The organism is Sphingopyxis sp. H115, assembly GCF_001468465.1.
GTDB lineage: Bacteria > Pseudomonadota > Alphaproteobacteria > Sphingomonadales > Sphingomonadaceae > Sphingopyxis.
The window spans coordinates 55,935-107,375 of record NZ_LNSA01000014.1 but is presented as its reverse complement, the minus strand read 5'-3'; the positions used below and the strand labels follow the sequence as shown (position 1 = coordinate 107,375).

49 protein-coding genes (1 of these 49 cut by a window edge) are annotated in these 51,441 nt (G+C 65.7%); 12 read left to right on the top strand and 37 right to left on the bottom strand.

The annotated features are described in order from the left end of the window. Both mutS and ATE71_RS11825 read left to right on the top strand, forming a co-directional pair. Positions 1-1,395 (top strand): DNA mismatch repair protein MutS (gene mutS, locus ATE71_RS11830; RefSeq protein ID WP_082665178.1); only part of this gene is annotated, 1,395 nt, incomplete at its 5' end. Then, positions 1,392-4,151, top strand: coding sequence for a [protein-PII] uridylyltransferase (locus ATE71_RS11825; RefSeq protein ID WP_058803502.1), 2,760 nt, complete (start codon positions 1,392-1,394; stop codon positions 4,149-4,151). The genes mutS and ATE71_RS11825, both read left to right, overlap by 4 nt. Positions 4,152-4,398: 247 nt before the next feature. Here ATE71_RS11825 and ATE71_RS11820 read toward each other — a convergent pair whose 3' ends face one another. The 10 genes from ATE71_RS11820 to ATE71_RS11775 all read right to left on the bottom strand — a co-directional run bounded on the left by ATE71_RS11820 (position 4,399) and on the right by ATE71_RS11775 (position 14,897). Continuing rightward, complete coding sequence (locus ATE71_RS11820; RefSeq protein ID WP_058803501.1) at positions 4,399-6,186, bottom strand: putative bifunctional diguanylate cyclase/phosphodiesterase; 1,788 nt, start codon at positions 6,184-6,186, stop codon at positions 4,399-4,401. Positions 6,187-6,338: 152 nt separating this feature from the next. Continuing rightward, a complete protein-coding gene (locus ATE71_RS11815) occupies positions 6,339-7,337 on the bottom strand; it encodes a GlxA family transcriptional regulator (protein WP_058803500.1) in 999 nt (332 codons plus the stop codon). 206 nt (positions 7,338-7,543) lie between these two features. Beyond that, a complete protein-coding gene (locus tag ATE71_RS11810; RefSeq protein WP_058803499.1) occupies positions 7,544-8,038 on the bottom strand; it encodes a YdeI/OmpD-associated family protein in 495 nt (164 codons plus the stop codon). Positions 8,039-8,063: 25 nt separating this feature from the next. After that, positions 8,064-10,451 (bottom strand): phenylalanine--tRNA ligase subunit beta, encoded by a 2,388-nt coding sequence (gene pheT / locus ATE71_RS11805; RefSeq protein WP_058803498.1) that lies wholly within the window; start codon positions 10,449-10,451, stop codon positions 8,064-8,066. Next, positions 10,448-11,545, bottom strand: a complete 1,098-nt coding sequence (gene pheS, locus ATE71_RS11800; protein WP_058803497.1) for a phenylalanine--tRNA ligase subunit alpha — start codon at positions 11,543-11,545, stop codon at positions 10,448-10,450. Before pheS ends, pheT begins: the two co-directional genes overlap by 4 nt. Positions 11,546-11,688: 143 nt before the next feature. Continuing rightward, positions 11,689-12,591: a helix-turn-helix domain-containing protein gene (locus ATE71_RS11795; protein ID WP_082665177.1), complete on the bottom strand. Its 903-nt coding sequence runs from the start codon at positions 12,589-12,591 to the stop codon at positions 11,689-11,691. 459 nt (positions 12,592-13,050) lie between these two features. Next, complete coding sequence (rplT, locus tag ATE71_RS11790; protein ID WP_058803496.1) at positions 13,051-13,416, bottom strand: 50S ribosomal protein L20; 366 nt, start codon at positions 13,414-13,416, stop codon at positions 13,051-13,053. A 13-nt stretch (positions 13,417-13,429) separates the two neighbouring features. Further along, positions 13,430-13,633 carry a 50S ribosomal protein L35 gene (gene rpmI, locus ATE71_RS11785; RefSeq protein WP_058803495.1) on the bottom strand — a complete coding sequence of 68 codons (204 nt, stop codon included), beginning with the start codon at positions 13,631-13,633 and terminating at the stop codon, positions 13,430-13,432. Positions 13,634-13,748: 115 nt separating this feature from the next. Next, positions 13,749-14,099 carry a GFA family protein gene (locus ATE71_RS11780; RefSeq protein ID WP_058803494.1) on the bottom strand — a complete coding sequence of 117 codons (351 nt, stop codon included), beginning with the start codon at positions 14,097-14,099 and terminating at the stop codon, positions 13,749-13,751. Positions 14,100-14,114: 15 nt separating this feature from the next. Continuing rightward, the gene (locus tag ATE71_RS11775) at positions 14,115-14,897 is read right to left on the bottom strand and encodes an inositol monophosphatase family protein (protein ID WP_058803493.1); all 783 of its coding nucleotides are present in this window, start codon (positions 14,895-14,897) and stop codon (positions 14,115-14,117) included. 115 nt (positions 14,898-15,012) lie between these two features. Between ATE71_RS11775 and ATE71_RS11770 the strand changes: the two genes are divergently transcribed. Then, positions 15,013-15,555 carry a TetR/AcrR family transcriptional regulator gene (locus tag ATE71_RS11770; protein ID WP_058803492.1) on the top strand — a complete coding sequence of 181 codons (543 nt, stop codon included), beginning with the start codon at positions 15,013-15,015 and terminating at the stop codon, positions 15,553-15,555. A 4-nt stretch (positions 15,556-15,559) separates the two neighbouring features. Here the strand turns inward: ATE71_RS11770 and ATE71_RS11765 are convergent, their stop codons facing one another. Further along, positions 15,560-16,495 carry a ribose-phosphate pyrophosphokinase gene (locus ATE71_RS11765; protein ID WP_058803491.1) on the bottom strand — a complete coding sequence of 312 codons (936 nt, stop codon included), beginning with the start codon at positions 16,493-16,495 and terminating at the stop codon, positions 15,560-15,562. A gap of 82 nt (positions 16,496-16,577) precedes the next feature. Then, the gene (locus ATE71_RS23055) at positions 16,578-16,712 is read right to left on the bottom strand and encodes a hypothetical protein (protein WP_268801425.1); all 135 of its coding nucleotides are present in this window, start codon (positions 16,710-16,712) and stop codon (positions 16,578-16,580) included. Between the two features lie 120 nt (positions 16,713-16,832). Between ATE71_RS23055 and ATE71_RS22520 the strand changes: the two genes are divergently transcribed. The 6 genes from ATE71_RS22520 (at position 16,833) to rpmG (ending at position 21,947) form a co-directional block, all read left to right on the top strand. Then, positions 16,833-17,201 (top strand): hypothetical protein, encoded by a 369-nt coding sequence (locus tag ATE71_RS22520; protein ID WP_201022945.1) that lies wholly within the window; start codon positions 16,833-16,835, stop codon positions 17,199-17,201. Positions 17,202-17,233: 32 nt separating this feature from the next. After that, positions 17,234-18,907 (top strand): NAD+ synthase, encoded by a 1,674-nt coding sequence (locus tag ATE71_RS11750; protein ID WP_058803488.1) that lies wholly within the window; start codon positions 17,234-17,236, stop codon positions 18,905-18,907. A gap of 15 nt (positions 18,908-18,922) precedes the next feature. After that, on the top strand, positions 18,923-19,339 hold the full coding sequence (locus tag ATE71_RS11745; RefSeq protein WP_058803487.1) for a DoxX family protein: 417 nt from the start codon (positions 18,923-18,925) through the stop codon (positions 19,337-19,339). A 39-nt stretch (positions 19,340-19,378) separates the two neighbouring features. Next, positions 19,379-20,689: a glutamate--tRNA ligase gene (locus ATE71_RS11740; protein WP_058803486.1), complete on the top strand. Its 1,311-nt coding sequence runs from the start codon at positions 19,379-19,381 to the stop codon at positions 20,687-20,689. Between the two features lie 137 nt (positions 20,690-20,826). Further along, positions 20,827-21,564, top strand: a complete 738-nt coding sequence (locus ATE71_RS23050; protein ID WP_058803485.1) for an energy transducer TonB — start codon at positions 20,827-20,829, stop codon at positions 21,562-21,564. A gap of 215 nt (positions 21,565-21,779) precedes the next feature. Then, complete coding sequence (gene rpmG / locus ATE71_RS11730; RefSeq protein WP_003042331.1) at positions 21,780-21,947, top strand: 50S ribosomal protein L33; 168 nt, start codon at positions 21,780-21,782, stop codon at positions 21,945-21,947. Positions 21,948-22,069: 122 nt separating this feature from the next. Here the strand turns inward: rpmG and ATE71_RS11725 are convergent, their stop codons facing one another. Continuing rightward, entirely contained in the window at positions 22,070-22,555 is a 486-nt protein-coding gene (locus ATE71_RS11725; protein ID WP_235587992.1) for an Lrp/AsnC family transcriptional regulator, read from the bottom strand. Positions 22,556-22,676: 121 nt separating this feature from the next. On the opposite strand from ATE71_RS11725, the gene ATE71_RS22515 reads away from it, so the two are divergent. Then, the gene (locus ATE71_RS22515) at positions 22,677-22,820 is read left to right on the top strand and encodes a hypothetical protein (protein WP_160328035.1); all 144 of its coding nucleotides are present in this window, start codon (positions 22,677-22,679) and stop codon (positions 22,818-22,820) included. 28 nt (positions 22,821-22,848) lie between these two features. On the opposite strand, the gene ATE71_RS11720 is transcribed toward ATE71_RS22515, so the two are convergent. From ATE71_RS11720 to fliE, 18 genes are all read right to left on the bottom strand, one after another. Further along, positions 22,849-23,400, bottom strand: a complete 552-nt coding sequence (locus ATE71_RS11720) for a septal ring lytic transglycosylase RlpA family protein (protein WP_414892820.1) — start codon at positions 23,398-23,400, stop codon at positions 22,849-22,851. Between the two features lie 68 nt (positions 23,401-23,468). Then, the gene (fliS, locus tag ATE71_RS11715; RefSeq protein ID WP_058803505.1) at positions 23,469-23,858 is read right to left on the bottom strand and encodes a flagellar export chaperone FliS; all 390 of its coding nucleotides are present in this window, start codon (positions 23,856-23,858) and stop codon (positions 23,469-23,471) included. 23 nt (positions 23,859-23,881) lie between these two features. Then, positions 23,882-25,252 (bottom strand): flagellar filament capping protein FliD, encoded by a 1,371-nt coding sequence (gene fliD / locus ATE71_RS11710; protein ID WP_058803484.1) that lies wholly within the window; start codon positions 25,250-25,252, stop codon positions 23,882-23,884. Positions 25,253-25,296: 44 nt separating this feature from the next. Further along, complete coding sequence (gene flhB, locus ATE71_RS11705; RefSeq protein ID WP_058803483.1) at positions 25,297-26,436, bottom strand: flagellar type III secretion system protein FlhB; 1,140 nt, start codon at positions 26,434-26,436, stop codon at positions 25,297-25,299. 3 nt (positions 26,437-26,439) lie between these two features. Continuing rightward, positions 26,440-27,219 carry a flagellar biosynthetic protein FliR gene (fliR, locus tag ATE71_RS11700; protein ID WP_058803482.1) on the bottom strand — a complete coding sequence of 260 codons (780 nt, stop codon included), beginning with the start codon at positions 27,217-27,219 and terminating at the stop codon, positions 26,440-26,442. Between the two features lie 7 nt (positions 27,220-27,226). Next, positions 27,227-27,496: a flagellar biosynthetic protein FliQ gene (locus tag ATE71_RS11695; RefSeq protein ID WP_058803481.1), complete on the bottom strand. Its 270-nt coding sequence runs from the start codon at positions 27,494-27,496 to the stop codon at positions 27,227-27,229. Positions 27,497-27,500: 4 nt separating this feature from the next. Further along, the gene (fliP, locus tag ATE71_RS11690) at positions 27,501-28,271 is read right to left on the bottom strand and encodes a flagellar type III secretion system pore protein FliP (protein ID WP_058803480.1); all 771 of its coding nucleotides are present in this window, start codon (positions 28,269-28,271) and stop codon (positions 27,501-27,503) included. Continuing rightward, positions 28,261-28,539 carry a flagellar biosynthetic protein FliO gene (locus tag ATE71_RS11685; protein ID WP_058803479.1) on the bottom strand — a complete coding sequence of 93 codons (279 nt, stop codon included), beginning with the start codon at positions 28,537-28,539 and terminating at the stop codon, positions 28,261-28,263. Before ATE71_RS11685 ends, fliP begins: the two co-directional genes overlap by 11 nt. Beyond that, a complete protein-coding gene (gene fliN / locus ATE71_RS11680; protein WP_058803478.1) occupies positions 28,539-28,877 on the bottom strand; it encodes a flagellar motor switch protein FliN in 339 nt (112 codons plus the stop codon). The genes ATE71_RS11685 and fliN overlap by 1 nt, the downstream gene beginning before the upstream one ends. Next, positions 28,870-29,796: a flagellar motor switch protein FliM gene (locus ATE71_RS11675; RefSeq protein ID WP_058803477.1), complete on the bottom strand. Its 927-nt coding sequence runs from the start codon at positions 29,794-29,796 to the stop codon at positions 28,870-28,872. The genes fliN and ATE71_RS11675 overlap by 8 nt, the downstream gene beginning before the upstream one ends. Next, positions 29,793-30,398, bottom strand: coding sequence for a flagellar basal body-associated protein FliL (gene fliL, locus ATE71_RS11670; protein WP_058803476.1), 606 nt, complete (start codon positions 30,396-30,398; stop codon positions 29,793-29,795). The genes ATE71_RS11675 and fliL overlap by 4 nt, the downstream gene beginning before the upstream one ends. Positions 30,399-30,415: 17 nt before the next feature. Further along, positions 30,416-31,588, bottom strand: a complete 1,173-nt coding sequence (locus tag ATE71_RS11665; RefSeq protein WP_082665175.1) for a flagellar hook-length control protein FliK — start codon at positions 31,586-31,588, stop codon at positions 30,416-30,418. Next, positions 31,585-32,031: a hypothetical protein gene (locus ATE71_RS11660; RefSeq protein ID WP_058803474.1), complete on the bottom strand. Its 447-nt coding sequence runs from the start codon at positions 32,029-32,031 to the stop codon at positions 31,585-31,587. Before ATE71_RS11660 ends, ATE71_RS11665 begins: the two co-directional genes overlap by 4 nt. Further along, the gene (locus ATE71_RS11655; protein WP_058803473.1) at positions 32,028-33,359 is read right to left on the bottom strand and encodes a FliI/YscN family ATPase; all 1,332 of its coding nucleotides are present in this window, start codon (positions 33,357-33,359) and stop codon (positions 32,028-32,030) included. The genes ATE71_RS11660 and ATE71_RS11655 overlap by 4 nt, the downstream gene beginning before the upstream one ends. After that, entirely contained in the window at positions 33,356-33,955 is a 600-nt protein-coding gene (locus ATE71_RS11650; RefSeq protein WP_058803472.1) for a FliH/SctL family protein, read from the bottom strand. The genes ATE71_RS11655 and ATE71_RS11650 overlap by 4 nt, the downstream gene beginning before the upstream one ends. Continuing rightward, positions 33,948-34,979 carry a flagellar motor switch protein FliG gene (gene fliG / locus ATE71_RS11645; RefSeq protein ID WP_058803471.1) on the bottom strand — a complete coding sequence of 344 codons (1,032 nt, stop codon included), beginning with the start codon at positions 34,977-34,979 and terminating at the stop codon, positions 33,948-33,950. The genes ATE71_RS11650 and fliG overlap by 8 nt, the downstream gene beginning before the upstream one ends. Beyond that, positions 34,972-36,540, bottom strand: a complete 1,569-nt coding sequence (fliF, locus tag ATE71_RS11640) for a flagellar basal-body MS-ring/collar protein FliF (protein ID WP_235587991.1) — start codon at positions 36,538-36,540, stop codon at positions 34,972-34,974. Before fliF ends, fliG begins: the two co-directional genes overlap by 8 nt. Positions 36,541-36,642: 102 nt before the next feature. Then, complete coding sequence (gene fliE / locus ATE71_RS11635; RefSeq protein WP_058803469.1) at positions 36,643-36,996, bottom strand: flagellar hook-basal body complex protein FliE; 354 nt, start codon at positions 36,994-36,996, stop codon at positions 36,643-36,645. A 250-nt stretch (positions 36,997-37,246) separates the two neighbouring features. On the opposite strand from fliE, the gene ATE71_RS11630 reads away from it, so the two are divergent. Beyond that, positions 37,247-38,068, top strand: a complete 822-nt coding sequence (locus ATE71_RS11630; protein ID WP_058803468.1) for a flagellin — start codon at positions 37,247-37,249, stop codon at positions 38,066-38,068. Between the two features lie 225 nt (positions 38,069-38,293). Here ATE71_RS11630 and ATE71_RS11625 read toward each other — a convergent pair whose 3' ends face one another. From ATE71_RS11625 to ATE71_RS11600, 6 genes are all read right to left on the bottom strand, one after another. After that, on the bottom strand, positions 38,294-41,566 hold the full coding sequence (locus ATE71_RS11625; protein WP_058803467.1) for an error-prone DNA polymerase: 3,273 nt from the start codon (positions 41,564-41,566) through the stop codon (positions 38,294-38,296). After that, a complete protein-coding gene (locus tag ATE71_RS11620; RefSeq protein WP_235587990.1) occupies positions 41,563-43,113 on the bottom strand; it encodes a Y-family DNA polymerase in 1,551 nt (516 codons plus the stop codon). Before ATE71_RS11620 ends, ATE71_RS11625 begins: the two co-directional genes overlap by 4 nt. After that, a complete protein-coding gene (locus tag ATE71_RS22890) occupies positions 43,016-43,801 on the bottom strand; it encodes an ImuA family protein (RefSeq protein WP_058803504.1) in 786 nt (261 codons plus the stop codon). The genes ATE71_RS11620 and ATE71_RS22890 overlap by 98 nt, the downstream gene beginning before the upstream one ends. A gap of 151 nt (positions 43,802-43,952) precedes the next feature. Further along, positions 43,953-45,365, bottom strand: a complete 1,413-nt coding sequence (locus ATE71_RS11610; protein ID WP_058803465.1) for an efflux transporter outer membrane subunit — start codon at positions 45,363-45,365, stop codon at positions 43,953-43,955. Beyond that, a complete protein-coding gene (locus tag ATE71_RS11605) occupies positions 45,362-48,565 on the bottom strand; it encodes an efflux RND transporter permease subunit (RefSeq protein ID WP_058803464.1) in 3,204 nt (1,067 codons plus the stop codon). Before ATE71_RS11605 ends, ATE71_RS11610 begins: the two co-directional genes overlap by 4 nt. A gap of 6 nt (positions 48,566-48,571) precedes the next feature. Further along, positions 48,572-49,750 (bottom strand): efflux RND transporter periplasmic adaptor subunit, encoded by a 1,179-nt coding sequence (locus ATE71_RS11600; protein WP_058803463.1) that lies wholly within the window; start codon positions 49,748-49,750, stop codon positions 48,572-48,574. 410 nt (positions 49,751-50,160) lie between these two features. Between ATE71_RS11600 and ATE71_RS11595 the strand changes: the two genes are divergently transcribed. Beyond that, positions 50,161-51,441 carry the 5' portion of a TonB-dependent receptor plug domain-containing protein gene (locus tag ATE71_RS11595; RefSeq protein ID WP_058803462.1) on the top strand. 183 nt of this gene lie beyond the right edge of the window, so the window shows 1,281 of its 1,464 coding nt (coding positions 1-1,281); its start codon is at positions 50,161-50,163; its stop codon lies beyond the right edge, outside the window.

Genomic DNA, 51,441 nt, shown 5'->3' with positions numbered 1-51,441 from the left:
GAACTCACCCGCGCGCTGATCGAGACACCGCCGGTCGACGCCGCGCAGGGCGGCTATATCGCCGAGGGCTATGACCATGCACTCGACGCCTTGCGCGAAACCGCGCGCGACGGGCGCAAGGCGATTGCGTCGCTCGAAGCCGGGTATCGCGACCACACCGGCATCGCGTCGCTCAAGATCCGCCACAATGGCGTGCTCGGCTATCATGTCGAGGTGCCCGCGAAGCACGCCGATGCGCTGATGGCGCCCGAATCGGGCTTCACCCACCGCCAGACGCTGGCGGGCGTCGTGCGCTTCAACTCGTCCGACCTCCACGAGGCTGCGAGCCGCGTGACGCAGGCAGGTGTCCATGCCGTCGCCGCCGAGGCCGCGCACCTCGAAGCGCTCACCGACGCCGCGGTGGCGCGGCGCGAGGCGATCGCCGCCTCGTGCGACGTGCTCGCGCGGATCGACGTCGCCGCCGCGCTCGCCGATCATGCCATGAGCCACAATTGGTGCCGCCCCGACATAGCCGACACGCCGTGCCTCGACGTTACCGGCGGGCGGCATCCGGTGGTCGAAGCGGCGCTCGCCAAATCGGGCGAACGCTTCGTCCCCAACGATGTGTCGCTGTCCGAGGCGGATCGCCTTTGGCTCGTCACCGGCCCCAATATGGGCGGCAAATCGACCTTCCTCCGCCAGAATGCACTGATCGTCGTGCTCGCGCAGGCGGGGGGCTTCGTTCCCGCCGCGGCGACGAAGCTCGGCCTTGTCGACCGGCTGTTCAGCCGCGTCGGCGCCAGCGACAATCTCGCGCGCGGGCGCTCGACCTTCATGGTCGAAATGGTCGAAACCGCCGCGATCCTCGCGCAGGCGACGCCGCAAAGCTTTGTCATATTGGACGAGGTCGGGCGCGGGACCTCGACCTACGACGGGCTGGCGCTTGCCTGGTCGGTGGTCGAGGCGGTGCACGAGGTCAACCGATGCCGCTGCCTCTTCGCGACGCATTATCACGAACTCACGCGGCTTGCCGAAACGCTGGATGCGCTGTCGCTCCACCACGTTCGCGCGCGCGAATGGCGGGGCGACCTGGTCCTGCTGCACGAGCTCGCCGAAGGCCCGGCAGATCGCAGCTACGGCCTTGCCGTCGCGCGCCTCGCGGGCGTCCCGCCGGGTGTGGTCAAGCGGGCCGAAGCGGTCCTCGCGAAGCTCGAGGCGGGGCGCGAGAAGACCGGAGGGCTCGCCGCAGGGCTCGACGACCTGCCGCTCTTTGCAGCGACGCTTGCCGAGGCGCCCGCGGCGGCGCAGGATGCGCTCCGCGACGCGCTTGCGAAGATCGATCCCGACGCGCTGGCCCCACGCGAGGCGCTCGATGCGCTCTATGCGCTCAAGCGCCTGATGGCCGACGAGGGATGAGCGGCCTGTTCGACAATCTCGCCAATCGCCGCGCGATCATCGATCGTCGGCTGCTCGCCGACCGGCTCGACATGATTGCAGCCGAAAGCAGCGACGCGGGGACGCGCCGCCGCGCGATGGTCGCGCTGCTCAAGGACGCACTCGACCAAGGCCGCGCTGAAATCGAGCGGCGGCTGGTCGACCATCCATCCTCGGGCCGTGTCGCCGCGAACGCGATGGCGTTCCTGATCGACCAGATCGTCCGCCTCAGCCATGATTTCACCACCGGCCAGCTCTACCCCTCGGCCAACCGCTCGGCGGGTGAGCGGATCACGCTGATCGCGGTCGGCGGCTATGGCCGCGGCGAAATGGCGCCGCACAGCGATATCGACATCGGCTTTTTGACTCCGTTCAAGCAGACGAGCTGGACCGAACAGGTGATCGAGGCGCAGCTCTATACGCTCTGGGACCTCGGGCTGAAGGTCGGCCATTCGTCGCGCTCGCTCGACGAAATGGTGCGCGCGGCGAAGGAGGATTTGACGATCCGCACCGCTTTGCTCGAAGGGCGCTTCATCTGGGGCGACCGCGACCTTTACGACCAGGCCTCGGCGCGCTTCGATGCCGAAGTCGTCGCGGGCAACGCGCGCGCTTTCGTCGCGGAAAAGCTCGCCGAGCGCGACGAACGTCATAAGAGGATGGGCGATTCGCGCTACGTCGTCGAACCCAATGTGAAGGAAGGGAAGGGGGGGCTGCGCGACCTCCACACGCTCTTCTGGATCGGCAAGTTCATCCACCGCGTTCGCACCGTCCCCGAACTCGTCGACGCGGGGCTGATGTCGGCGCGCGAGCTGCGCCAGTTCGAGCGGGCCGAAAATTTCCTGCTCGCGGTGCGTTGCCATCTACACGTCCTCGCCGGGCGCGCCGAGGATCGGCTGACGTTCGATTTCCAGCGCGAGATCGCGGCGCGCATGAAATTCGCGGACCGGCCAGGCAAAAGCGCGGTCGAGCGCTTCATGCAGCTCTATTTCCTCCATGCGAAAAGCGTCGGCGACGTCACCGGAACCTTTCTCGCGCATCTCGACGACCAGATGGCGGCGCGCGGGCGGCGTTTCCTCCCGACGCTGCGCCGCCGTCCCGGAAAGCTCCACGGCTTCGTGCTCGACCGCGGCCGGCTCGCGCTGCCGTCGGACGATTTTTTCGAAGCCGATCCGGTGCGGCTGGTCGAAATTTTCGCGCTCGCCGACAAGCATGGCCTCGAAATCCATCCGCAGGCGATGCGGCAGGCGCGCCACGACGCCAAGCTGATCGAGACGCAGGGCGTGCGCCGCGACGCGCGCGCGAACGCACTGTTCCTCGACATACTCACCAGCCCGCGCGATCCCGAAACGGTGCTGCGCTGGATGAACGAGGCGGGGGTGTTCGGCCGTTTCGTGCCGGATTTCGGCCGCGTCGTCGCGCAGATGCAGTTCGACATGTATCACCACTACACCGTCGACGAACATACGATTCGCGCGATCGGGCTGCTTGCCAATATCGAACAGGGGCGGCTCACGGAGGATCATCCGCTCTCGACCGCGATCATGGACCAGATCCATTCGCGCCGCGTCATCTATGTCGCGGTGCTGCTGCATGACATCGCGAAGGGGCGCGGCGGCGACCATAGCGTGCTCGGCGCCGAACTCGCTTTGCGCGTCTGCCCGCGGCTGGGGCTGAGCGAGGCCGAGACCGAAACCGTCTCGTGGCTCGTGCGCTATCACCTGCTCATGTCGGCGACCGCGTTCAAACGCGACCTCGCCGATTTCAAGACGATCCTCGATTTCGCGCAGATCGTGCAGAGCCCCGAGCGGCTTCGCCTGCTCCTCGTCCTTACCGTCGTCGACATTCGCGCGGTCGGCCCGGGTGTTTGGAACAGCTGGAAACGGCAATTGCTGACCGAACTCTACGATGCGGCCGAGGAAGTGCTGCGCCTTGGTCACAAGCAGCGCGGCCGCGAACAACGTATCGCGAGCAAGAAGGAAGCGGTCGCCGCGCAATTCGGCTTCGACCAGAAGACGTTCGACAAGGTCGCCAAGCGCCTGCCCGAAAGCTATTGGATCGCCGAGCCGGTCGAGGTCATCGCCGCCAACCTCGTCCATATCCGGCAGGCGGGCGACGCGCCGCTGCACATCGCCGCGGTCCCCGACGACGATCGCGGCGCGACGCTGGTGATGGTGCTCGCTGCCGACCATCCGGGCCTTTTCTATCGCATCGCGGGGGGTATCCACCTCGCGGGCGGCAACATCATCGACGCGCGCATCCACACGACGCGCGACGGCCTGGCGCTCGACAATTTCCTCGTCCAGGACCCCATCGGCCGCCCCTTCGCCGAAACGGGTCAGATCGCCCGGCTGACGCGCGCGATCGAGGACGCGCTCGCCAACCGCCAGAAACTGCTCCCCAAACTCGAAGCCCGCGCCCTCCCGCGCACCCGCGCCGAAGCCTTCCGCGTCGCCCCCAACGTCTTCGTCGACAATAAGGCGTCGAACCGTTTCACCGTGATCGAGGTCAATGCGCAGGACCGCCCCGCGCTGCTCAACCAGCTCGCCTACGCGCTCTTCCAGTCGAAGGTCACGGTGCACAGCGCCCACGTCGCCACCTATGGCGAACGCGCGGTCGATACTTTCTATGTCACCGACCTGATCGGCGACAAGATCGACAGCGCGGCGCGGGTGAAGTCGCTCGAGAAACGCCTGCTGGAGGCGGCGACCAGCCAGAGCGAGGAAGCGGTGGCGGCTTAGCGGGCCGATATCCTCCTGTTGCTGACAGGCCGCACGCGGATTGAATGAAGCAGGCACGACGACAGGTCGGTTTGATTGTAGATGCCCCGGCGGTGGGGCGCCGGGGCATCCTTCCGGGTTGCTAGGGACCAACCATGCAACCCAGAAACCTCTCAAACCGAGCGAAGCAGGCTTATCGCTTCCCGCTTTTCGGCCTCGCGCAGGGAGGGGTGGGTCATGCAAAGACCGCCCGTCCCGCACCCCACTGCTAAGCGCCAGGCCCGTCGAGCATCGTCAGGAGGCGGCCTGCATTCCACCCCTTGCGTACGATCAACCCCTCATCCAACACGCGCTGAAACGCCCGTTCGTCCATGGGCGCCGCAAGAAGATAGCCCTGACCCACCGAGCAGCCGAGCGCCCGCACGATGGCGCGTTCGCCTTCGGTCTCGATCCCTTCGGCGACGACACGAATGTCCAGCGCCGCACCCAGCTTGACGATGCTTTCGACGATGACCCGCTTCGCTGCGCTGTGCGCAAGGTCATGGACAAGGCTGCGATCGACCTTGATTTCGCTGAGCGGAAAGCTCTCCAGATAGCGCAAATTGGAATAGCCGGTGCCGAAGTCGTCGATCGAGATTCCGACCCCCAGCCGCCGCAGCCTTTCGAACGCGCGGCGAATCTGCCCTGGTTCGGGGACCATCAGATTCTCGGTCAGCTCCAGCGTCAGCCATTCGGCGCGGCAACCGGTTTCGTCCAGCACCTCTTCGACAAGGGCCACCATGTCGCGGCGGGTAAATTCGACGACCGACACGTTGAACGAAAAGCGGATCGGCACGCGGCGACCGCGGTTGACGTTGGCCGCATGCACCGCGAGCGCGCGCAGGCCCCAGCCGCCGATGTCGAGGATAGCGCCGGTTTCCTCGGCAATGCCGATGAACCGGTCGGGCGGCTGGAGCCCGAACGCCCCGTGGTTCCAGCGCAGCAAAGCCTCGGCGCCGACCACGGCGCCCGTATCGAGATCGGCTTGGGGCTGATAGTGAAACAGCAGCTCTTCGTTCGCGACGGCAGACTGCAAATCGCTCACCAGCCGGATGCGGTTGTGCGCATCGCGTTCGTCGGCCGCGGCATAGGGGTGCGGAGGATGCGCGGGCATCGCCTTGGATCGTTGCAATGCCGCGCCCGCTTGTCGCGCCAGCTGGAGCGGATCCACACCGGTAAAGCCGACCGCAAAGCCGGCGGCAAACTGGACGGCGAGCGACGCACCGGGCAGCACGAAACGGGGTCGCAACAGCGCGAGAATATCGTCGACGACGCTGGCCGCCCCATCGGTATCTTCGATTTCAAGAGCGAGCGCGAAACTGTTCGTCCCCACGCGCGCCATCGCGGTCGCCGTCAAGCTCGCGAGACGCGCGGCGACCGAACGCAGCAGAGCGTCGCCGGCGTCATAACCGAACCCGTTGTTCACGTCGTGAAACCGCAGGATGTCGAGCTTGACCAGCAACACCGGGGAGCTTGCCGGGGTGTCGATCGCCGCCAGCCGGTCGAGCAGGCCATAACGGTCGAGCAGGCCGGTCAGGCGATCGATCCCGGGCGCGTGGGTGACATCGCGGATCAGGCCGATGAAATGCGTCACCTGTCCGCTGCTATCGCGAAAGGGCACCAGGCGCAGCGCGTTGCGGAACATCGTCCCGTCGCGCCGATAGTTGCGTAGCGTCACCGAACATTCGCGGCCTTCGGCCAGCGCAGCCCGCACTTCGGCAATTTCGGGTTGCAGCCGGTCATTGCCCTGAAGATAGCGGCAATTCTTGCCGATCGCTTCGGCCGCAGTATAGCCGGTAACCGCCTCGAATGCCGGATTCACATGGACAATGGGGTGTCCGCGCAGGCGCATATCGGCGACCAGCAGGCCTTCGCCGATATGGTCGAGTGCCAGCAAAGATGCGGCAGAAATCGCTGCCGGTTCGTTCGGCCGCCGCGTCAGCCGGCGCCACCGCGCCGGGGTGAAGTCGGAAACGCCCGGCGCTCGCCCGATGGCTGTTTCGGTTTGAAGCGTCATGATGCGGCTGGATCCGGGGCGTTGGTGAAACCGCCGCGCCTCTCCGGTGTGTAATCTGTTCGATCCGCGGCGGGATTAACTCGCATGTCGTTGCCTCCGGGCCCAAGAATGCGACCTCGGTACCCCCGCTTCAATCTGGGCGACGCGGCATTTCAGGACAAAATGGCGGCACTTTCGTCCTCGCGCGGGTGCGGCGATCCGGTGGTCTGAAAGCGTTGGCGATAATCTGCCGGGGTGACGCCGATTATGCGTAGAAAGGCCCGTCTGAGCGTCGTGGTCGATCCGAAACCGGCGGCATGGGCCACCGCTTTGATCGGCGCGCTGCTGTTTTCCAGCAGGTGCCGGGCAAAATCGACCCGGGTCAGTTCGACATAAGCGGCCGGGTTCATGCCCAATTCTGCTCGAAACAGCCGCGAGAGATGGCGGGGGCTGACGCTGGCGACGTCGGCCAAAGCCTCAAGGCCCAAATTCGCGCGCGGGCTTTCAAGGATGTGCAGCCTTACCCGGTCGATCGGGCCTGCGCCCGTGGCCTGCGAAGTCAGGGCCTCACTGAACTGCGACTGCCCGCCGGGCCGTTTCAGAAAGACGACCAGTCGGCGCGCCACCCAAAGCGCCAGGGCGCGGCCATGATCCTCCTCGATCAGCGAAAAGGCCAAATCGATGGCCGCGGTCACCCCGGCGGAACTGAACACAGGGCCATCGCGAACGAAGATGCGGTCGGGCTCGACCCGGATGTCCGGAAAGTCGGTCGCAAGGCGTTCGGCATATTGCCAGTGCGTTGTAGCGCGCCGTCCCGACAACAGTCCGGCATGGGCCAGCAGGAAGGCGCCCGTGCAGGTCGAGCCGTAGCGCCGCGAACTCAGAGCCTGCTTCCGCAACCACCGTTTGACCTCGTCGCTCGGCCGGACGGGAAGGCCATAAGGTCCGACAACGATCAAGGTGTCACAGGCTTGGATCGCATCCGCGATCCCCGCATCGGGGACATAGGTGACGCCCGAGGCGCTTTCCTCGGCGATGCCTTGCTCGGTCACCAGCAGGACGCGATAGGAGCGACCAGGCCCCATTTTGCAGTTCGCCTCGAACAGCGCGTCGCGCACGCCGGCGATTTCAAGCAGATGCACGTGGCCGGGCGCAAAGATTGTGATGAGCATAGCCGGAACTCCGCTCGGCGGCGGCGCCAGGCCGCCGACCGGAACTCAATATACCTCTATCGCCCGATCACCTAGCGCGATCACTGGATTGCGATGGGTGAGCGTGCGATGCGGCGCGCGCCTGGCTCGGCGAAGGCGGGGCTGGTGGGCTGCTCAGGAAGGGGACGTTGCGTAAAATTGATCGCAGTCCGCGTCCGGACAGTCGATCAGTTCCAGGTGCGCGCCATGAAACGTTCCTTCGCGCCGTTCAGTACGTTCAGGGCTTGGTCGATATTGCGGGCGCGGGCGGCGTCGGACCTCAGCCTCGCAAAATAGCGCAATATTTCTTTCTGCAAGCTCGGGGCCAGCTGATCCCATCGCGCTTTCGCCACCGGATCAGCATCAAGGCGCGCCGCAAATTCGGCCGGCATCGCGTGCGCGGGGCCACCGCGATAATCGTCGTCGAACGCTGCCGTGACTTCGACGGTGTCGCCGACCGTGGTGCCCGACACCTTGCGAATGGACCCATCGAGATAGAGCAGGAAGCTGCCGTCCCCCGCGGGCATCATGTTGACCCGCGCGGGCGGTTCGGGCTGACCATTGACCTGCACCGTCACCGGGATCGGTCGCTTCCAGTCGGGCCGGATTTGCTGCGCCCGCGCTTCGCTGACCAGCACATAGGGGTTGATACCCCGCAGCTCGATTCGGGCCATGAACTTCATCGCTGACCGGCTGCCGAAGCGATCATCACCCGCGCAAAACCGCCCCCACCTTCGCCGCTGCCGCGACCACCTTGTCGGCGATCGCCTTCAGTTCGGCGTCGGTGAAGCTCTTCTCGACCGGCTGCAATTCGACCTCGACCGCCAGGCTCACCTGACCATCGGGCACGCCTTGCCCGGCGAAGCGGTCGAACAGGCGGGCGTCGACGATGCTCGCCTTGTCGGCGCCGCGGATCGCGCGGACGAGGTCGGCGGCGGTCAGGCTCGTCGGGGCCAGAAACGCGAAGTCGCGGCGCACCGATTGCAGCGCGGGCGGCGCGAACGCCGCGCGCGCGGGGCCGCTCGCGCGCTTCGCCGGGATCGCATCGAGGAATATCTGCATCGCCATCACCGGGCCGTCGACGTCGAAATGGCGCGTCAGCGCGGGGTGGAGCGCGCCGAATTCGGCGAGCACCGCCTTTGGGCCGAGGCGCAGCGTCGCCGACTGGCCGGGGTGCCAGATATTGCCGGTTGTGACGGCTTCCATCACCTGCAACCGATCGGCGGGCGCGCCCGCGGCCTCGAGCAGCGCGAGCGCCGCGGCCTTCGCGTCGAATGCATCGAAGGGGGCGGCCTTGCCCGACTGCCAGCCGCGCACGCGCTTGTCGCCCGCCATCAGCACCGCCAGCGTCGGATGTTCGGCGTCGGCGAGGTAGCGGCGGCCGATCTCGAACAGACGGATGCTGCCCGCGCCGCGATTCTGATTACGCGCCGCAGCGGCGAGCAGGCCGGGCAACAGCGACGGGCGCATGACCTTCAAATCTTCGCTGATCGGGTTGGCGAGGCTCCACGCGCCGCCGCCGAAGGGCGCGGCCTCGGCCTCGCCGATGAACGACCAGGTGACGGCCTCGTCGAACCCGGCGGCGGCCGCGGCGCGGCGCAGGCGGCGTTCGGTCAGCTGTTCGGCGGTCGCGGTCGGTTTCGCGACGCCATCGCTGCGCGGCAGCGGCACAGACGCGATCGCGTCGAACCCGGTGATGCGCGTGACTTCTTCGACCAGGTCGGGCGCGCCGTCGATGTCGCGGCGCCAGCTCGGCACCTGGACCTGCCAACGGCTGCCCTGTTCGATGACGGTGAAGCCCAGCGCGGTCAGGATTTCCTGCTGCCGTTCGGGCGCAATCGCGATGCCGCCGAGCGTCGCCGACAGCGCGGGGTCGTAATCGACCGTCTTCACCTCGGCGGGCGGCGTCCCGGCGCGGGTGACCATCGACGGCGTGCCGCCGCAGATCGCCAGCACATGCGCGGTAACGATCGCGGTCGCGTCATCCAGAAACGCCGGATCGACCCCGCGTTCGAAGCGGCTGCGCGCGTCGCTCGTCAGGCCCAGCGCCTGTCCGGTCAGCGCGATGCGTTCGGGCGTGAAATAGGCGATCTCGATCAGCACGTCGGTCGTCGTCTCGCTGCACCCCGAATGTTCGCCGCCCATGATGCCCGCGATGTCGTGGACCTCGCGGTCGTCGGCGATCACCGTCATCGTGTCGGTGAGCGTATAGTCCTTGCCGTTAAGCGCGGTGACCGTCTCGCCATCCTTCGCGCGGCGCGCGACGAGCGCGCCGCTGAGCTTGGCGCGGTCATAGATATGGCTCGGGCGGCCGAGGTCGAACATCACATAATTGCTGATGTCGACGAGCGCCGAGATCGACCGCTGGCCGACCGCTTCCAACCGGCGGCGCATCCATTCGGGGGCGGTGCCGTTGGTGACGCCGCTGATCGTGCGGCCGAAAAAGGCGGGGCAGGCTTCGGGGTCGCGCGTCGCGATTTCGGTCGCGGGGGCGCCCTCGCCTTCGACCGTCGGGACGTCGAGCGGCTTCAGCGTGCCGAGCCCCGCGGCGGCGAGGTCGCGCGCGATGCCGCGCACGCCCATGCAATCCTGCCGGTTCGGGGTGATCGAAATGTCGACTACCGGATCGCCCGCGCCGCTGTAATCGGCGAAGGGGGTGCCGACGGGCGCGTCGGCGGGCAGCTCGATGATCCCGTCATGATCGTCGCCCAGCTCCAGCTCGCGCGTCGAGCACATCATGCCGTTCGATTCGATCCCGCGCACTGCGGCGACCTTCAGCGCCATGCCGTTCGCGGGCACCACCGCGCCGGGCAGGCCGAGCACGCCGACCAGCCCCGCGCGCGCATTGGGCGCGCCGCACACGACGGTCAGCGGCGCGCCGCCGTCGCCGCTGTCGACGGTCAGCACCTGCAATTTGTCGGCCTGCGGATGCTTCTCGGCGGTCAGCACCTTGGCGACGCGGAAGCCCGCGAGCTTTTCGGCGGGATTCTCGACGCCTTCGACTTCGTGGCCGATGCGGTTGAGTGTGGCGACGACATCCTCGACGGTGAAATCGCCGTCGAGATGGTCGCGGAGCCAGTCGAGAGTCAGTTTCATGCCGAAATCCCCCCGCTCAGCGTCGGGACATTCAGCGCGCCGAACCCGTAATGGCTGAGCCAGCGCAGATCGCCGTCGAAGAAGGCGCGCAGGTCATCCATGCCATATTTGAGCATCGCGAGCCGGTCGACCCCGACGCCGAAAGCAAAGCCCTGCCACGCGTCGGGATCGAGCCCGCAGTTTGCAATCACCCGGCGGTTGACCATCCCGCTGCCGAGCAGCTCCATCCACGCATGACCCTCGTCGTCGCCGTTGCCGCCGACGATCCGGCGCCCCTTTTCCTGTTTGTACCCGACATCGACTTCGGCCGAGGGTTCGGTGAAGGGGAAATAGCTCGGGCGCAGTCGCAGCACGATGTCGTCGCGCTCGAAATAGGCCTTCAAGAAGGTTTCGAGCGTCCATTTGAGGTGGCCCATATGGATGCCGCGATCGATGACGAGACCTTCCACCTGATGAAACATCGGCGTGTGCGTCGCGTCGCTGTCGCTGCGATAGACGCGGCCGGGGGCTATGATCCTGATCGGCGGCGCTTTTTCCATCATCGTCCGGATCTGCACCGGCGACGTATGTGTCCGCAGCAACATCCGCTGCGCGGCACCTTCGGCAACATCGGGAAAATAGAACGTATCATGCATCGCCCGCGCGGGGTGCGTCTCCGGGATGTTGAGCGCGGTGAAGTTGCGCCAGTCGTCCTCAATCTCCGGCCCCGTCGCGACCGCGAAGCCCATGTCGGCGAAGATTTCGGCAAGCTCATCCATCACCTGGCTTACCGGATGGACACTGCCACGCGGGCTCGCGTCGGCCGGCAGCGTCATGTCGATCGTCTCGGCGGCGAGCTTGACGTCGAGCGCCGCTGCTTCGAGCGCCGCCTTGCGCGCGGTGAGCGCGGCCGTGACGCTCTCGCGAAGGCTGTGGATCGCGGGACCCTGCGCCTGCCGTTCCTCGGGGCTCATGCCGCCCAATGTCTTGAGCAGCCCCGTGATGCTGCCCACCTTGCCGAGCGCCGCGACGCGTAGTGCTTCGACCGCGCCGGTGTCTGCCGCGGCTTCGATTTCGCCCAAGAGCTGGGCTTGGATGGCTTCGATATCGCTCATCGTCGTTCGTCCTGTTCCAGCGGCATTGGCGCTGCCGGCCTGTTTTTCGCTTCTGTAAGGATATGGCGGCTGTCCGCCCGTCCGTCGCCTGCCGCTTGCACCGAACACGCGGCGTGGGTCAAGCCACTTGGCGGAAAACCGGCCTATCCCGCCGGCTTGTGCAAACCTTGCATGGCGGCGCCGGCGGCGGCGGCACGCGCGAAGGCGGCCGAACCCAAAATCGGCTTGGGGCGCGCGGCGTAGTCGCGCGGGCTCATCCCCATGAAGCGCTGGAAGTCGCGCGTGAACTGGGCTTGGTCGTAATAATGATGATCCATCGTATCGATCCACGCCATCGACGGGTCGAGCATGAAGCGGCCGAGCGACCGCAGGAAGCGCTGGCGCCGCAATAGTAATTTGGGCGGAAAGCCGAACGCGCGGTGGCTCAGCCGTTCGACCGACCGTTCGGACATCGACAGTTTTTCGGCAAAACCGGCGACGCTCGCCAGCTCGTCGTCGACCAGCGCGACATGCGCAGCGAGGATTGCGGGATCGTCGGGCGGCGCATCTGCCAGAAGCCTCGAGAAATAGTCGTCGATCAACCCGGCAGCCGCCTCGACGTCGTTCATCGGCCGCAGCGCATCGGCGAGCGGAGCAAGCCGGACGAACGCCGGGTGTGTCTTTCCATCGGTAAAGCGGTCGGCCAAGGCTTCGGCCGGAAGCGGGATGAATTTCGCCCATCCCATTGGCAGAACACCGATGCCCCAGGCGCGCATATTTCCGGCCGAAAAATAGCATGCCTTGCTGGTCGGTCCGGTTGCGATAAAACGCGGCGCTTCGAGAACTGCGTCGGCGCCGATCGACGCGAGCGGCGGATCGCCTTCGAAAAATCGCAAATTTGCCCATTCGGGATGCAGATAATCTTCGACCCGGTCGCCGCGCGGTACTGCGACCTCGGTCAGATAGATCGTGCTGACATAGGGGCGCAGCGCGGCCGAAACCGGGAAGAAACGCGTGGCGACGCTGGCGCTGGACCTAGGCTCGGAAGGTGTGTCGCGTTGCGGCATGCCATCTCGATCTAACGCGCAAGCAATATGAAAACAGCTTTTTGCGCTATTCTGTGTCGGGTTCTTACAATTTTATACTCGCCCACTGCGGCATAGTTGCGTTGGCCGCTCGGAGGAGCGGATTGTGAGGGGAATATCGGGCCGGGCGTAAGCGCCGCGAGGCCCTTATCGGGGATGCGGCGATCGGTCGCCGTAACGCCGAAGGCGTCGATGCCAAAGGATGGGGACTTGGTGGGATCTGAAAGAGACGATTGATTTTCCGAGCTTCGTTCCGGCCGGTGGCTTCTGCGACCCACGGCTTTTCGGTTCGGGAGGGGGGCGATGGTTTCTTCGGAGCCATTGTCGAGGCGGCGCGGGGCATCGGCTTCGGGCCGCCTCATCATTTCGGGCGGCATCGCCCACGAAAAAGGGCGGCCCCGCCGGGACCGCCCTTTTGCTTTAGCGATAAGCCGGTAAGGGTCAGGCTGCCTTGGGCAGCGCTGCCTTAGCCTGCGCGATGATCGCGGTGAACACGCCGCCTTCGTTCATCGCGAGATCGGCCATGACCTTCCGGTCGAGTTCGATCCCGGCGAGCTTCACGCCATGCATGAACTGCGAATAGGTCAGGCCTTCGGCGCGGACCGCAGCGTTGATGCGCTGGATCCACAGAGCGCGGAAGCTCCGCTTCTTGACCTTGCGGTCGCGGTACGCGTACTGGCCCGCCTTTTCGACGGCCTGCTTGGCGACGCGGATCGTGTTCTTGCGGCGGCCATAATAGCCCTTCGCCTGATCCAAAATCCGCTTGTGCTTGGCACGCGTGGTCGTGCCGCGTTTGATGCGTGACATCGTTTAGCGCTCCTTACTTCAGGCCGTAGGGCGCCCAGAGGCGCACATGGGCCGCGTCCGAATCGCTGAGCACGCTGGTGCCGCGGTTGGTGCGAATATATTTCGAGTTATGCGACATCAGGCGGTGGCGCTTGCCGGCTACGCCGTGCTTCACCTTGCCCGAGGCGGTGAATTTGAAGCGTTTCTTCACACCGCTCTTGGTCTTCATCTTGGGCATTTTGGTCTCCTTTGAAGTCCGTTTGCGTATCGGCCTGGCAGCCCTTTCAGCCAGCCGACACAATCGGAAGGCGCGCGCTTAAGGGGATTCGCCCGGAAATGCAAGCGATTCGGGCTCAGAAACTCGCGCCGTCAACCTTCTGGATAGTCAGCCCGTCGAGATCGGCATCGGGCACGCAGCAAAGATTCACGGCTGCGATCTTCTCGCCCGAAGGACCGGTGCCTACCGAAAAGCTCTGGCGCCCACATACGTTGCAGAATTGATGGTCGATATCATGCTTGTTGAACTTGTACCACGTGAGCTTTTCGCTCCCGCTGGTGAGGCGAAATTGGTCGATGGGCACGAAGGTGAGCAGGAAGCCCTTGCGGCGGCAGTGCGGGCAGTTGCAGCTCATCGCCGTGTCGGGAATGTCGCTCTCGACCCTGAAGCTCACCGCACCGCAGTGACAGCTGCCTTCATAAGCCATGCCCGTTGCTTCCTCTTAATGGTGGCAGGCAAGCCCCTCGATCACATCTTCGAGCCGCGCCGGATCGCCGAGCGCGATGACATGCCCCGAACTGTCGGCGCTCAGCGGATCGCCGTTCCAGTCGCACATCGTTCCCCCCGCGCCTTCGACGATCGGTGCGAGCGCGGCGAAGTCGTGGAGCTTGAGCCCGGCCTCGACCACGAGGTCGATATGGCCGCTGCTCAGGAGGCCGTAATTATAGCAGTCGCCACCGAAGACCATGCGCTTGTGCGACGTCTTCGCGGCGAGCGCCATGAAATGCTCGCCATCGTGATCGCTGAAATATTGCGGGCCCGTGGTCGCAAGCACGGCGTCGCCCAGGTTGCGGCAACTGCGCGTGCGCGCCGGCGCGCCGTTGAACAGGGTCGGCTGGCCGAGCGCGCCGACCCAGCGTTCGCCGGCTATCGGCTGATCGATGATGCCGAGCACCGGCCAGCCGTCCTGGAGCAGCGCGATGAGTGTGCCGAAGATCGGGCGCCCCGCCATGAAGCTGACGGTGCCGTCGATCGGGTCGAGCACCCACTGGCGTGACGCCTCGGGGCGCTCGGCGCCATATTCCTCGCCGATGATGCCGTCGCGCGGCGCCTCGGCATCGAGCAGGCGGCGCATCGCGCCTTCGGCGGAGCGATCGGCCTCGGTGACGGGCGAGGCGTCGGCCTTGGTTTCGTGGGTCCAGTTCGAGCGGAACAGCGGACGGATTGCCTCGCCGGCGGCATCGGCGAGACGATTGGCGAGAGTGAGATCGGATGTGAGCGACATAATGTCCCCGCTAGCCCAGCTCGGTCGGCGTCGCCAGTCCGCGGCGCATATATCCCCGGCGAAACGCCAATATATTATTTTTACAAGATCGATATAAAGTGTAAAATGATGCGTCATGCCGGGCGATTTTCCTCTCGATCCGATCGTTGCGACTTTTGCGCGCTATGGGGTTCGGAGGGCGTCGATGAACGACGTTGCCGTGGCACTCGGGGTGTCGCGTCAGTCGCTCTACAATCGCTTCGGGTCGAAGGCGTCGCTGGCCGAATGGGCGATGCAAGCGTTGATCGACGGGTCGCTTGTGTCGGCGCTCGCGAGTATCGACCAACCTGCCAAGACGCTTCCCGCGCGCCTCGTTGATGCACTCGATGCGTGGGTCGGACGGCATATGGGGGCGCTGCATGCGTCGCCACACAGTGCGGAGGTCGTCGCAATGCTCCGGCGCGATCCGCCCGACGCCGTGCGCGCCGCCGAACGGCGGCTGGTGGCGGCGATGGCCGAGGCGATCCGGCTGAGCGGCCCCGGCTCGGCAGTGTCGCGCGCGGGTAGTATGGCACAGGCCCTGTGTTGGACTGCGCGCGGGCTGGTCCATGCCGTGCCCGATCATGCCGGATTCCGGCGACAGCTCGATCATATTGTCGGCGCGCTCGTCGCGCGCTGACGTCTCAATCGAAAAGCGAAGAGACGCTCGTTTCGTCGGCGATGCGCTTGATCGCTTCGCCGAGAAGCGGCGCGACGGTCAGCGCACGGACCTTGGCGCTGTCGTTCACCGCGTCGGTCGGCTGGATCGAATCGGTGATGACCAGTTCGGTCAGTTCGCTCGCTTCGACGCGGGCGACCGCGCCGCCCGACAATACGCCGTGGGTGCAATAAGCGACGACTCCCTCCGCGCCCGCGGCCTTTAATGCTGCGGCGGCGTTGCAGAGCGTGCCCGCCGAATCGACTATGTCGTCAATCAGGATGCAGAATCGGCCGGCGACGTCGCCGATGATGTTCATCACTTCCGATTCGCCGGCACGCTCGCGGCGCTTGTCGACGATCGCAAGCGGGGCGTTGTCGAGGCGCTTCGCCAACGCGCGGGCGCGGACGACGCCGCCGACGTCGGGCGACACGACCATCAGATTCTTGTCGCCGAAGCGGGCCTGGATATCGGCGCTCATCACCGGTGCGGCGTAGAGATTGTCGGTGGGGATGTCGAAGAAGCCCTGAATCTGGCCGGCGTGGAGGTCGATCGCGAGCACGCGGTCGGCGCCTGAGGTCGTGATCAGGTTCGCGACGAGCTTCGCCGAGATCGGCGTGCGCGGGCCGGGTTTGCGGTCCTGCCGCGCATAGCCGAAATAGGGGACAACCGCGGTGATGCGCTTCGCCGATGCGCGGCGCAGCGCATCGTTGATGATGAGCAATTCCATCAGATTGTCGTTCGCGGGAAAGTTCGTCGGCTGGACGACGAACACGTCTTGGCCGCGCACGTTTTCGTGAATTTCCACGAAGACCTCTTCGTCGGCGAAGCGGCGCACGCTCGTGTCGGTGAGCGGCAGTTCGAGATAGTCGGCGATCGCACGGGCCAGCGGCAGATTGCTGTTGCCGGAGATGAGTTTCATGGCGCGCAAGGCCCTTTCGGCGAGATGGGGATTGCGCGCCCCCTTAGCCACCGGAAGCGCGAAGGGAAAGGGGCAATCCCTCTTAAATCCACCCCTCGGCGCGCAACCTTGGCATCATGTCGCGCGCGACGGGCGCTTCATGGCCGCTCGTCAGCTCGACCACCGCCGTGCGGCCGTCGCGGCGCCCCGAGGCGACGGCCGCGCGCGCGCGACCCACCAGCTGCGATGTATGCGCAGTCCATCGGCGTTGTCCAGCCGGGCGATGGCGTCGCGCATCCGCATGAGGATCAGCTCTTCCGATCGCGTACCGATCACGCGAACATAATGGTCCTCGCCCTTGAGCGCGCCGACGGGTCCGAAACCCGGCGGGAGCGGCAGCGTCGGCATCGCTTTGGCGGGCAAGGCCGCCGCCGCGATCGGCCCGGACCATGCTGCGTCGGCAACAGGGGCATTCCCCCTTGCCTCGCGTCCGAACAGTGCGGCCATCGCGATCTTCTGGATTCGCACCATCACCGGCGGCCTCGGCCCGATCCACCTATTTTCGGTGCTGGTGCTGGTGCAGGTTCCGCGCGCGATCTGGTTTGCTCGACGGGGGCAGATCGACCGCCATATGACGACGATGCGCGGCATATACTTCGGGCTGATCGCCGCCGGCTTGATCGCGATGGCGCCGGGCCGGATGCTGTCGGCGCTTCTCTTCGGTTGAACGCGACGGGCGGTTGGTCTTAAAGCCGCGTCATGACCGATCAGCTCTCCATCGTCCTGTCGCAGATGACCCAGGCGGTCGGCGACCTTGCCGCCAACGCCGATGCGATGCGTAAAGTCCGCGCGCGGCATCTGGCGGCCGATCTGATCCTCTATCCCGAGTTTCAGCTGATCGGCTATCCGCCCGAGGATCTGGTGCTGAAGCCCGCGCTGGCCGAGCGGGCGGCGAAGCTGCTCGCCGAGCTTGCGGCGGAGACTGCGGATGGCGGTCCAGCGATGCTCGTCGGATCGGTCGAACGCGCCAGTGACGAGAATGGAGGCGACAAGCTCTATAACATCGTGGCGCTGCTCGACGGTGGCAAGGTCATCGCGACGCGGCGCAAGCACGAACTTCCCAACTACGGCACGTTCGACGAAAAGCGCATCTTCGCGCCCGGCCCGCTGCCCGATGTCGTCGAATGGCGTGGGATCAAGCTGGGGCTGCCGATCTGCGAGGACGGCTGGCTGCCCACGGTATGCCGCCATCTCGCGGCGCGGGGCGCCGAATTGCTGATCTCGGTCAATGGCAGCCCTTATGAGATCGATAAGGATGACCGCCGTCTGACGCAGGTTTTTGCGAGCCGGGTTTCCGAGACGAAGCTGCCGCTGATCTTTCTCAATCGCATCGGCGGACAGGACGAGCTGGTGTTCGACGGCTGCTCCTTCGTGCTGAACGGCGATGGGTCGACCGCGCACCGGCTGACCGACTGGGAGGCCGAGGAGCGCGCCACGCGATGGACGAAGAGCGCGCATGGATGGACCTGTGAAGCCGGCGCGATCGCCGACTGGGAGGCGCACCCCGCCGACATTTACAGCGCGATGATCCTGAGCTTGCGCGATTATGTCGAACGCAACGGCTTTCCCGGCGTCGTGCTCGGGCTGTCGGGCGGGATCGATTCGGCGATCTGCGCCGCGATCGCCGCCGACGCGCTCGGCCCCGACAAAGTGTGGTGCGTAATGCTCCCGAGCCGCTTCACCAGCCAGTCGAGCCTCGACGATGCCGCGGGCTGTGCGGAGATGATCGGGTGCCGGCTCGATACGATCCCGATCGTTCCCGCAGTCGAAGCGTTCGACCAGATGCTCAGCGGGAGCTTCGCTGACAGGCAAGTCGATATCACCGAGGAAAATGTCCAGTCGCGCATCCGCGGCGTAACGCTGATGGCGCTCAGCAACAAATTCGGGCCGATGCTGCTGACGACGGGCAACAAGAGCGAGATGAGCGTCGGCTATGCAACCATTTATGGCGATATGGCCGGCGGCTATAATCCGCTGAAGGACGCGTACAAAATGACGGTCTTTGCGCTGGCGAAGTGGCGCAACGAAAATGTGCCGCGCCTGTCGCGCAACCGGGTCGCGCCGGTGATGCCCGATACGATCATCACCAAGCCGCCGAGTGCCGAACTGCGCCCCGACCAGAAGGACGAAGACAGCTTGCCGCCTTATGCCGATCTCGACCGCATGCTCCATATGCTCGTCGAGGAGGAAGCGAGCGTCGACGATGTCGTCGCGCGCTATGGCTTCGATCGCGACGCGGTGGTGCGGATCGAGCGGTTGCTGATGCTCGCCGAGTATAAGCGTCGGCAGGCGCCGCCGGGGGTGAAGCTGTCGACGCGCAATTTCGGCCGCGATCGGCGCTATCCGATCACACACGGGTTCAGAACCGGATAGAGGGAGAAGAACGGGATGGGATGGCTAGGGTCGAAGGCGCCGCCCGAGCGGGCGGAGCAGGTGCTCGAAATCTTGCGCGTGACCGTCGCGATCTTGATCCTCATCCACGGCGTTTATCGCCTGTCGGCGGGGCTCGTCGCGCCTTTCGGCACTTGGCTCGACAGTATTGGTTTCCCCTTCGGCTATGGCTGGGCGATGGCGGTGACGCTATACGAACTGGTCGGTCCCGCGCTAATGCTCGCGCGCCGCTGGACGAGCCTCGTCGCGTTTGGCCATGTCGCGATCCTGACGCTCGGCATGATCCTCGTCCACCTACCTGCTGGCTGGTTCGTCGTCGGCGGCGGGCGCAACGGGATGGAATATAGCGTCATCCTGATCGTCGCGCTGCTTGGCATCGCCTGGGCATACTGGCCCGCGCGGCATAGCGCATAGCTATCGCCTCGCGGGCAAATGCGGCTATAGGCGCCGCCCATGACCGTCACGACCCGCTTCGCCCCTTCGCCCACCGGCAGCCTGCACGTCGGCAATGTCCGCACCGCGCTTCACAACTGGCTGTGGGCGCGGAGGCACGGTGGGCGCTTCCTGCTACGCATCGACGACACCGACCTCGAACGGTCGAAAGAGGAGTATGTCGATGCGATCCGCGCCGACCTGGCGTGGCTCGGGCTCGACGTGAACGGCGAGGAGCGGCAGTCGGCGCGCTTCGCGCTCTATGAGGGCGAGTTCGAGAAACTGAAGGCGGCCGGACGGGTCTATGCCTGCTACGAGACGCCCGAAGAGCTGGACATTCGCCGCAAGATACTGCTTTCGCGTGGATTGCCGCCGGTGTACGAGCGCAAGCCCGAGGGCGCGCCGGTGCCCGTAGGCGTGGCGCCGCACTGGCGTTTCAAGCTCGACCATGACGCGCCGATCGAATGGACCGACATGGTGCGCGGGCCGCAGCATTTCGAGCCCAAGACGATGTCCGATCCCGTCGTGCGCCGCGCCGACGGCAGCTGGCTGTACCTGCTTCCCAGCGTGATCGACGATATCGCGATGGGCATCACCCATGTCGTGCGCGGCGAGGACCATGTGTCGAACACCGCGGCGCAGATCCAGATGTTCGAAGCGCTGGGAGCGAAGCCGCCCGCGTTCGCGCACGAAGCGTTGCTCGTCGGCACCGAAGGCAAATTGTCGAAGCGGCTCGGCTCGCTCGGCATGGCGAGCCTGCGCGATGAGGGGATCGAGCCGATCGCTATCGTCGCGCTGCTCGCGCGGCTCGGCACCAGCGACCCGGTCGAGCCGGTGACGATGCCCGCACCGCTGATCGAGAGCATCGACTTCGCGCGCTTTGGCCGAGCGCCCGCGCGCTTCGACGAGGCCGAGCTGGCGCTGCTCAATCAGAAAATCCTGCACCATACCGACTATGAGGCTGTCGCCGACCGGCTCCCCGCCGCGATAACCGAAGCGCGCTGGAACGCGATTCGCCCTAATCTGATGACGGTGGCCGAAGCCGCCGGATGGGTACCGGTGTTCGACGGCCCCTTTGACCCGCCGCCGGCCGGCGAATCCGACCGGGCGGTTCTGGACGCCGCCGCCGCCGCCGCGCCGAATATCGACTGGACCAACGATCCCTGGCATGTGCTCACTGGCGCGGTGAAGGATGCGACGGGGGCAAAGGGCCGCGCGCTATTCCTGCCGCTGCGCCGGGCGCTCACGGGGCGCGATCATGGCCCGGACATGGCCGAATTGCTGCCGCTGGTTGCCAAGAGCGAGGTGGTCGCGCGGCTTTCCGCCGCCTGACCTTCCCGATCTCGCGTTAGCTTGCCGAGTGATTCGCTTGACAAATGGAGTGATGTTATAATATTACTTAGCTCCGACCCAGCCGATAGGACGGCCGGAACGCCGCGAAGCCGGGTCGAAAGGCAAGGAGAGAGGCCATGACCCTGATACCCCTGATTTCCGCGATCGTCGCCACGCCCGAGGCGACGACGGTGCCCGCCGGTGCCTCTGGTGCCGTGGCGCATGCAACTTACGGCAGCGACAATCGCCATCATCCGGTAGCCGCGCTGTTCGCAATTGGCCTGCCGGCGGCACTTGTCGCGGCGGTGGCGCTGTCGCCGATGATCATTGTCGACGAACCCACGACATCGACGCCGCCATGGACGTCGATCACATTGCCCAAGCCGAAACCCCCCGAGCAAAAGCCCGATCCCAAACCCCAGACACAGCCGCAGCAGACCCACTTCACGGCGCCGCCGAACCCGCTTCCCCCGATCGCGCAGGATCCGCCCGAGGCGCCGCCGCTGCCGCCCGTTGTGCCGCCGGCGGGTACCGGCGACGCGCCGTCGGCCCCGATCGATCCGCCCGTCGCGCCGGCCAAACCCAAACTCGTGCTCGCCCAGCTCGATTCGCGCTTCGCTGGCGCCTTTCAGCCCGACTATCCGGCGAGCGAGCAGCGGCGCGAGATCGAGGGAAGTGCCAAGGTGCGGGTGCTGATCGGCACCGACGGTCGCGTCAAGGCGGTCGAGCTGATCAGCGCCGACAGCCCCGGCTTTTTCGAGGAAACCCGGCGGCGGGCGCTTGCCAAATGGCGCTTCAAGCCCGCGACGCGCGGCGGCGTAGCGGAAGAAAGCTGGAAGGTGATGACGGTCCATTTCCAGATTCGCAACGGCTGATCCGCTATCGGGACCGGCTGCGGCGGGCGGTTTTACGCCGCCCGCCCGCTCCTTTCGCTTGACAGAAAGGCCGAATCCCGCCAAAGGCGCCCGGATATCGGGGGCGGCGCCATGCGCGCGGCCCTCTATGTTTTTCACACCAACGTCGGGGCCCCTAGTCCCGCGGCATCGGTCGGGTCGCCGGCGGATGTGCAGTTATTTCGAGGAATAGGGCCATGGCCAAGCCGACGACCGTCAAGATCAAGCTGGTGAGCACCGCCGACACGGGCTTTTTCTATGTCACGAAAAAGAACCCGCGCACGATGACCGAGAAAATGTCGGTGCGCAAATATGATCCGCGTGCGCGCAAGCATGTCGAGTTCAAGGAAGCCAAGATCAAGTGACGTATCCACCCGTTCAGCAAGGCTGAACGGGATAGCGATACGCTATCCTCGCGACGGCGGGGATCCGGAGCGATCCAGAAGGGCGGCCATTGTGCCGCCCTTTTTCGTGCCCGTCGCCAGCGTCACTCGCGAAGCGGTCGCCGCGCGATATCATTCTCGATGATGTTGCGGATCGTGATCATGGTTGTGAAGGAATGCACGCCCTTGTCCTCGCCCAGCGCGCGGCGGGTGAAGGCGTCATATTCCTCCATCGAACCGACCTGGATCTTCAGCAGGAAATCATCGTTGCCGGTCACGTCCCACGCGCCCGTCACTTCGGGATGCCGCGCGATCTGCCGCGCGAACGCGTCCATCGTCTGCGGTCCGGCCTGTTGCATCTGGACGAGCACATGCATCGTCAATGCCGATCCGGTCAGCGCGGGATCGACGATCGCGATGTCCGCGACGATGATCTTTTCGTCGCGCAGCCGGCGCAGCCGGCGCAGCACCGCCGACAGCGACAGGCCGACTTTTTCGGCGAGGACGCGCGCGGGGAGGAGATTGTCCTGCCGGACCAGCGCCAGCAACCGCCGGTCGAATTCGTCGAGGTTGATCACTTTTCGCATCATTAAGCCCATAACGCCAAAATTCGTCGCGTTCATGGCCAATTTTAGCGCCGATCACCATGCGTCCCGACATAGAGAAAGCAGGTCCGGGCCATTCCCTATCGGCTCCGGTATTGTGAGGTGAATGATGTTCCAGAACAAGAAAGCTCATGGTTTCGGCCGCTGGTGGACTGCGGTGGTCGAAGCATCGGCAGCGGCGGTTGCGATTCACTATGCCGCGCCTTGGCGCGATCGGGCGATCACCGCCGCAAAACGCAGGCCCGCGTAAACGGGACCGCGATCGATTAATCCTGACCCTAGCGCGCGCGGGTTTCGAGCCGCGCGCGCAGGCGTTGCAATTCGCGCCCGGACACCGGATCCAAGCCACCGGCGGGTTTCCCTTTGCGAAGCCGTTCGCGATCCTGTTCCGACGGTTCGACGCGCCGCACGCGCACCGGCGCGTGCCCCTGCGCCTTGATGCCAAGGTCTTCGGCCGCGCCGCGCGATAGGTCGATGATCCGGCTTTTCGCAAATGGCCCGCGGTCGTTGACACGAACGATAATCCGCCGACCGGTGTCGAGCGCCGTTACCTCGACATAGGTCGGGAGCGGCAGCGTGGTATGCGCGGCCGTGATCCAGCCCGAACGAAATTCTTCGCCATTGGCGGTGCGGTTCCCCGACTCGCTTCCGTACCAGCTGGCATATCCCACGGCGTCATAGGACGGCGCGGCAGCGGGTACATAGGTCGTGCCGCGAATCGAATAGGCCGGGCCGATCCGTACCGGCGTGTCGCTCACCGGCCGGAAATTGCCCCCCGCACAGGCAGCGAGCATCATCAGCATCGCGCCGGCGCATCCGACACGGATCATGGATTTTCCTGTCATTCCGCGACCCTAGAACGGGACGGTGCCGGGATAAAGACCTGCGCCCGGCGCAATCAGCGCAGCTGGCGCCATGCACCGCTGATGGTCAACACGCCTTCGAGAAGTTCGGCTAACCCCTCGGCGCTGTTCACGGCAACCGCATCGTCGAGCTTGCGGCGCATGCTGCGATAGACGCGCGACAGCGCCGTCGCGACGTCGCCGCCCTTGTCGCGATCAAGCCCCGCATCGAGGCCGATCAGGATCGCGCGCGCGCGGTGCGCCGGCTCGGTCGCCGAAATGCGCTGTCCTTGCCGGATCATGGCGGCGAGTACGCCGATGGCGGTCTCCAACTCGTCATACAGCATTGTCACCAGTTCGACCGGGTCGGCGGCGGCGGCGCGGCTTTCATGCTGCAAGCGGCGATAGAGTCCGGTTGCCCGGACGGTCGATGCGGTGGCGGTCACGGCGTCGGTCCCCAAGCGTTGTATTAATTATTGCCCTGGTTCGACCAGAGCTCAATCTGCTGTTCGAGATAGGATTGCGTCGCCTTGAACGCGGCGAGCCGCGCTTCGAGCTTGCCATATTGCTTTTCGAGACGTGCCTTGTAGGCATCCTCGCGCTCCTCGATCTTTTCGAGCTGGTCGGTGAGGTTTTCTTTCTTGGCGTCGAGCGATTTCGACACGCGATCGATGGCGCCATTGATCCCGACCGCCTTGTCGCGAATCGCGTCGAGCGCGAAAGCGATCCCGGGATCGCTCTGTTCGGTATGGGTGGCATCGCGGCGGGGGTTGAACAGCGCCTCGACCGCGCCGGCGTCGGTTTCGAGCGCCTTGTCGAGCTTGGCATTGTCGACCGCCAGAAGGCCGTCCTTCGTCGTCGAAATGCCGATGTCGGACAGCTGATTGATACTGCCGTGGCTTGAAATCACCTTGTGGATCAGGCCACCGAGTTCGCGTTCGAGCTCGCGCAATCCGGTGGTCGGGCCCGACAGGCTCGACGCGGCGACGAGGCTTTTCTTGAGCTGGTTGTAGACCGCGACGAAATCGCCGACGGTCTGCTTGATCATGTCGAGCGGGCGGCTTGCGCCGATATCGACAGGCTGGCCGGGCGCCGCCTTTTTCAGCGTGAGCGACATGCCCGGAATGACATCGTCGACGATGTTGCTGGCGCGGCTGAAGGCGACGCCGTCGATCGTGAATTCGGCATTGGCGGCGCTTTGGCCCTCGGTCATCCCGCTCGACGTCGCAAAGGCCGAGAGGCCGGGATCGGCCCCGGCGTCGGCGGCGAGGGTGAAGGCGCCGACTTCGCCCGGCGGCCCTTTTAGGATGATGCGATGGCCCCCCTCGTCGGCAATGATCGATGCCGTGACGCCGGCACCGCTGCCGTTGATCGCGGCGGCAAGACCGTCGAGGCTGTTGTTGTTTGCGTCGATGGTGATCGTCGTGTCGACGCCGCCGACGGTCAGCGTCATCGTGCCGGTGCCGATCGCGTCGGTGCGGCTGGCGACGATGCCCGAATAATTGGTCTGCGCGCGCGCGAGCTGGTTAACGACGACGGTTGCGGCAAAGCTGTCGGCGGACATGCCGGCGCGGCTGGTGGCGCCGAGCACGCTTTCGTCGGACACGGTCGGCGTGCTGCGCAGCGTTCCGTCAGCGACCATCTGGCCCAGCGAATTGGCGAATCCGTCGAGATCGGCACGCGCCTGCGACAGCGCGCTGATTCGCGTCTGGTTCGCCTGCGTCAGTTCGGCCATGCGTGCGATCTTGGGGTCGCGCGAAGCGTTCGACAGGTCGGTGACCAGCTGTTTGATGTCGATGCCCGACCCAAAGCCGAGGCTGTTGGCGATTGAACTGACCATGCAAAATATCCTTCGGCCTTCTTAACGGCGGCCTGCGGACGATCTTAAGCCTGTCGGCGACCCTCGGGATCGAAATGATGCGATGGCGGTACATCGACCGGCGGTTGGACCATTCCTTCCGCTGCCGCGCGTTCTAGCTGGAATACGAAGGCGAGCACTGTGGCGACAGCGACGAACAATTCTTCGGGAATGACCCGCCCGGCACGCGCGGTGAAATAGATGGCGCGGGTCAGCTGAGGATATTCGAGGATCGGGACGGCGGCGGTGCGGGCGAGCTCGCGGATCGACAGCGCGACATCGCCGCGCCCGCGTGCGACCACGACCGGCGCTGCGTCGGTCCCGGGACGATAGCGAAGAGCGACCGAAAAATGCGTCGGGTTGGTCAGGACGACGGTGGCCTCGGATACCGCCTTGCGCGCCGATCCGCTCAAAATCTCGTGCGCGCGCTGCCGCTGCGCCTGCTTCAGTTCGGGCGCGCCGTCGGACTGGCGCATCTCGTCCTTGATTTCCTGCTTGCTCATCATCAGCCGCTTGTTGCGCTGGAACCATTGCACCGGCACGTCGATCAGCGCGATGACGACCAGCCCGCCGGCGAGCACCAGCATCGCGTGGCCGATCGATTTTCCGGCAAGCCCGACCGCCGCCGTCAGATCGGTCGATGCCATGCCCATGATCGCCGGCAAGCTGCGTCCGACCAGCCAGTAGCCGATCGTCCCGAGCAACAACACCTTGGCCAGGGCCTTGCCGAGTTCGGTCGCGCCCTGCAGGCCGAACATCCGCTTGAGCCCACTCATCGGGTTCATCCGGTTGCCCTTGAAATGCAGGGCCTTGCCGCGCCATCCAAAGGATCCGAGCATCGCGGGCCCGGCGATCGCGGCTCCCAGCGCAAGCGCAAACAGGCTGGCGAGCGGCAGTAGGATTTCGACCCCGTTGCGCATCAATGCCTCGCCCGGCGCAAAATCGGCGACATCGGCGGCGGTCAGCGTCAGCCCGCGGCGGACAAGGTCGCTCGCCGACTGAACGAACCAGCCGCCCGCGGCGATCATCCAGCCGGCAGCCGCGAGCATCATCAGCGCCGTGGCCAGCTCGCGCGACATCAGCACATCGCCCTCGCGCGCCGAATCCAACAGCTTCTTCGCCGTCGGCTGTTCGGTTTTCTGGTCCTTGTCGCTGCCTTCGGCCACCGATCAAATCCCGGCCATCATGCGCGCGGCGTCGAGCGAGTCGGACAGGATGCGCGCGATCGCCTCTGCCATTGCAGGGGTCGCGATGCCGAGCAGCACAATCCCCGCGAGCAAGGTCGCGGGGATGCCGACCGCGAACAGGTTGAGTGCGGGGGCCGAGCGGCCGATCACACCCATGATGATCTGGACGAGTATCAGGACAAATCCGACCGGCATCGCGATGGTGAGGCCCGCGGCGAACATCAGGCTGCCGAAACGGATGAGGCCGCCGATCGCATCCCACGAGGGAAAGGCGTTGCCGGGCGGCAGCGCGTCATAGCTTCCCACGATGATATCGATCAGCACGAGATGGCCATCGGCGGCAAGGAACAGCGCGGTCGCCATCATCGACAGGAACTGGCCGATCGCCGAACTCGACGCACCGCTCAGCGGATCGACCATCGACGCGAAGCCGAGGCCCATCGCATTGCTGATCACTTCGCCCGCGAGCAGCGCGGCGGCGAGTCCCATCTGGAGCACGAAACCGATCGCGAGCCCGATCACCACCTCGCCGATGACGAAGAAGAAACCCGGGATCGACACGATGCCTTCCGCCGGCAGGGTCATGCCCGACGCCGCCACCGCGGGCACTCCGACGGCGAGCGCGATCACCAGCCGCAGTTGTACCGGCACGTTCGATGCGCCGAACACCGGCGCGGCAATGAACGCGGCACCGGGGCGGATCATCCCCAGCATCCACAGCTGGAGCATCGCCTCGATATTCGGGATGTCGGCAGGATTCATCGGCGTCCTATCGGACGAGCGCCGGGATCTGCGCGAAGATTTCGCGGGTGAAATCGGTGAGCAGGACAAGGATGCTGCCCCCAAAGATTGCAAGGCAGACCGCCGCGACGATCAGCTTGGGGATAAAGGTCAGCGTCTGTTCGTTGATCGACGTCGCCGCCTGGACCATGCCAAGCAGCACCCCGATCACGAGCACCGGCAGCAGCAGCGGTGCCGAGGCGAGCGCGAGAATCCATAGCGATTGCTGCGCGACCCCGATGAAATAGTCAGCTTCCATCGCGCTAACTCACGAAGGAGGATGCGAGCGACCCCATCGTCAGCGCCCAGCCGTCGACGAGGACGAAGAGGAGCAGCTTGAAGGGCATCGATATGATCGTCGGCGACAACATCATCATGCCGAGCGACATCAGCGCCGACGCAACGATCAGGTCTATGACGAGAAAGGGCAGAAAGATGAGGAAGCCGATCTGGAAGGCGGTCTTGAGTTCGCTGGTGACGAAGGCGGGCAGCAGGATCGAGAAAGGCACGTCCTTCGGGCTCGCGTAGGTCGGCGCTTTCGCGATCTTGGCGAACATCATCAGGTCGGTCTTGCGCGTCTGCTTCATCATGAAGCCGTGCAGCGCTTCGCCCGAGCGCGACACCGCCTCGCCGATATCGATCTGTTCTTGCCCATAAGGTTCGATCGCGACGCGGTTCACTTCGCTGATCACCGGCTGCATGACGAACAGCGAGAGAAAAAGGCTGAGACCCACAAGCACCTGGTTCGGCGGCGTCTGCTGGAGCCCGAGCGCGTGGCGCAGGATCGACAGCACGATGATGATCCGCGTGAAACTCGTCATCATCAGCAGCAACGACGGCAGCACCGTCAAGAGGCTCATCAGGACGAGGATCTGGAGCGACAGGCTCAGCGGCCGGCCGTCTCCGCCGATTTCGCTTACCGCGCGGTTGAGGCCGTCGGTTGCCTGTGCATAGGCGGCCGGCGCGGCGCAAAGCAGCGCGGCGCCGCCGACAAGGGCCGCAGCGCGCAGCCAGAAGCGGCGATCAGTCCGCATGGAAATCCCCCTGGCTGTCGTCGGCGAGGCGCGTGATGCCGTTCCGTGACACCGCAACGAGGATGCGCCGCCCGGCAAATTCGACCACCGCGAGCTTCGATCCCGGACCGAGCGGCAGAACGTCGACCATTTCGACGGCACGCGTCCGGGCGCCGCCGCCGACAAGCGGAACGCCCATCTGGACGCGCTTCCACAGCCACAGGCTGCCCCATGCCATGCCGCCGATGATCGGCAACAGGATGAGCAGGCGCAGGATATATTCGAACATCAGGCCCTCCGCTCGAAACCTTCGAGGCCGCGCGCCGGCGCGACGATTTCGGCGACCTGGATGCCATAGCGGCCATCGACGCTGACGATCTCGCCCTTGGCGATCAGCGTGCCATTGGCATAGATGTCGAGCAGGTCGGTCGCGGCGCGATCGAGTTCGATCACGCTGCCTTCGCCGAGCGCGAGCAGTTCGGCGAGCGTCATCGAGGTCGATCCGACCTCGACCGATACGCGCAGCGAGACGCCGGCGAGCAGGTCGAAGTTCGGCGCCGCGGCGATCGTCTTGTTGTCGCGGCGGTCGACACGGGGCGCTGCGGTGGCGTCGCTGAGGTCAGTCATGGTTCGGTCCTTTTTCGATTTCTTCGATCATGATGGCGGCATTGCCATTGGCTTCGCCGATGCTGCCGACCGCGAAACTGCGGCCGGCGACGGTGACGGGCACGTGGCGCGGCATCGCGAGCGGGATGATGTCGCCGACTTCCAGCGCCAGCAGCTTGACGAGGCTGATTTCGGGGCGCGCGAGGACCGAGCGGACGGGCAGCCGGACGTCGCGCAGCGCCTTGTTGAGCGCGTTCGACCACTGGGGGTCGGCATCGTTTGCGGCCTGTGTTTCGATGACGTCGGCCCCGGCGATTCCGCGGAGCGCGGCAAGCGGGTAGGCGCACGTGATCGTGCGACCTTCGAAGGGGGCGCCGCGCAGGGTGAAATGCTGGACGAACATCTCGTCGTCGGCGCGGACCGCCGCGAGCTTCGCGGGGTCGGTCGTCACACAGTCGAGTTCGGGCTCGACCGCCAGCTTCTCGCCCCATGCGGTCGCGAGTTGCAACCCCATGTCGCGGCCAAGGCGCGCCGCGAAACGCTCTTCGGCGTCGGTCAGATCTTCGCGTTCGGCGGCAGGTTGTCCCTTGCCGCCATAGAAAATGTCGACAAGCTGGAGAATGAGCGATCGCGCCGCTGCGACCAGAACGGGACCTTTCAGCGGCGGGGCATGATAGCGCCAGAAGATTGCGGGCGCGGCCGCGGCGCTCCATTCGGCAAAGCTCATCTGATCGGCGCTCGCGCGCTCGACCTGGATGGCCGGCGCGCCGAGCGCGCGTAAGAGGTCGCGCAGGCTGCGGCCAAACTGATTGGCGACACTGTCGAGCGCGGGGAAGGCGTAGCTGCCTTCGGCCTTGCGCAGCAGCAGCGACGCGTTCGTCTCCCCCTTCGGGGTGGCCGAAGCCTTCGCGGCTTTGACGGATGTGGCACTGGCAGTCACTGAATCACCAGGCTCGTAAAATAAACATTGTCGACACCCCCGAATCCTTCTTTGTCGCGCAGCACATCATTGATCGCGGCGGTCAACTGACGTTGAAGCCGCTGTTTCCCCTGTGATGTGGAGAGCAACGCCGGATCTTGTTCGGCGAGCACCATAAGGACGACCGAACGAATGGGCACCGCCTGCCGTTTGATATTATTGATAACCTTGCCGTCATAGAAGGTGGAAAGGCTGATACCCACCTGCAGGAAGCCCGATCCGTCGGCGAGGTTGGTCGTGAAACTGTCGGTGATCGGATAATAGGTGATCTCGTATTTGCGCGGATCGACCTTGAACCGGTCATTGGGGACCGACACGGTGCCGACCTTCGGCGGCGCTTCCTTGTCCTCGCCTTCGGCGGCGGGTTCGCCGCTGTCCTCGCTGCGCAGGACGAGCTTCGGATATTTATCCTCGGGCTTGGCCTCGTGCGCCGACAGCGCACCGAAATAGATGCCGGCGCCCGCGCCCGCCCCGATCAGCGCGATCGCGGCGACGCCGATCAGCAGCAGCTTCTTGAACTTGCCCTTTTTCTTGGGCGCGTCTTCGACATTGTCCTTGGCCATGATGGGACCCTTTCTGATCAGGCAAAGCGGCCGCGGCGTTCGGCGGCGCGCCCTTCGTCACGCGGCTCGGCGCGTTCGGTGGCGGTTTCGATGAGGTGGGCGGCATCTGGCGCGGCGGTCCGGCCCTGGCCCTGGTTATGCGACTGGCGGCCGGTTTCTCCCGGCGTGCAGGTGACTTCGGCGCCGGCGACCCGGACGCCCTGTTGGCGGAGTTCTTCGACAAGTCGGCCCTGCGCCGCGTTCACGATCGTCGCGGTTGCCTCATGATGCGTATCCATCTTCAGCGCGACGCCGTCGTCACCCATCTGCATGGCAACGTCGAGACGGCCGAGGTGGCGCGGCATCAGGCGAAAGCTGATATCTCCGCTGTCCGATTTTGTCGCCGCGATGTCGCGCGCGAGCTGGTCGATCCATGCGCCGTCGCTGTCCATGTCGAGCGCGCGTTCGGCAACTTGCGCAGGCGCGGAGACCTCGGACAAAGTGGCCGCGCCCTGCGTCGCCGGCTGCGCAAAGAGGACCGTCATCGACGGCGCCGCGTCGGCGGGCTTGGCAATGGGGGCTTCGGTCGTCATTGCCGCCGCCAGCGGTAGCGTCGATGCGGCGTCGCGCGGTTTTGCGGCGAGGACCGCGGCCGGTGGGACATCGGCCAAATTTCCGCGGCCATCGGCCGGCGTTGCGGGCGCATCGACGGGCGTTTCGGCCTTGGCGTTCACAGGGACGGTGGCCGCTACGACCGCCGCCCAGCTCGCCGCGGTGCCCGCTGGTGCCTCCGCCCCATCGGCCGTCCTGGGTTTCGACTGCGCGTCTGTTTCGGGTGCGGTCGCGGCCGGTTTCCCGGGCGCCGGCGTTGCCAACTGAGCGCCGCCGTTCAATGCGATAAGCAGCTTTTCAGCCTGCGCTGTGGCGTCGGTTTCGACAGGAACGGTTTTGTCGGCCGGAACCTCCGCCGCGGTATCGGTTTCGGCGGGCGGGCCTTCAGCTTGCGGTACGGCAGCCTGCGGTACGACAGCCTGCGGTACGGGGGCCTGCGTAACCGGCATCGCGGCAGCCTGGGCCGGTGCGGCCGCGAGAAGCCGATCGAAACCGCCATCGCTGCCGCTTTCGGAAAGGTACCCGATATTGGCGAGGAAGGCGGCGAAACCGGCCGGCATTGTCGGCTGCGCCGTCGGAGGGGGCGATGCGCTCATCATGCCGCGCCGCCTTCGATCAGGCGGAGGCGCATGCCTGCGCGCGCGCGATGCGGGCGATTGGCGTCGCTGCGGCGTTCCTGCTCGGCTTCGGCCGACTTGCGGCTGCGCTCGTACAGTCGAACCGCCGATTCTTCCTTGGCCATCGCGCTTTGCGCGAGCGCGCCCATATGGTCGCGGCGGGCGCTTGCGCCTGCCAACGGGGCGGTCAGATTTTCCTTCGCCATGTCGAGCCGCATCGCGAGTTCGCCGATCGTGTTGAGCGCACCGCCGGCAACAGCGCCCTTGGCCACCGCCAGATCGACGCGCAGCGTTTCGAGCCGCTTTGCGAGCTCGACGAGGTTTGCCAGCTCGCCGGTGGCGCGCGCCAGATTGGCCTCGGCCATCTGATGTTCGACGGTGCGCACGCGGATGATACGTTTGCGGCGTGCGGTACGGGCGGTCATGCGGAATATCCTTCAATCAGGGTCTGGCGGGAAATGTCGAAATCGACCCGCGCTTTGGCGGGCTGGGTCACGAAGGCGAGCTGGTCGGCGTGGCGGGCGATCGCTTCGTCGAGCACCGGATCGTTGCCGGCGACATAGGCGCCCATCAGCATCAGATCGCGATTCTCTTCATAGGCGGACCACAGCTGGCGAAAACGCGTTGCGGCGGCGGCATGGTCGGGATCGACCGAATCGGCCATCGTGCGCGAAAGCGAACGCGCGACGTCGATCGCGGGATAGACGCCCTGTTCGGCAAGCTGGCGCGACAGGATGATATGCCCGTCGACGATCGCGCGGGCGCTATCGACGACCGGATCGTCGATGTCGCCGCCATCGGCGAGGACGGTGTAGAGCGCGGTGATCGAGCCTCCGGTTTCGCGGTCGATGCCCGCGCGTTCGCACAGCGAGGGAATGAGCGCGAAGACCGACGGCGGATAACCCTTCATCGTGGGCGGCTCGCCCAGCGTCAGCCCGATCTCGCGCTGCGCATGCGCGACGCGGGTCAGGCTGTCGATCAGCAGCAGCACCTTCTTGCCTTCGGCGCGGAAGGCTTCGGCGATCGCGGTCGCGCGCATTGCGGCGCGCAGGCGGAGCAAAGGCGGATGGTCGGCGGGGACCGCGACGACGACCGACTTTTTGCGGACTTCGGGGGGCAGCTTGGTTTCGACGAAGTCGCTGACCTCGCGGCTGCGTTCGCCGATCAGCCCGACGACGATCACGTCGCATTCGGTGCCCGCGATCATCTGGCCCATCAGTACCGACTTGCCGACGCCCGACCCTGCGATGATCGCGACGCGCTGGCCCTCGCCGACGGTGAGCAGGCCGTTGATCGCGCGCACGCCCATGTTGAGCGGCTTGGTCACGCGGCCGCGGCGCAGTGGATTGACCTTGCGGCCGGCGAGCGGCCACTGGAACTGCGACTTGATCGCCGGGCGGCCGTCGAGCGGATTGCCCTGTGCGTCCATGATGCGGCCTAGCAGCGTCTTGCCGACGGCGACCATCGAGCTCGCGCCATGCGGTTCGACGGGCGCGCCGGTGACCAGCGGCTTGTTGGTGTCGAACGGCAGGACAAGGCTGCGGTGGCCGCGAAAACCGACGACTTCGCCATAGACATAGTCGTTGTCGGCCGACTTGATGCGGACATTGCTGCCCAGCGGCTGCGGGAAACCCGATACTTCTAGCATGATGCCCTCGTGCGCGACGAGCGTACCGATCCGGCGCGGGCTGGCGTTTGTCAGGTCGACGGCCTCGAGAAGCTGTTGTGCGGACAGGGCGAGGCGGCGGGTCATGCGGCCTCTCCCGTGCCGAGCGCCGCGCGCAATTCGTCAAGATAGACGGCGCGGCCATGCTCGATCCAGCCAGTCGATGTTTCGAGGCGGATCGTCCCGCGCACCATCGCCGGGTCGCTTTCGATGCCCAGCGTCAGCGGGCAATCGGCGAGCAGGGCGGCATCGTCGGGGTGGACCCACAAGGTGCGTGCCTTGTCGGCGTCGGCGACCATCGCGGCGGCGGTTTCGGCCTGCGCCTTGAGCCAATCGGCATCGATCGGGGCGGCAGCGACGATCTGGCGCACCAGCCGTTCGACGGTTTCGGCGATCAGCTGCGCCAGCTCCTCGCTCGGCTCGTCCTGCAGCGCTTCGGCGCCGGCGAGCAGCGCAAGCAGTTGGTGACGTTCGGCGACGAACGCGGCTTCGGCGATACGCTGGCCTTCTGCAAGGCCCCGCGCAAAGGGATCGTCGACGTCGACCTCGGCCGCGCTTTCCTGCTCCGCCTGGTCGGCAAAGCGCGAGGGCGCAAAGGACAGCGGACGAAAGCCGCTTTTGCGAGCCATCGCCTCGCCGAGCGTGACGGGGGCGAAGCCGGTTTCGGCGCTGCGATCAGACATAATCGTCGCCGCCCCCGGCGATCATGATTTCGCCGGCCGCCGCCATCTGGCGGACGATCAGCATGATGCCCTTTTGCGCTTCGTCGACGTCGGCGCGCTTGACCATCGTCATTTCGGCCATTTCATCGCGGATCGTTTCCGATGCGCGCTTCGACATGGTGGCGAGGCACAGATCGACCATATCCTCGTCGGTGCCCTTCAGCGCGATCGCGAGCTGCGCCGCATCGACCGAGCGTAGCACACTGCCGAGGCTCTTCTTGTCGAGGTCGCGCAGATTTTCGAAGATGAACATCTCCTCCTCGATCGTCTGCGCGAGGATGCGGTCGTGCTTCTTGAGCGCGCGGATCGTGCGTTCCGAAAGCTGTTTCGGCATCTTCTTCATGATCTTGGCGACGTCGCTCGGCCCGCCGATCGCCTGCTTGGCGACGCGCTGGCCGTCGACGTTCGCGCTTGCGAGCACCGATTCGAGATCCTCGATCGCCGCGGCGGGGACCGAAGTGAGCATCGCGGCGCGGAGGACGAGGTCGGCCTGCAACACTTCGTCGAGCGTCTCGATCGCGCGGGCGGCGATGTCGGGTACGAGCACCGAGAGGATCAGCGCGCCAACCTGCGGATGCTCGCTGGCGAGCAGGCCGCTGATCGCGTCGACGTCCATCCAGCGCAGGATTTCGAGCGACGCGGCGCTCCGCTGCGGCGCGACGGCCGCCAGGATATTGTCGGCGCGGACGTTGCCGACAGCTTCGGTCATCACGGTGCGGATGCGCGTGTCGGCGCCGATCGCTAGCGCGCTGACGTCGCGGCTGCGCGTCACGAAGCGGTCGAGCGCCTGCCCGATCTGCTGTTCGCTGGCGTTAGCGGTATCGAACATCGCCTTCGCGAGTTGGCGGACCTCTTCCGGCGCCAGCTGTTTCAGGATCGTCGCGGCCTCGCTTTCGTCGAGCAGCATCAGCAGGATGGCAGCGGCGGCGGATCCGTCGATCGTCGGCGTCGTGGGTACATTGTCGAGTTCGGCGACGTCAGGCACGGGCCCCCTCCTGCATCAGATGGCGGACGACGAGCGCGGCGCGAGCCGAATCCTGGCGGACGAAGGCGCGGACGAGGTTGGCGCGTGCTTCATAGCTCGGCGCCTGTTCGATCATTTCGAGCGTGATTTCGCGGCTACCTTGACCATTGCCGAGCGCGGGGCGGTCGGTCGCGGCGAGGAGCGATGCTTCGAGCTCCTGATTTTGTTCGGCGCGCTTTGCGGCACGTTCTTTCGCCGCGCGGATCATAGGGCGGCCGATGAAGAGGAAGGCGAGCAGCGCGGCGAGGATCGCGCCGACCTGCTTGACGAGCGGCAGGAACCAGCCCTGGTCGTAAAAGGCGGGAGCGATGTCCTCGACCGGCGCAAAGGGGCGCTGGTTGATCGCGACGAGGTCGCCGCGAGTCGCGTCGTAACCGATCGCGCCCTTCACCAGATTGTCGATCTTGGTAAGGTCGGCCTGCGTCAGCGCCTTCTTGCCCTGGTTGAGCGCGACCGCGACCGAGACACGGCGCAGCTTGCCCTGCGGCGAATGCGTCACCGAAATCTCGCGGCCGACTTCATAGGCGCGGGCGGCATTTTCGTTGCTCTCGACGCCGGGCGCCGGGGCCGCGCCGGGCGTCGCCGGCTGCGGGCCTTCGGCGGTGACCGTTGTCGCCTGCGGCGGCTGGTTCGACAGCGCGCCGGGGATGCCGACGGCGGGGGCGCTCGTGCCGCTGGTCGAACGGGTGATTTGTTCGCTGGTCAGCGCGCGATCGTTCTCGGGGAAGCTCTCGCGCGTCGCCTGGCTCTCGGACATGTCGACGTCGGCATGGACCTCGACCGTGTAATTGCCGGCGCCGAGCATCGGGCCGAGCAAGGTATCGAGCGCGCGGCGGAACCGGTCCTCGACTTGCAATTGCAATTGGAACGCCTTCATGTCGCTGCCGCTTGCGGTGTCGGAGAGCAGCGCGCCGCGCTGGTCGATCACCGACACCTGATCGGCGTTCATGCCGGGGACCGACGAGGCGACGAGGAAGCGGATCGCCTGCACCTGTCCGTCGGACAGCGAGCGGCCGTTCTGGAGGGTGAGCATCACCGACGCGGTGGCGGGCTTATCTTCGCGGACGAACAGGCTCGGTTCGGCGGCCGCGACATGGACGCGCGCGCTCCTCACCGCATCGATCGTCTCGATGGTGCGCGACAGGTCGGCCTCGCGCGCCGAACGCAGCGCTTCGCCCTCGATCGCGCGGCTCGACCCCATGGGAAGCGACGCAATCAGGCTGTCGCCGCTCGGCGCCGCCTTGGGCAGCCCCTGTCCGGCGAGCGCGATGCGCGCCTGGTGCAATTTATCGGCATCGACGGTGAGTGCGCCGGTCGACGCGTCGATGCTGTGCGCGATGCCCTGCGACTGTAGCGCCTCGGCAACCGCCGCCTTGTCGGCGTCGTCGAGCCCGGCGAACAGCTGGGCCTGCGGGGCCGCCTGCATCGTGAACCAGGCAAGCGCGGCGATGCCGATCGCCGAGGTCATCGCGATCGCGGGCAATGCGCGCTGCACCGCAGGCTGCCGGATAAACTGGCTCACGGGTGCGAAGCGACCGCCGAGGAGGGGAGCGGGAAGGCGGTTCGCGGACGCGTTATCCAGAGAATTGGGGACGGGGGTCAGGATTTGTGCTTCGGCCATGGGTTACACCGGCATGTTCATGATGTCGCGATATGCGGACAGCAGCTTGTTGCGGACTTGCAGCGTGGTTTCGAAACCGAGCGAGGCTTTCTGCCGTTCGATCATCACGCTGACGATGTCGTGGGTGTCGCCGCGTTCATAGGCTTCGCTGATCTGGCTCGCCTTCGCCTGCTGGGCGTTGACCTGTTGTAGGGCGTTGTTGATCGCGGCGCCGAAATCGGGTGTGCCCCCGGTTCCTTCGACGCCGCCTTCGGCCGCGCCGATCCCGCCGCGGCCCGCAGCGCGCTGCAACGCCTGATTCTGATTGAGGATCGAGCTGCGCATCTGCAGCAGCCGGCTCGGGTCAATCGTGCTCATTGCTTCTCATCCGTCCTGTTGCGCGGCGGCCTGCCGCACGCACAAAGAAGAATGCAAAGCTCGTGCCAAAAAATTTAATTTATTTATTTCAATACTTTAAATCCAAACAACGATGACATCTGGCGGTCGCTGGCATTTTTTTGACGGGGCGGACTTAAGCGCCGCCGCTGCTCGTCGTTACTGCTTTCCGTGACCGCTCCTCGAGCCCTCACATCACGGGAATGGCCATCGAGGCCGGAAAGGAACAAAGATGACTGTCATCAACACCAATGTGAGCGCGCTTCGCGCCCAGAACAATTCGCGTGTCGCAGGCCAAATGCAGTCGCAGGCGATGGAACGCCTGTCGAGCGGCAAGCGCATCAACGCTGCGAAGGACGATGCCGCCGGCCTCGCCGTCGCGACCCGCATGGAGGCCGCATCTCGCGGTTTCACCCAGGCGATCCGCAACGCCAACGACGGCATTTCGCTCGCCCAGACCGCCGACAGCGCCGCGGGCAGCATTTCGGACATCCTGATCCGGATGCGTGAACTCGCGATGCAGGCTTCGAACGGCACGCTGAGCGACGATGACCGCGCGCTGGTGCAGGAAGAAGTCGGCGCGCTGATTTCGCAGATCGGCGACATCACGACGCAGACGACCTTCAACGGCAACCAGCTGATCGACGGCAGCGTCGCCACCGGTTTCGACATCCAGACCGGCATCAACGATACCGAAGTGGTGAACATCACCGTCGCCAGCTTGTCGGCGACCGGTCTGGGCGTCAACGCGGTTTCGGTCGCGACCGCTGCGGGCGCCACCGGCGCACTCGCAACGATCGACGATGCGATCACCATCGTCGCCGAAGAACGCGCCAACCTTGGTGCGCAGCAGAACCGCCTGACCTCGGCTGTCGATAATTTGACGTCGCGTGTCACCAATCTGGACGAAGCGAAATCGCGCATCGAAGACGCCGATTTCTCCGTGGAATCGACGAACCTCGCCGCCGCCGGCATCCTGGCGCAGGCCTCGACCGCGATGCTCGCTCAGGCGAACCAGAGCTCGCAGGGCGTGATGAACCTGCTCCGCGGCTAATATCCGCGAACAAATTTCAGGCTATATTCGGTTGGTCCCTTAGATAGCCTGATCCGATGCCCCGGCCCCCACAGCCGGGGCATCATCTTTTTTGTCTGTTCGGCATGGCCGAACTGGGACGGCACCAGCCCGCTCCCCCCTCCCGGCCTCCCTAGGTTACTATCGTTGGGGAGGCCGGGAGGGGGAGCGGGCCGCGGTGCCGTTGCCGACGTTGGTCGGCCACAACTAATGAAAATCCCGCGACTTGGGCAGGATACGGACGTTGCGGGGATGGCCGTGCTGCGCCGCATGACCGCGCGGCAGCTGCGGGTGCTTGACCTCGTCGGCGCGGCAGATTTCGGGATCGAAGCGCCGGTCGCTCCCCAGCGTATCGAGCATCGCCGTCCGGTCGACGATCCGCGTCGCCATCAGATGGATCACCCCTTCCTTGCTCCGCTGCACTTCGCCCTCGGCAAGCATCAGCCGCGACGCCATGACGGCGCGCCGCTGACGTTCGAAGAGGCGGGCCCACAACAATATATTGACGATCCCCCCCTCGTCTTCGAGCGTAATGAAGATCGCATTGCCCTTCCCCGGCCGCTGGCGGATCAGCACGACGCCCGCGGTGCGCACGAGCGATCCGTTCTTTGCCGCCGCGACCTCGGTGGCAGTCAATATGCCTTCGCGTGCCAGATCGCGGCGCAGGAAGGCCATCGGATGGCCCTTCAGCGACAGCCGCGTCGTCTGGTAATCGGTGAGTACATGCTCGACCATCGGCGTCGGCGGCAACTGGGCGTCCTCCTCGGCACCGAGTTCATCGGTTCCGGCCGCGCCGAACAACGGCAACACCCCCTGCCGCACCCGCCGCGCATCCCACAATGCGGGTCGCCGGTCGAGCCCCATCGATCGGCACGCGTCGGCATCGGCGATCAGGCGCAGCGCGCGCGACGGCAGGTTGGCACGGCGCGCGAGTTCCTCGACCGAGGCGAAGGGAGCGGTGCTCCGCGCCTCGGCGATCTGCCTCGCCCATTCCTCGCGAAACCCGTCGACCTGGCGAAAACCGAGCCGAAGCGCGAGGCTGCCGTCGTCCTTTCGCTCGAGACTATTGTCCCAGCCGCTCGCATTGACATCGACCGCACGCACCTCGACCCCATGCTCCTGCGCATCGCGCACCAGCTGCGCGGGGGCGTAGAAGCCCATCGGCTGCGAGTTGAGCAGGCCGCACGCGAAGACGGCGGGATGGTAGTGTTTGATCCATGAGGAGACATAGACGAGCCGCGCGAACGACTGGGCGTGGCTTTCCGGAAAGCCGTAGCTGCCGAAGCCTTCGATCTGTTTGAAGCAGCGCTCTGCGAAATCTTGGCTGTAGCCACGCCGCACCATCCCGCCGATCATCTTATCGCGGAAATTCTCGATCGTTCCGACATTCCGGAAGGTGGCCATCGCACGGCGCAGGCCATTGGCTTCGTCAGGGGTAAATTCAGCGGCAACGATGGCGAGTTTCATCGCCTGTTCCTGAAACAGGGGGACGCCATAGGTTTTGCCTAGAACATCGTGCAGTTCGTCGGGCGGATGCGGCGGGGCGGGTTCGGGAAATTCCACCGGCTCCTCCTTGTTGCGACGTCGTAGATAGGGGTGGACCATGTCGCCCTCGATCGGGCCAGGGCGGACGATCGCCACTTGCACCACCAGATCGTAGAAAATCTTCGGTTTGAGGCGCGGCAACATGTTGATCTGCGCGCGGCTTTCGACCTGAAAAACGCCGATGCTGTCGCCCGTCTGCAACATGCCGTAGACTTCGGGATCATCACAATCGATGTCGACTTCCAACGTATGATCGCCAAGATCATGTTCGCGCATCAGGTCGAAGCATTTGCGAATGCAGGTCAGCATGCCGAGCGCGAGCACGTCGACCTTCATCAGTCCCAGTGCGTCGATGTCGTCTTTGTCCCATTCGATGAAGGTTCGATCCTCCATCGCGGCGTTGTGAATCGGGACGAGTTCGTCGAGCCGTCCTTCGGTTAATATGAAGCCGCCGACATGCTGCGACAAATGACGCGGCGCTTTAAGCAATTCGCCGACGAAACGGTGCAGCCGTTCGATCTCGCCATTATGCGGATTGAGCCCGGCTTCGACGAACCGCTCGATCGGAACTTCGTCGCCCCAACTGCCCCAGCTCGTATCGGCGAGGCGTGCGGTGACGTCCTCGCTGAACCCTAGCGCCTTGCCGACCTCGCGGATCGTGCTGCGCGGGCGGTAATGGATGACGGTCGCGGCGATCGCGGCGCGGTCGCGCGTATAGCGATCATAGATATATTGGATGACCTCCTCGCGTCGTTCGTGTTCGAAGTCGACGTCGATGTCGGGGGGCTCGTCGCGTTCGGCAGACACGAAACGTGAGAAGAGAAGGTCGTGTTTCATCGGATCGACCGAGGTCACGCCGAGCAGGAAGCAGACAATCGAATTAGCGGCCGATCCGCGGCCTTGGCACAGGATCGGCGGCTGCTGTGACCGGGCGTAGCGGACAAGATCGTAAACGGTCAGGAAATAATAGACGTAGCGCCGCTTCTTGATCAGCCGCAGCTCGTCAGCGAGTAGCTTCCGGACTTTCGGCGGGAGCGGCGTTTTGTAGCGCTCCTCGGCGGCGGTTTTCACCAAATGGTGCAGATAGGGAAAGGGTTTCCATCCCGGCGGTACCGGCTCGTGCGGATATTCATATCGCAGATCTTCGAGGCGAAAGCTGATACGCGCGAGCAGCTTTGCACTTGCTTCAATCGCCTTAGGATAGCCGTCGAACAGGCGTTTCATCTCGGCGGTCGCTTTCAGATAACGCTCGCCATTGGCGCGAAGCAGCTTGCCGGCCTTCGCGACCGTCGTCCCCTCGCGGATGCAGGTGATAATATCGTGAAGCGGGCGTTGTTCCTTGGCTGCATAGAGAGCGTCGTTGGTCGCGAGCAGCGGAACGCCGGTTGCCGCCGACAGGCGCTGGAGTTCGGCCAGCCGGCGCGCGTCGGCGCCCGATTGTGGCATCATGGCGGCCAACCAGAGTGATTTCGGCCGCTTGCTTTTGAGGGTCCGGAGCAGTTTCCCGTCGCCTTCCATCGCGATGAGGAGGAGATCGTCGCAATGATCGAGCAGGTCTTCGAGATGGAGAATGCAGCCGCCCTTTTGCGCGCGCAGGTTTCCGGTCGACAGAAGACGCGTCAGACGTCCCCAGCCTTGTCGATCGACAGGGTAGGCGACGATATCAGGGGTGCCGTCGGCGAAGACGAGCCGGGCGCCGACCACCAGCCGAAAGCCCTCCACCATCTCGGGTTTCTTGACCTGCAAATCTTTCAGAAAAGCCCACGCCCGCACCACCCCCGCGACGCTGTTCCGATCCGCAATACCGATGCCAGTCATGCCGAGCGCGATTGCCTTGGCCACCATTTCGGCGGGGTCCGAGGCGCCGCGCAAGAAGCTGTAATTGGTTGCGGCGACCAGTTCGGCGAAGCCCGGATCGGCGTCTGCGCCGCTCATGCGAAGACCCCATGGATATACCAGCGCGGATCGGGTTTTTCGTCGTAGAGGCCGTGGCGGAAGAGCCAGAAGCGGCGCCCCTGCGCATCCTCGACGCGGTAATAGTCGCGCGTCAGTCCGCCATTGTCCCGGCGCCGCCACCATTCGGCGGCGATGCGTTCGGGGCCTTCGTAGCGGCGGATCGCGTGGAAGGCGCGTCGCCAGCGGAATTGGTGCGGCGGGCCGTCGGGCACCTCGGCGATCACCTCGATCGGCTGCGGCGGGTCGAAGAGGTGGAAGGGGCGCGTCGGGGGTTCGCCCGGCTCGGGCGCCTGCCAGGGCAGCGGTGTGGGCGCGTCGATCGCGGGGAGTTCGAGCTGTGCCTGTTCGGGAATATGCGTGTCGGCGGGGCTCAGCCGTCGTACCCGCCCGCGCCCGAGGCGCGTCGCGAGCCGGTCGGCGAGCTCGTCCATCGCGGCGCTTTCGTTCGCCGTGCGTGCCGCACCGCCCTCGAGTTTCAGCTGCGTCGCACCCAGTGCCTCGAGCCGCGGCACCGCGAGACGGATCATGTCGAAGCCGAAACCGGGGTCGAGCGGGTCGGCGAGACTGTCCATGCGCTCGGCAAAGAGGCGCATGACAAGGCCGGAGTCGCGCGTCGGGTGGGCGGTCTCGATCGCGATCGTCCGCGCGAGGCCGTCGCTGCGAAAGAAGGTCGCACGGAAATGACGCCCGCCCTTGCCGCGTTCGGCGAGGTCTTCGATCGCTTCGGCTGTCAGTTGGGCCAGCACCTTGTTGGCATGCGCGCTGCTGCCGAGCGGTTCGGCGAACCGGCGTTCGGCGACGACCGGCGGCGGAGTGACCCGCGGGTCGAGCGGGCTCGGCGCGTCGCCTAATATGCGGCGCAGCGCCATCGCGGCGTCGGCGCCGAAGCGCGCGGCGAGATTTGCCATCGGCCGGCCCGCAAGGTCGCCGATCGTCTTAAGGCCAGCGCGGACGAGAGCGGTCGCCGCCTCGGATTCGAGTTCGAGCGCGGCAACGGGCAGGCGGCGGATTGCGCTGGCTTCATCGGGGGCGGGGCGCGCCTGATAGCGCGCGAGCGCGCGCGCGGCGTCGGCGGTCGGCCCGAGCGCGTGGCGCAGCGTCATGCCGAGCCGTGCGAAGCGCATCTCGATATCGGCGATCACGCCCGCCTCACCGCCCAGCAGATGTTCAGCGCCCGCGATATCGAGGATCAGCCCGTCGGGCGCGTCGAGCGCGACGAGCGGTGTATAGCGCGCGCAGCCCTGCGCGAGCCGGTCGAGCCACTCCTGGTCGGACGCCGGATCGTGCGGCACGATGGCGAGGTCGCCGACCTGCGCGCGCGCGTCGGCGAGCGGCATGCCGGGGCGCAGCCCGACCGCGAGCGCCGCGGTATCGACGCTCGCGAGTCGCATCGCGCCGCGCTGCTTCTCGGCGAAGACAAGCGGGGCGTCAGGCGGCCGCGGCGCCGTGCGAAGCCATCGCTCGGCGGGCAGGAAGGGGAAGAAGAGCGCCAGATAGCGGCGCTTCTCCGAAAGCATGTTCGTCATGGTTCCAGTCCAGTCGCCAGCACGTCCCCGCGGGGCCGCCGCGCCAGCGCAGCAATTCGAGGTCGAAAGCGGGCGCCCCGGGGGCATTGGCCTCGAGCGCGTATGAGGCGGCAGCGGCCACGCTCCAGCGCGTTTCGGCGACACTCGGCGTCGGCACGGCATTCAGGCGGAGCATCAGCAGAGTGGTGCCCGCATCGCGCGCACCAAGCGCGAGTCGGCGCCCGGCGGTTAGATCGAGCAAGGGGAATTTGCCCCAGCTTTCGACGATCACCGCCGCAGACCCGGCGCAGCGGATCGCGTCGTTCGCGCAGGCGAGCAACATCTTGGGATCGGCGGTTTCGACAAGCAGTAGCCGGTCGGGGTCGCCGCCAAGTTCGGCGATGCCGGGGGCATAGATGCGGCCGCTGCGCTTGTTCGCGTCGGTGGTACGCAGCCAGATCAGCGGCGCCTTGCCCGGCGTGCGCAGCGCGACCAGCGCGGCGAAGGCGGCGGCGCTCGTTGCATCGAGCGCGTCGGCGGCAAAAAATTCATGGATGTGCCCGATCGCGAGCCCACCCTGGAGCGCGTCGTCGAAGCGCGCGTGCCCGCTCGCCAGCCAGCCTTCGGCCCGGTGGCTTTCCACGCCGCTGGCGGCGATCCGGGCGATGCGTTGGCGCAGCCCGGCGAGAGGGTGAGACGACTCGCGCATCATTTGTTCCTGATATGTTCTATTAGCGCGCGAGTGCGGGCGATTGTCAAGGAGAGTCCGCCACAGCCCAATCCTCACTCCGGACTTGATCCGGGGTTCATTCTGCCGGCGTCGCAATGGATGCCGGATGCAGTCCGGCATGACGAGAAAGTCAGGGCGCTGCCGTTCCCGCGCTGCTGTCGCCGCCCAAGGCACGAAACAAGGCGATTCGCGTGCTGACGAGCAGCAGCTGCGTGCCGATCTCGCTCCGCCGCGCCGCATAGAGGCTGCGCTGCGCGTCGAGGCTCGACAGGAAGCTGTCGACGCCGCCCTTATAGCGTGCGTCGGTCAGCATCGCCGTGTCGGCGGCGGCTTCGCTATTCGCCGCCGCGGCGCGTACGCGTTCGGAAATCGTGCCTTGCACTGCGAGCGCGTCGGCTACCTCGCGAAACGCCGTCTGGATGGCGCCTTCATAGCCCGCGAGCGCGGCGTCGCGCTGCGCTTCGCTGATCGCAACCCCGGCGCGGCGTCCTCCGGCGTCGAAGATTGTTGCCGTCGCGTCGCCTCCGGCCGACCAGCTGAACGAGCCGCTGTCGAACAGGCTGGAAAGCGCGTCACTCGCGAAACCGAGCAGCCCGGTGAGCGAGATCGACGGAAAAAGCGCCGCGCGCGCGACGCCGATATCGGCGTTGGCGGCGCGCAGGGCATATTCGGCCTCGATCACGTCAGGGCGGCGCAGCAATATTTCGGAGTTCACCCCGGCGGGCAGCGACACGATCGCCGGCGTGACCTCGGCAAGGCTTGCCGGAAGCAATTCCCGGTCGACCTCGGCGCCGACGAGCAGGCGGATGAGATTTTCGTCCTGCGCGAGCGCGGTCTGCTGCTGCGCGATCGCATCCTCGGCGGTGGCGAGAATCTGTTCGGCCTGGCGCAGGTCGGTGCGCGGCGCGACGCCGCCGTCGAGCCGCGCCTTGGTTAGCCGCACGCTTTCGCGAGCGTTGGCGGCAGTATCCTCGGCGATTTTGAGCAGGTCGCGGTCAGCACCATAGTTTGCCCAGGCGTCGGCGACGCTGGCGATCAGCGCGACGCGCACGGTGCGCGACGCCGCTTCGGTCGCGAGCGCGCGATTGCGGTCGGCCTCGGTCGCGTTGGCGAGTCGTCCGAACAGGTCGAGTTCGAAGGCGGTGACGCCGCCGCGCAGGGAGAAGTTCCCGCTTCCATTCCCGTTGCCGCTGGCGTCGACACCGCCGTCCGAATAGCCCGCGCCCGCCGTCACGCCGAGTTCGGGGAATTGCCCCGATCGCGTGACGCGCACCTGCGCGCGCGCCGCGACGACATTGGCGTAGGCGGTGCGCAGGTCGCGATTGTTGGCAAGCGCCTGTTCGGTCAGCGCCTGAAGCCGTGGGTCGGTGAAAACGCTCTTATAGGAGAGGATCGGCAGCGCCGCCTCGTTCTGGAGCAGATAAGCGTCCCCGACGGGCCAGCTTTGCGGCACTGGCGGCGCTGGCAGCACCGTCTTTGGCGCGAGCGAGCAGCCGGAGAGCGCGAGCGTGCCGGCGAGGAGGATCGAACGGCCTGCGATCATGTCGGCATCTCGGCGGCGCCGGTACCGTCGTCCTTTTTCTTGCCGAAGCGCGCGCGCGCCGCCGCGAGGCCGTCGCGTACGCCACGGCGGACGAGGACGAAAAAGAGCGGGATGAAGAAGATCGCGAGAAAGGCGGCGGTGAGCATGCCGCCGATCACCGAGGTGCCGATCGCGACGCGGCTGTTCGCGCCGGCTCCGGTTGCGATCGCCAGCGGCAGCACGCCGAAGATGAAGGCAAAGCTCGTCATCAGGATCGGGCGCAGGCGGATGCGCGCGGCTTCGATCGCCGCCTCGATCACGCGCTTGCCCTTGCGCTCCTCCTGCTCGGCAAATTCGATCATCAGGATCGCATTTTTCGCGGCGAGCCCCATCGTCGTGAGCAGCCCGATCTGGAGATAGACGTCGTTTTCCAGCCCGCGCAGATTCACCGCGAACACCGCCCCGATCAGCCCCAAGGGAATAACCAGCAACACCGCAAAGGGGATCGACCAGCTTTCATAGAGCGCGGCGAGGCAAAGGAACACGACGAGCACCGACAGCCCGTAAAGCAGCGGCGCCTGCCCCGACGAGAGCCGCTCTTCATAGGAGGAGCCCGACCAGGCGACGCTGGTTCCGGGAATTTCGTTCGCCATACGCTCCATCTCGTCCATCGCTTCGCCCGAACTGGTACCGGGGGTCGGCTGGCCCGAAATTTCGAACGCCGGAACGCCCTGAAAGCGCGAACTGCTGCTCGGCGTCGTCGACCAGCCGACGGTCGCAAAGGCCGAGAAGGGCGACATGCGGCCGTCGGTCGAGCGGACATACCATTGGCTGAGGTCTTCGGGCTTGGCGCGATAGGGGGCGTCGCCCTGGACATAGACGCGTTTGACGCGTCCCTTGTCGATGAAGTCGTTGACGTAGCGCCCGCCCCACGCGGTCGCGAGCGTGTTGTTCACATCGCCATTGTCGATGCCATAAGCGGTCAGCCGCTGGGTATCGACGTCGATCTTCAGCGTCGACACGTCGGGGAGGTCCGACAGGCGCACCGAGGTGAGTTTCGGATTCTCGTTTGCCATCGCGAGCAGCTTCTCGCGCGCGGCGACGAACTCGTCGCGGCTCATCCCGCTGCGGTTCTGGAACTGCATCGTGAAGCCCGCCGAATCGCCAAGCCCGCGCACCGCGCCGGGAACGAGCGCAAAGACTTGCGCATCGCGTATTCCGGCGAGCGCCGCGCGGGCGCGCGTGGCGATCGCTTCGGCGCTGCGTTCGGTGCCGGGTCGCTCGTCCCAATGGACGAGGTTCACGAAGCCTTGGCCCGTATTCTGACCGACCGCGCCGCCGCCTCCGCCGCCGCCGGCGACAAGGAACAGCGCGCCGACGTTGGCCTTTTCTTCGGTCAGCAGATATTTTTCGACCATGTCGCGCACTTCGAGCGTGCGCGCCTGCGTCGCGCCAGCGGGCAGCCGGAACTGGACCGAAACGCGTCCCTGATCCTCATTGGGCAAAAAACCGCTTGGCAGGCGGAAGAAGAGGAAGGCGAGCGTGGCGAGCAATACAGCATAGATGGTGAGGAACAGCCATTTGCGATCGACGACCTTGGTGACGCTTCCGACATAGCGATCGACCGATCGGTCAAAGCGCGTATTGAAGCCGGTCTTGGCGCGCTCGAGAAAGGCGTGCACACGCGGGAAGCGCCCGCCGTTGCCCTCGTTGCCATTCTTGGGCTTGAGCAGCGTCGAGGTCAGCGCGGGACTGAGGATCAAGGCGACGAGCACCGACAGCGCCATCGCCGATACGATGGTGACCGAAAACTGCCGATAGATGACGCCGGTCGATCCGCCGAAAAAGGCCATCGGCAGGAACACCGCTGACAGCACCAGAGCGATCGCGATCAGTGCAACCTGCAATTCCTTCATCGACTGGATCGTCGCCTCGCGCGCCGACATGCCGGGGTTTTCTTCCATCAACCGCTCGACATTCTCGACGACGACGATCGCGTCGTCGACGAGCAGTCCGATCGCGAGCGTCAGCCCGAACAGCGTCAGTGTGTTGATGCTGAAGTCCAATATATAGAAGATGCCGAAGGTGCCGAGCAGCACGACGGGCACCGCGATCGCCGGGATCAGCACCGCGCGCCAGCTTTGCAGGAAGACAAACATGACAAGGATGACGAGCAGGATCGCCTCGAATAGCGATTTCTGCACCTCGCTCACCGACAGCTTGATGAAGGCGGTCGAATCATTGGCATAGCTGTAGGTCAGGCCGTCGGGGAAATTCGCGGCGAGTTCGGTCATCCGCGCCTTGACGCGGTCGGCGGTTTCCAGCGCGTCGGCGCCCGGCGACAGCGAGATCGACATACCCGATCCGGGATGACCGTTGATGCGCACGATCGTGCTGTAATTTTCGGCGCCGACCTCGACCCGCGCGATATCCTTGATCCGCACCGTCGCGCCGTCAGGCAGCGTCTTGAGCACGATATTCTCGAACTGTTCGGGGGTCTGCATCCGCGACTGGGCGGTGACCGTCGCGTTGAGCATCTGGCCTTGCGGTGCGGGCAGGCCGCCGACTTCGCCTGCCGCGACCTCGCTATTTTGCGCGGTGATCGCCGCCACCACATCGCTGGGCATCAGCGATACGCCGGCGAGCCGCTGCGGGTTGAGCCAGATGCGCATCGCGTGCGGCGACCCGAAGACGTTGACATCGCCGACGCCTTCGACGCGTGACAAGGGGTCCTGGATGTTCGAGGACAGATAGTCGGACACGTCCTGGTTCGACCTCGTGTCGGTTGTGTCATAGACGCCGACGAGCAGCAGCGAATCCGAATTGGACTTAGTGACGCGCACCCCCTGCGCCTGCACCTGTTGCGGCAGACGCGAGACCGCCGACTGGATCTTGTTCTGGACCTGCACCTGCGCGATGTCGGGATCGGTCCCTTTCTCGAAGATCGCGGTGATGCTCGCCTGTCCGCGCGAACTCGACTGCGAGCTGAAATAAAGGAGGCCGTCGATCCCGGTCAGCTGCTGTTCGAGCACCTGCGTGACGCTGTTCTCGATCGTCTCGGCCGAGGCGCCCGGATAGGTGGCGCGGATATTGACCTGTGTCGGCGCGATGTCGGGATATTGCTCGATCGGCAACGAAAAAAGCGCGCCGGCGCCGCCGAGCATGACGATGATCGCCAGCACCCAGGCAAAGATCGGCCGATTTATGAAAAGGCGCGACATCGGGCGCTACTTGCCCTGCGCTTCAGCGCCATCGCCCCTGGGTGCCGCAACCCGCTGCGCGCTGTTCGCGGCGACGGGCCGGATCGCCGCACCCTGCCGCAGGTTTCCGATCCCTTGCGTGATCACCCGCTCGCCGGGCTTCAACCCGCCGGTGACGACCCAGTTCGCGCCCGAGGTGCGGTCGGCGACGATCTTGCGCCGCAGCGCCTTGTTGTCCTTGCCGACAAGATAGACGAAGGCCGACCCGTCGAAATCGCGCTGCACCGCGGCCTGCGGGAGCAGGATCGCCGAGGGGTTCACCGCCTGGTCGAATATCGCGGTGACGAACATGCCAGGTAGCAAAACGCCCTTGGGATTGGGAAACCGCGCGCGCAGCGTGACCGTGCCGGTCGCCTCGTTGACCGTGACGTCCGAAAACTGGACCGTTCCGGCAAAGCCATAGGCGCTGCCGTCTTCGAGGCGCAGGCGCACCGACGTGCTGCCGGCGGTGACCCCGCCGCTTTCGATCGCCTGACGAAGCGTAGTGAGCTCGGCGCTCGATTGTTGCATGTCGACGAACATCGGATCGGTTTGCTGGATCACCGCGAGCGGCGTTGCCTGGCTCGCGCTGACCAGCCCGCCCGGCGTCACGAGGCTGCGGCCGATGCGGCCGCTGATTGGTGCCGTAATCGTCGCGAAGCGCAAATTGATCCGTGCGGTTTCGAGCGCCGCCCCATTCTGCGCGACGGCGGCGCGCGCCATGCGCGCCTGTGCCAGCGCGTCGGTATAATCCTGTTCGGCGACCGCTTGCATCTTGGCGAGCGGTTCGAGGCGGCGTGCGCGATCGACGGCCGCCTGCGCGCTTGCGCGGGCGCTGGCGAGGTTGGCCGCCGCCTGGTCGACGGCGGCCTGATAGAGGCTCGGGTCGATCTGGTAGAGTGGTTGGCCGGCGCGGACGAAACCGCCCTCGGTGAACAGGCGGCGGCGGATCAGGCCGTTCACCTGCGGGCGCACTTCGCTGGTTTCGAAGGCGACGGCGCGGCCGCCGAGCGATGTGGTGACGGGTACCGGCTCGACCTTGACGGTCACAAATCCGACCTCGGTCGCGCCGCGTCCGTTCTTTTCTTCTTCGGCCGAGCAGGCCGCGAGCGACAGGGCGACGGCACACAGGGCTCCGGCACGGAGCAGCGGCCTCTTGTCCAGCATAGGGGTCAATCTCGTTTCGGGTCGCACGGAAGGGAGGATTTGCGCCTATTCAACCCATTGTCCCGGTGCTGGCAAGCCGTTGAGACAAATTGCGACACTTTTTTTAGAAGGTCGCCGGGCGACGATCGGGCGCACAAATGGTCATACCAATCGACAGTTGTCATACAATTATCGCTTGACATCGGATTGGTCATTCACGCATCATTCTTGACACCGGTTACCAGTGCCGGACAACGAAACAGAAAATCGGATGCACGATCAACGGGGCCGTGAGGGTCTGTCATCGGGCGCATCTCCGTGGGAAATCGTGGCGGGCGGGAAATCCGGCGCCGGGTGGGAGGATGAAAATGGCTATTCAGGTGGCGCGGGCGATCCGGAGTTTGGCACAGTTGGCGGGCGGGGCCTCACTGATGGCCTTGGCGGTAGTGCCCGCCAGTGCGCAGGACAGCGCGGCGCCGGTCGAAGAGGATGCGATTGTCGTCACCGGCATCCGCGCTTCGCTCGAACAGGCGGCGGATATCAAGCGCGAGGCCGATCAGGTACTCGACGTCATCACCGCCGAGGATGTCGGCAAGCTGCCCGACGCCAACGTCGCCGAGGCGCTGCAGCGCGTCACCGGCGTCCAGATCACCCGCGTTTTCGGCGAAGGACAGTCGGTGTCGGTGCGCGGGCTGCAGCAGGTTCGTGTTGAGGTCGACGGACGCACGCTTCTCGGCTGGTCGGCGCGCCTGTCGCCGCCCGAGAACGACCAGCTCGGCCGCTCGTCGGGGCTCGACTCGGTGCCGTCGAGCCTGTTCGGCCGCCTCGAAGTGCGTAAATCGCCGCTGGCCAGCCAGGCCGAGGGCGGGCTCGGCGGCACGGTCAACCTCGTCACCCCCAAGCCGCTGTCGTTCAAGGAACCGACGATCTCGGTTCGCGCGCAGGGGGTCTATTCGGAAAATTCTGACAAGTTCGAACCGGCGATTACCGGTTTTGCGACGACCAAATTCGCCGACGGCCGCATCGGCGTCATGCTCGCGGGCGAATATCAGAAGCGCACCTCGACGACGCAGGCATTCGAACGCAACAACTTCCTCGATCGCAACTACACGGGCGGCGGGACGACGACCGTCCAGCAGACGCCGGTGCTGCTCCAATATGAACAATTCACCGTCGACCGCTCGCGGCTCGGGCTCAACGGCGCGATCCAGTTCGAGGTGACGCCCGAGTTCACGCTCACCGCCGACGCGCTCTATTCGAAACTCAAGACCGGGCGCCGCCAGGATTTCTTTGCCTTCCGTCTGCCCACCGGCACCAATCCGGTGACCAATGCCGTGGTCGACGACGGCATGGTGGTCGCGGGCAACGCCAACGGCACCGTCACTACCGCGGGACAGATCCGCAACGAACCGACCGAAAGCTTCCTCTATGGCCTCAACGGCAAATATGAAGGTGACAACGGGCTGACGATCGAGGCCGACGGCTATTACAGCAAGGGGACGATCGACCAGACGATCCAGATCATCACGCTGCAAGGCGCCGCCGCGGTGCCCGGCGCGTTCGATTTTCGCAACCAGACGGTCCCGTCGCTGACGCTCGGCGGGACATTCGATCCGACCGATTACGCCTCGTACAATCCCGCGAACAACGGCGTGCGCAGCAACCGCCTGCTCGGCCTGCTCGAGGAATGGACGGGCAAGCTCGACGTCAGC

Coding starts and splice junctions, on each gene's coding strand:
- ATE71_RS11660 (WP_058803474.1), bottom strand. CDS start 32,031: ATGACCGCCCGTACCGCACGCCGCAAACGTATCATCCGCGTGCGCACC.
- ATE71_RS11665 (WP_082665175.1), bottom strand. CDS start 31,588: ATGATGAGCGCATCGCCCCCTCCGACGGCGCAGCCGACAATGCCGGCC.
- ATE71_RS11815 (WP_058803500.1), bottom strand. CDS start 7,337: ATGCTCATCACAATCTTTGCGCCCGGCCACGTGCATCTGCTTGAAATC.
- ATE71_RS11780 (WP_058803494.1), bottom strand. CDS start 14,099: ATGGCTTATGAAGGCAGCTGTCACTGCGGTGCGGTGAGCTTCAGGGTC.
- ATE71_RS11745 (WP_058803487.1), top strand. CDS start 18,923: ATGGGATGGCTAGGGTCGAAGGCGCCGCCCGAGCGGGCGGAGCAGGTG.
- fliP (WP_058803480.1), bottom strand. CDS start 28,271: ATGCGGACTGATCGCCGCTTCTGGCTGCGCGCTGCGGCCCTTGTCGGC.
- ATE71_RS11650 (WP_058803472.1), bottom strand. CDS start 33,955: ATGTCTGATCGCAGCGCCGAAACCGGCTTCGCCCCCGTCACGCTCGGC.
- ATE71_RS11750 (WP_058803488.1), top strand. CDS start 17,234: ATGACCGATCAGCTCTCCATCGTCCTGTCGCAGATGACCCAGGCGGTC.
- rplT (WP_058803496.1), bottom strand. CDS start 13,416: ATGTCACGCATCAAACGCGGCACGACCACGCGTGCCAAGCACAAGCGG.
- ATE71_RS11695 (WP_058803481.1), bottom strand. CDS start 27,496: ATGGAAGCTGACTATTTCATCGGGGTCGCGCAGCAATCGCTATGGATT.
- ATE71_RS11720 (WP_414892820.1), bottom strand. CDS start 23,400: ATGATCCGTGTCGGATGCGCCGGCGCGATGCTGATGATGCTCGCTGCC.
- ATE71_RS11770 (WP_058803492.1), top strand. CDS start 15,013: ATGCCGGGCGATTTTCCTCTCGATCCGATCGTTGCGACTTTTGCGCGC.
- rpmG (WP_003042331.1), top strand. CDS start 21,780: ATGGCCAAGCCGACGACCGTCAAGATCAAGCTGGTGAGCACCGCCGAC.
- fliE (WP_058803469.1), bottom strand. CDS start 36,996: ATGAGCACGATTGACCCGAGCCGGCTGCTGCAGATGCGCAGCTCGATC.
- fliN (WP_058803478.1), bottom strand. CDS start 28,877: ATGACTGACCTCAGCGACGCCACCGCAGCGCCCCGTGTCGACCGCCGC.
- fliR (WP_058803482.1), bottom strand. CDS start 27,219: ATGAATCCTGCCGACATCCCGAATATCGAGGCGATGCTCCAGCTGTGG.
- ATE71_RS11630 (WP_058803468.1), top strand. CDS start 37,247: ATGACTGTCATCAACACCAATGTGAGCGCGCTTCGCGCCCAGAACAAT.
- ATE71_RS11685 (WP_058803479.1), bottom strand. CDS start 28,539: ATGTTCGAATATATCCTGCGCCTGCTCATCCTGTTGCCGATCATCGGC.
- ATE71_RS11820 (WP_058803501.1), bottom strand. CDS start 6,186: ATGACGCTTCAAACCGAAACAGCCATCGGGCGAGCGCCGGGCGTTTCC.
- rpmI (WP_058803495.1), bottom strand. CDS start 13,633: ATGCCCAAGATGAAGACCAAGAGCGGTGTGAAGAAACGCTTCAAATTC.
- ATE71_RS11725 (WP_235587992.1), bottom strand. CDS start 22,555: ATGATGCGAAAAGTGATCAACCTCGACGAATTCGACCGGCGGTTGCTG.
- fliD (WP_058803484.1), bottom strand. CDS start 25,252: ATGGTCAGTTCAATCGCCAACAGCCTCGGCTTTGGGTCGGGCATCGAC.
- ATE71_RS22515 (WP_160328035.1), top strand. CDS start 22,677: ATGATGTTCCAGAACAAGAAAGCTCATGGTTTCGGCCGCTGGTGGACT.
- ATE71_RS11825 (WP_058803502.1), top strand. CDS start 1,392: ATGAGCGGCCTGTTCGACAATCTCGCCAATCGCCGCGCGATCATCGAT.
- ATE71_RS11655 (WP_058803473.1), bottom strand. CDS start 33,359: ATGACCCGCCGCCTCGCCCTGTCCGCACAACAGCTTCTCGAGGCCGTC.
- ATE71_RS11605 (WP_058803464.1), bottom strand. CDS start 48,565: ATGTCGCGCCTTTTCATAAATCGGCCGATCTTTGCCTGGGTGCTGGCG.
- ATE71_RS11795 (WP_082665177.1), bottom strand. CDS start 12,591: ATGCCGCAACGCGACACACCTTCCGAGCCTAGGTCCAGCGCCAGCGTC.
- ATE71_RS23050 (WP_058803485.1), top strand. CDS start 20,827: ATGACCCTGATACCCCTGATTTCCGCGATCGTCGCCACGCCCGAGGCG.
- pheS (WP_058803497.1), bottom strand. CDS start 11,545: ATGAGCGATATCGAAGCCATCCAAGCCCAGCTCTTGGGCGAAATCGAA.
- ATE71_RS11775 (WP_058803493.1), bottom strand. CDS start 14,897: ATGTCGCTCACATCCGATCTCACTCTCGCCAATCGTCTCGCCGATGCC.
- ATE71_RS11600 (WP_058803463.1), bottom strand. CDS start 49,750: ATGCTGGACAAGAGGCCGCTGCTCCGTGCCGGAGCCCTGTGTGCCGTC.
- pheT (WP_058803498.1), bottom strand. CDS start 10,451: ATGAAACTGACTCTCGACTGGCTCCGCGACCATCTCGACGGCGATTTC.
- ATE71_RS11625 (WP_058803467.1), bottom strand. CDS start 41,566: ATGAGCGGCGCAGACGCCGATCCGGGCTTCGCCGAACTGGTCGCCGCA.
- ATE71_RS11740 (WP_058803486.1), top strand. CDS start 19,379: ATGACCGTCACGACCCGCTTCGCCCCTTCGCCCACCGGCAGCCTGCAC.
- ATE71_RS11610 (WP_058803465.1), bottom strand. CDS start 45,365: ATGATCGCAGGCCGTTCGATCCTCCTCGCCGGCACGCTCGCGCTCTCC.
- ATE71_RS22890 (WP_058803504.1), bottom strand. CDS start 43,801: ATGCGCGAGTCGTCTCACCCTCTCGCCGGGCTGCGCCAACGCATCGCC.
- ATE71_RS11810 (WP_058803499.1), bottom strand. CDS start 8,038: ATGAAGTTCATGGCCCGAATCGAGCTGCGGGGTATCAACCCCTATGTG.
- ATE71_RS11620 (WP_235587990.1), bottom strand. CDS start 43,113: ATGACGAACATGCTTTCGGAGAAGCGCCGCTATCTGGCGCTCTTCTTC.
- fliL (WP_058803476.1), bottom strand. CDS start 30,398: ATGGCCAAGGACAATGTCGAAGACGCGCCCAAGAAAAAGGGCAAGTTC.
- ATE71_RS11765 (WP_058803491.1), bottom strand. CDS start 16,495: ATGAAACTCATCTCCGGCAACAGCAATCTGCCGCTGGCCCGTGCGATC.